The 50,056-nt window shown below is 64.2% G+C and carries 38 protein-coding genes and 1 pseudogene (1 of these 39 only partly in view); 25 read left to right on the top strand and 14 right to left on the bottom strand.

Translation table 11 applies throughout. The annotated features are described in order from the left end of the window. Positions 1-53 precede the first annotated feature (53 nt). Positions 54-266 carry a hypothetical protein gene (locus GGQ98_RS02110; RefSeq protein ID WP_184064350.1) on the bottom strand — a complete coding sequence of 71 codons (213 nt, stop codon included), beginning with the start codon at positions 264-266 and terminating at the stop codon, positions 54-56. A gap of 148 nt (positions 267-414) precedes the next feature. Then, positions 415-1,050, bottom strand: coding sequence for an endonuclease III (nth, locus tag GGQ98_RS02105; protein WP_184064347.1), 636 nt, complete (start codon positions 1,048-1,050; stop codon positions 415-417). A gap of 48 nt (positions 1,051-1,098) precedes the next feature. On the opposite strand from nth, the gene GGQ98_RS02100 reads away from it, so the two are divergent. Further along, the gene (locus GGQ98_RS02100; RefSeq protein WP_184064344.1) at positions 1,099-1,557 is read left to right on the top strand and encodes a DUF2244 domain-containing protein; all 459 of its coding nucleotides are present in this window, start codon (positions 1,099-1,101) and stop codon (positions 1,555-1,557) included. A 239-nt stretch (positions 1,558-1,796) separates the two neighbouring features. Here GGQ98_RS02100 and GGQ98_RS02095 read toward each other — a convergent pair whose 3' ends face one another. Both GGQ98_RS02095 and GGQ98_RS02090 read right to left on the bottom strand, forming a co-directional pair. After that, on the bottom strand, positions 1,797-2,213 hold the full coding sequence (locus GGQ98_RS02095; RefSeq protein ID WP_184064341.1) for a DUF3830 family protein: 417 nt from the start codon (positions 2,211-2,213) through the stop codon (positions 1,797-1,799). Between the two features lie 5 nt (positions 2,214-2,218). Beyond that, positions 2,219-2,581, bottom strand: a complete 363-nt coding sequence (locus GGQ98_RS02090; RefSeq protein WP_184064338.1) for a RidA family protein — start codon at positions 2,579-2,581, stop codon at positions 2,219-2,221. A gap of 156 nt (positions 2,582-2,737) precedes the next feature. Here GGQ98_RS02090 and GGQ98_RS02085 point away from each other — a divergent pair, with 156 nt between their 5' ends. Together GGQ98_RS02085 and GGQ98_RS02080 are read left to right on the top strand one after the other, a co-directional pair. Next, a complete protein-coding gene (locus GGQ98_RS02085; protein ID WP_184064335.1) occupies positions 2,738-6,175 on the top strand; it encodes an indolepyruvate ferredoxin oxidoreductase family protein in 3,438 nt (1,145 codons plus the stop codon). Between the two features lie 109 nt (positions 6,176-6,284). Continuing rightward, complete coding sequence (locus tag GGQ98_RS02080; RefSeq protein WP_184064332.1) at positions 6,285-7,049, top strand: creatininase family protein; 765 nt, start codon at positions 6,285-6,287, stop codon at positions 7,047-7,049. Positions 7,050-7,094: 45 nt separating this feature from the next. Here the strand turns inward: GGQ98_RS02080 and GGQ98_RS02075 are convergent, their stop codons facing one another. Continuing rightward, positions 7,095-7,805: a helix-turn-helix domain-containing protein gene (locus tag GGQ98_RS02075; protein WP_341534106.1), complete on the bottom strand. Its 711-nt coding sequence runs from the start codon at positions 7,803-7,805 to the stop codon at positions 7,095-7,097. A 362-nt stretch (positions 7,806-8,167) separates the two neighbouring features. Here GGQ98_RS02075 and GGQ98_RS02070 point away from each other — a divergent pair, with 362 nt between their 5' ends. The 5 genes from GGQ98_RS02070 to GGQ98_RS02050 all read left to right on the top strand — a co-directional run bounded on the left by GGQ98_RS02070 (position 8,168) and on the right by GGQ98_RS02050 (position 14,738). Continuing rightward, positions 8,168-9,358, top strand: coding sequence for an NAD(P)/FAD-dependent oxidoreductase (locus GGQ98_RS02070; protein WP_184064329.1), 1,191 nt, complete (start codon positions 8,168-8,170; stop codon positions 9,356-9,358). A gap of 26 nt (positions 9,359-9,384) precedes the next feature. Next, entirely contained in the window at positions 9,385-11,595 is a 2,211-nt protein-coding gene (locus GGQ98_RS02065) for a TonB-dependent receptor (protein ID WP_184064327.1), read from the top strand. A gap of 163 nt (positions 11,596-11,758) precedes the next feature. Continuing rightward, positions 11,759-12,517, top strand: coding sequence for an alpha/beta fold hydrolase (locus GGQ98_RS02060; RefSeq protein WP_184064325.1), 759 nt, complete (start codon positions 11,759-11,761; stop codon positions 12,515-12,517). 197 nt (positions 12,518-12,714) lie between these two features. Continuing rightward, positions 12,715-13,377: a helix-turn-helix domain-containing protein gene (locus GGQ98_RS02055; protein ID WP_184064323.1), complete on the top strand. Its 663-nt coding sequence runs from the start codon at positions 12,715-12,717 to the stop codon at positions 13,375-13,377. Positions 13,378-13,505: 128 nt separating this feature from the next. Then, positions 13,506-14,738, top strand: coding sequence for a diaminopropionate ammonia-lyase (locus GGQ98_RS02050; RefSeq protein ID WP_184064321.1), 1,233 nt, complete (start codon positions 13,506-13,508; stop codon positions 14,736-14,738). Between the two features lie 119 nt (positions 14,739-14,857). Here GGQ98_RS02050 and GGQ98_RS18220 read toward each other — a convergent pair. Together GGQ98_RS18220 and GGQ98_RS02035 are read right to left on the bottom strand one after the other, a co-directional pair. Beyond that, positions 14,858-16,009 (bottom strand): annotated as a pseudogene (locus GGQ98_RS18220) (serine hydrolase domain-containing protein). Positions 16,010-16,100: 91 nt separating this feature from the next. Next, positions 16,101-17,270, bottom strand: a complete 1,170-nt coding sequence (locus GGQ98_RS02035) for a dipeptidase (RefSeq protein ID WP_341534107.1) — start codon at positions 17,268-17,270, stop codon at positions 16,101-16,103. A 163-nt stretch (positions 17,271-17,433) separates the two neighbouring features. Here GGQ98_RS02035 and GGQ98_RS02030 point away from each other — a divergent pair, with 163 nt between their 5' ends. The 7 genes from GGQ98_RS02030 to mdoH all read left to right on the top strand — a co-directional run bounded on the left by GGQ98_RS02030 (position 17,434) and on the right by mdoH (position 27,869). Then, positions 17,434-18,258, top strand: a complete 825-nt coding sequence (locus GGQ98_RS02030; protein WP_207791196.1) for a sulfite exporter TauE/SafE family protein — start codon at positions 17,434-17,436, stop codon at positions 18,256-18,258. 178 nt (positions 18,259-18,436) lie between these two features. Beyond that, a complete protein-coding gene (locus GGQ98_RS02025; protein ID WP_184064317.1) occupies positions 18,437-21,262 on the top strand; it encodes a TonB-dependent receptor in 2,826 nt (941 codons plus the stop codon). Continuing rightward, entirely contained in the window at positions 21,262-21,810 is a 549-nt protein-coding gene (locus GGQ98_RS02020) for an inorganic diphosphatase (RefSeq protein ID WP_184064315.1), read from the top strand. Before GGQ98_RS02025 ends, GGQ98_RS02020 begins: the two co-directional genes overlap by 1 nt. 9 nt (positions 21,811-21,819) lie before the next feature. Next, a complete protein-coding gene (locus GGQ98_RS02015) occupies positions 21,820-23,226 on the top strand; it encodes a purple acid phosphatase family protein (protein ID WP_184064313.1) in 1,407 nt (468 codons plus the stop codon). A gap of 2 nt (positions 23,227-23,228) precedes the next feature. Continuing rightward, entirely contained in the window at positions 23,229-24,278 is a 1,050-nt protein-coding gene (locus tag GGQ98_RS02010; RefSeq protein ID WP_184064310.1) for a phytase, read from the top strand. Positions 24,279-24,375: 97 nt separating this feature from the next. Continuing rightward, complete coding sequence (locus GGQ98_RS02005; protein ID WP_243451621.1) at positions 24,376-25,926, top strand: OpgD/OpgG family glucan biosynthesis protein; 1,551 nt, start codon at positions 24,376-24,378, stop codon at positions 25,924-25,926. 86 nt (positions 25,927-26,012) lie between these two features. Next, a complete protein-coding gene (mdoH, locus tag GGQ98_RS02000) occupies positions 26,013-27,869 on the top strand; it encodes a glucans biosynthesis glucosyltransferase MdoH (protein WP_184064304.1) in 1,857 nt (618 codons plus the stop codon). Here the strand turns inward: mdoH and GGQ98_RS01995 are convergent. Then, positions 27,820-28,209, bottom strand: coding sequence for a YbaN family protein (locus GGQ98_RS01995; RefSeq protein WP_207791195.1), 390 nt, complete (start codon positions 28,207-28,209; stop codon positions 27,820-27,822). The two genes, mdoH and GGQ98_RS01995, sit on opposite strands and share 50 nt — an antisense overlap. A gap of 125 nt (positions 28,210-28,334) precedes the next feature. Here GGQ98_RS01995 and GGQ98_RS01990 point away from each other — a divergent pair, with 125 nt between their 5' ends. Further along, a complete protein-coding gene (locus GGQ98_RS01990; protein WP_184064297.1) occupies positions 28,335-28,634 on the top strand; it encodes a metalloregulator ArsR/SmtB family transcription factor in 300 nt (99 codons plus the stop codon). Further along, positions 28,616-29,272: an SdpI family protein gene (locus tag GGQ98_RS01985; RefSeq protein ID WP_184064294.1), complete on the top strand. Its 657-nt coding sequence runs from the start codon at positions 28,616-28,618 to the stop codon at positions 29,270-29,272. The genes GGQ98_RS01990 and GGQ98_RS01985 overlap by 19 nt, the downstream gene beginning before the upstream one ends. 42 nt (positions 29,273-29,314) lie before the next feature. Here the strand turns inward: GGQ98_RS01985 and GGQ98_RS01980 are convergent, their stop codons facing one another. Then, positions 29,315-32,233 (bottom strand): autotransporter domain-containing protein, encoded by a 2,919-nt coding sequence (locus GGQ98_RS01980; protein ID WP_184064291.1) that lies wholly within the window; start codon positions 32,231-32,233, stop codon positions 29,315-29,317. A gap of 316 nt (positions 32,234-32,549) precedes the next feature. Here GGQ98_RS01980 and GGQ98_RS01975 point away from each other — a divergent pair, with 316 nt between their 5' ends. The 3 genes from GGQ98_RS01975 to GGQ98_RS01965 are packed head-to-tail and all read left to right on the top strand — an operon-like array spanning position 32,550 to position 37,886. Continuing rightward, positions 32,550-33,317 carry an ImuA family protein gene (locus GGQ98_RS01975; protein ID WP_184064287.1) on the top strand — a complete coding sequence of 256 codons (768 nt, stop codon included), beginning with the start codon at positions 32,550-32,552 and terminating at the stop codon, positions 33,315-33,317. Beyond that, positions 33,208-34,725 carry a Y-family DNA polymerase gene (locus GGQ98_RS01970; RefSeq protein WP_341534105.1) on the top strand — a complete coding sequence of 506 codons (1,518 nt, stop codon included), beginning with the start codon at positions 33,208-33,210 and terminating at the stop codon, positions 34,723-34,725. The genes GGQ98_RS01975 and GGQ98_RS01970 overlap by 110 nt, the downstream gene beginning before the upstream one ends. After that, positions 34,722-37,886: an error-prone DNA polymerase gene (locus GGQ98_RS01965; protein WP_184064283.1), complete on the top strand. Its 3,165-nt coding sequence runs from the start codon at positions 34,722-34,724 to the stop codon at positions 37,884-37,886. Before GGQ98_RS01970 ends, GGQ98_RS01965 begins: the two co-directional genes overlap by 4 nt. A 4-nt stretch (positions 37,887-37,890) precedes the next feature. On the opposite strand, the gene GGQ98_RS01960 is transcribed toward GGQ98_RS01965, so the two are convergent. The 5 genes from GGQ98_RS01960 to GGQ98_RS01940 all read right to left on the bottom strand — a co-directional run bounded on the left by GGQ98_RS01960 (position 37,891) and on the right by GGQ98_RS01940 (position 43,520). Further along, complete coding sequence (locus GGQ98_RS01960) at positions 37,891-38,676, bottom strand: GNAT family N-acetyltransferase (RefSeq protein ID WP_184064280.1); 786 nt, start codon at positions 38,674-38,676, stop codon at positions 37,891-37,893. Between the two features lie 81 nt (positions 38,677-38,757). Beyond that, positions 38,758-39,924, bottom strand: a complete 1,167-nt coding sequence (locus tag GGQ98_RS01955) for a serine hydrolase domain-containing protein (RefSeq protein ID WP_184064277.1) — start codon at positions 39,922-39,924, stop codon at positions 38,758-38,760. 13 nt (positions 39,925-39,937) lie between these two features. Beyond that, the gene (locus tag GGQ98_RS01950) at positions 39,938-41,317 is read right to left on the bottom strand and encodes an L-serine ammonia-lyase (RefSeq protein WP_279380205.1); all 1,380 of its coding nucleotides are present in this window, start codon (positions 41,315-41,317) and stop codon (positions 39,938-39,940) included. 32 nt (positions 41,318-41,349) lie between these two features. Continuing rightward, a complete protein-coding gene (locus tag GGQ98_RS01945; RefSeq protein ID WP_184064274.1) occupies positions 41,350-42,522 on the bottom strand; it encodes an acyl-CoA dehydrogenase family protein in 1,173 nt (390 codons plus the stop codon). An 80-nt stretch (positions 42,523-42,602) separates the two neighbouring features. Next, complete coding sequence (locus GGQ98_RS01940) at positions 42,603-43,520, bottom strand: EamA family transporter (RefSeq protein ID WP_184064269.1); 918 nt, start codon at positions 43,518-43,520, stop codon at positions 42,603-42,605. A gap of 168 nt (positions 43,521-43,688) precedes the next feature. Between GGQ98_RS01940 and GGQ98_RS01935 the strand changes: the two genes are divergently transcribed. The 5 genes in view from GGQ98_RS01935 to GGQ98_RS01915 are tightly spaced (at most 13 nt apart) and all read left to right on the top strand, a layout consistent with a single transcriptional unit that may run on beyond the window. Further along, the gene (locus tag GGQ98_RS01935; protein WP_184064266.1) at positions 43,689-43,778 is read left to right on the top strand and encodes a potassium-transporting ATPase subunit F; all 90 of its coding nucleotides are present in this window, start codon (positions 43,689-43,691) and stop codon (positions 43,776-43,778) included. A 13-nt stretch (positions 43,779-43,791) separates the two neighbouring features. Continuing rightward, complete coding sequence (gene kdpA, locus GGQ98_RS01930) at positions 43,792-45,471, top strand: potassium-transporting ATPase subunit KdpA (RefSeq protein WP_184064263.1); 1,680 nt, start codon at positions 43,792-43,794, stop codon at positions 45,469-45,471. A gap of 11 nt (positions 45,472-45,482) precedes the next feature. Further along, positions 45,483-47,492 (top strand): potassium-transporting ATPase subunit KdpB, encoded by a 2,010-nt coding sequence (kdpB, locus tag GGQ98_RS01925; RefSeq protein WP_184064260.1) that lies wholly within the window; start codon positions 45,483-45,485, stop codon positions 47,490-47,492. Between the two features lie 11 nt (positions 47,493-47,503). After that, on the top strand, positions 47,504-48,091 hold the full coding sequence (gene kdpC / locus GGQ98_RS01920; RefSeq protein WP_184064257.1) for a potassium-transporting ATPase subunit KdpC: 588 nt from the start codon (positions 47,504-47,506) through the stop codon (positions 48,089-48,091). Next, positions 48,088-50,056 carry the 5' portion of a sensor histidine kinase gene (locus GGQ98_RS01915; RefSeq protein ID WP_184064254.1) on the top strand. It continues 695 nt past the right edge of the window, so 1,969 of the gene's 2,664 nt are visible here — the first part of the coding sequence; it begins with the start codon at positions 48,088-48,090; its stop codon lies off the right edge, out of view. Before kdpC ends, GGQ98_RS01915 begins: the two co-directional genes overlap by 4 nt.

Raw genomic sequence — 50,056 nt, 5'->3', positions numbered from 1 at the left:
TCGCCACGGCGCAACTCGCCCTTGCCATCTCCGCCTGCCGCCTCCGCCCAGGATCACGCCATCACGCAGCGGCCCGGTGAATAAGAGGGGCTAGTGTTCCGGATCGCCGCGAGACCGACGCAGCGCTCTCCGACCGCCGCTTGCGGCGCGGGCGGTGTCTCCGGTTCCGGCGCGGCCTGGGGCGGCGCGCAGGCCGCGACCGCAAGCGTGGCCATCGCCGCGGCGAGCGCGGTCTTCAGCGGTGTGTGGACGTGGAACGCGATCATCGGGATGTCTCCGCGAAGGGTGACGTGCCGGACCGCCTCCCATAAGGCGGGTTCGCGATCCGGCGGTACGCAAACGCTACAATGTCACAATACGGCCAGTACATAACGTCTCCATCTGAACGCGAAGTGAATCGGGCCCGCGCCGGGCTCATGCCGTCGTCTTGGCGTTGTATCCGCATTCATTGACCACGGGGCAGTGCCAGCATTCGGGTTTCCGGGCCTTGCAGGTGTGGCGTCCCAGCAGGATCAGCCAGTGGTGCGCGTGGCGGCGATAGGGTTTGGGGATCGCCTTCTCCAGCTTCAGCTCGACGGCGAGCGGCGTCTTACCCGGCGCGAGGCCGGTTCGGTTGGAGACGCGGAACACATGCGTATCGACCGCGAAGGTTTCCTCCCCGAACGCGACGTTGAGCACGACGTTCGCGGTCTTGCGGCCGACGCCCGGCAGCGCTTCCAGGCTTGCGCGGTCGCGGGGCACTTCGCCGCCGTGCCGTTCGAGCAGCAGCGCAGACAGCGCGATCACGTTCGCCGCCTTGGCATTGAACAGCCCGATCGTCCTGATGTGCTGCTTCAGCCCGGCTTCACCGAGCGCGAGCATCGCGGCGGGGTCGCGCACGTTTTGAAACAGCGCCTTCGTCGCCTTGTTGACGCCCGCGTCGGTGGCCTGCGCGGAAAGCACGACGGCAACGAGCAGCGTATAGTCGTTCACATAATCGAGTTCGGTTTCGGGGGCGGGGTTCGCTTCGACGAGATGGTCGAAAAATCGCGTGATCGTCTGCGGCTTCATGTCTCACGGCCTACCGCAGCTGCCCGCGCATTGGTAGAGTGGAGCGCTGTGACGACGCTCGATCTGAAACTCATGCCTCCGCCTCCGCTCGGCGCGCGTCCGGCGCTGTGGATCGTGGGTGGCACGGCGTTTGTCATGCTTCTCGTCTCGGCGCGTTTCGTCGCGCTCGGCGCGTGGCCGATCCTGCCGTTCGTGGTGGTTGATCTGGCGCTGCTCGTGTGGGCGTTCCGCGCGGCGGCGCGCGCGTCCCGCGCTTACGAGCGCCTGCAGCTCGATGCGTCGGGGCTTCACTACAGCCGTGTCGCGGCGGACGGCAGCGCGCGCGCGTTCCGGCTGGAGCCCATGTTCACCAGCGTCGAGCTGGAAACGCTGAGCCCACCGGAAAACCGGCTCTGGCTCGGTGAACGCGGCCGCAGGCTGCTTGTCGGCCGCTGCCTCAGCCCGCGCGAGCGGCAGGAGGTGTATGCCGTGCTGAAACGCGTGCTTCCGGCGCGCGGCTACAGATAGTCTCGGCTCAGGACTTATAAAATTGCCTTGCGGTGGGATTGATCAGTTGATGCTCCATCACCAGAGGCACAGGGTCGAGACCATGTTCGGAAAACACAAAGACTGGCGGCGAAATGATCCGACGATCATCAACCTGCTACATTCCGTGCGGCAATGGAAAATACGGCTCCATCCGGCTCACCAAGACAATCGAACCCCAACGGTTCACAATCAATCCGGCCCATCAAATGCCGGGACACTTAAGCGATACGCTCCATCCGCACGTCTTGCGCGCCTTCCCACAGCGTTCGCTTGCCGAGCGCTCGAAGCTGGTTGTTGCCCTCGGTTATCGTCATGAAGTGATTGCCTGCCAGCTGGCCCAGCGCGCTGGCAAACTGCACGCCGCCGTAGGCGAGCAGGATCTCGGCTTCGCTAAACCCTCCGGGATAGAAGATCATCTGTCCCGGTGCGGGATAGCTGGTGGCATTCTCGAATCCGAAAGGCATTGTCACTTCGCCGAGCGGCACCCAACACGCTTCTCCGCTCCAGCGCACATGGATGAATTTCGTATCATAAGGGAGGAGCGTCTCGAAATAGCGGCAGGTTTTGGGCGCCAACTCATGCTCAAGACGGCCGACGAGACGAACGTCGTTTATGGTGATGAGAATGTCCGTCATATCGGTCAGGATCCTGTGCGCGGGGTTATGGAACGCGAGGCAATCGCTTCGATTTCGACCAATGCGGCGGGAACGACGAGTTCGCTTACTACGGTCGAGCGAGCAGGCTTGTGCGAACCGAAGCATGCTGCATAGGCTGCATCAAAGGCGACGAAATCCGACGAGTTCTTGAGCCATACCGTGGTCTTGAGGATGTCGTTGAGCGACAGATCGGCGGCCCGGAGGACTTCGGCGAGGTTGGCGATGACCTGCCGGGTCTGTCCGTCGATATCGGCGCTCGAAATTTCCCGATTCGCATCGAAAGGGAGCTGCCCCGAGAGGAAAATGAGCGAGTCTCTCTCAACAATCGGGGCCAGGTGTGGCGTCATGTCGGTTCCTCATGCGCGGTGGGTTGAAAATCTGCACCCGCGTTATGCCGGAATCTATGGATTTGCAAATATTTTTCCATAATAGTGCAATTCTCCGATATAGAGAATATGGTTCGCGTTCGCGATCCGATTGTCCGCACGAAGCAGGAACGAATGATGACGGCAGATGCAGCTGTAAGTCTCGACGACAAATATGAGATCGGGCCCGGTCATGCCCTCGTCGCAGGGCGTCAGGCGCTGGTACGGCTGCCCATCGTTCAGCGGGCCCTGGACAAGCGAAGCGGACACAGCACGGCCGGCTATATCAGCGGGTACAGAGGGTCGCCGCTGGGCGGGTATGACGCGGAGCTGTGGAAAGCCGCCAAAGTGCTTGGCGAGAGTGACGTGGTCTTTCACCCCGGCCTGAATGAAGACCTAGCGCTCACGGCCGTCGCGGGAACCCAGCAGATCGATTTTGTTCCCGGCGGCACTGTCGATGGCGTGTTCGCGATCTGGTACGGCAAGGGGCCGGGAGTGGACAGGTCGGGCGACGCGATCAAGCATGCGAATCTGGCCGGCACGTCTCCGCTGGGCGGGGTCGTTCTGGTTTTCGGCGACGACCACGCTGGAAAGTCCTCCACGACCGCCCATCAGAGCGATCTCACGCTTGCCAGCTGGGGCGTGCCCATCCTCTATCCGTCGTCCGTTTCGGAGGTGCTTCCACTGGGGCTCGCCGCGATCGCCATGTCCCGTTTCTCGGGCGCGCTCGTGGGCCTCAAGATCGTGAACGAGACCGCAGAGTCGACGGGGGTGCTGGATCTTTCATTGCCGCAGGAATTTGTGCGTCCGGATATCGCGATGCCCGAGGGCGGCGTTCATATCCGCCCCGAGTTTCTGGCCATGCAGCGCCAGGAGGCGCGGCTGCTGGAATACAAACTTCCCCGCGCACAAGCCTTTGCGCGCGCCAATCACCTGGACCGGATCAGTTTCGGTGCAGAACGGCCGAGGTTCCTCATCGCGACTGCGGGAAAGGCCTATACGGATGTCCTTGACGCGCTTACCTCGCTGGGACTGGACGACAGGACGTGCCGCGACGCCGGAATCGGCGTTTACAAGATTGCGCTGATCTATCCGCTTGAACCAGACGCGCTCACTGCCGCCGCGATTGCCGCCACCGAGATAGTGTTCGTGGAAGAGAAGCAGGCGCATGGTGAAAATCAGGCGAAGCAAATCTTCTTCAATCGCGCGGAGAGGCCGGGAATCTGCGGCAAAACCACACCCGATGGCCAGCCTCTGCTGCCGTCCCACCTGCCGCTGGACAAACGGATAGTCGCTAAGGCGATCGCGTCCCGGATCAACGCCGTTCTTCCCGAAATCGCGTCCGCCCTTGGCATCGATGAAAAAGTCGAAGCGTCGGGCGGCAATCCGGTTGCGCCCCCGATGGTGCGCAGGCCCGAATTCTGTGCCGGCTGCCCGCACAATTCATCGACCAGGGTTCCGGCGGGATCGATCGGCGCGACCGGCATCGGTTGCCATGGCATGGCGGTGTTCCACCCGGACCGCAACCTGCTGCCGATGGGGCAGATGGGAGCGGAAGGGGCGAACTGGATCGGGCTTTCGCAGTTCACCACGACGCCCCACATATTCCAGAACTTGGGGGATGGAACCTATAGTCATTCCGGTTCGCTCGCTGTTCGCGCCGCCGTGCAGGCGGGCGTGAACATCACGTTCAAGATACTGTTCAACGATGCCGTAGCCATGACCGGCGGACAGCCCGTGGAAGGCCAGCTTCTGGTCGCCGATATCGTTCGCCAGGTGGCGGCCGAGGGCGTGAAGCGCATCGTCGTGCTTTCGGAAGATCCCGGTCGCTTTTCGCAAGAGCCGCTCCCTTCGGGCACCGATTTACGCCATCGCGACGAATTGGATGTTACCCAGCGCGGGCTGCGCGAGGAACCGGGTGTTTCGGTTCTGATCTTCGATCAGGTGTGCGCAGCCGAAAAGCGCAGGCGGCGCAAAACGGGCAATTTTCCCGATCCCGATCGGCGCGTCTTCATCAATGCGCTCGTGTGCGAAGGATGCGGCGACTGCTCGGTTCAGTCCAACTGCATGGCGATCGAACCGCTCAAGACGGATTTGGGACTGAAGCGCCGTATCGACCAATCGGCATGCAATAAGGATTTCTCCTGCAAGAAGGGCTTTTGCCCATCGTTCGTCACGATCGACGGCGGCAGGCTGCATGGCTCGCCCAAAGCGGCGGACGGGCAGGGCGACACTCTGCCCGAGCCTCAGGTTCCGGAGATCGAAGGCACGTTCGACGTGATGATTGCAGGCATAGGCGGAACGGGCGTCATCACCGTCGGCGCAATCCTCGGCATGGCGGCGCGCATCGAGGGGCTCGGCGTCAATCTCTTCGATATGACCGGCCTGAGCCAGAAAGGCGGCGCGGTATTCAGCCATGTCCGTTTCAGTTCTGACCGGGACGCCGTACTGGCGGCCAGGATCGGACCATCGCAATCGCGCGTTGTCATCGCATGCGATATGGTGGCTGCAACTCAGCCCGAGTGTATCGAGACGATCTCGAGCGATACCTTGGTCGTCGCCAACGGCAATGTGACGGCGACAGCGGCCTTCCAATCGAATCCCGACGTTCTGCCATCGCGCGACGGATTGGCGGAAAACCTCGCCCGCGCTGCGGGTCGCGCGCCGCATGTCTTTCCCGCGACGAAGATGTCCGAGCGCCTTTTCGGCGATTCCATCGCCGCCAACATGATGCTGCTGGGTTATGCGTGGCAGCTGGGTGGTATACCGCTCTCTCGTGCGGCTATCGAAAAGGCGATTGAACTGAACGGCAAATCCGTAGCCGCAAACTTGCGCGCTTTCGAGGCCGGCAGATCGGCCGTCTCCACGGAGCATGCCGATCCGGACGAGCCGTTCGATATCGAAGCGTTCGTTGCGGCGCGCGCCAAGGATCTTTCGCTTTACTGGAACGGCCGCTATGCGCGCCGCTATATCGACATCGTCGAAGCGGCCCGTCGGTCGGCAAGCCCTTACGCGGATGGCGATGCCCTCATTTGGGCCGTGGCCCGCGGCGCCTACAAGCTGATGGCCTATAAGGACGAGTATGAGGTGGGGCGTCTCTATACCGATGGCCGGTTCCATCGCTCGCTCGCGCGCGAATTCGTAAGTGTCCGGTCGGTCAAGGTGCACCTGTCGCCGCCGCTGCTTGCCAGGCGCGATCCCAACACCGGCCGTCCCCGGAAGTTCGCATTTGGCAGCTGGATTTTTCCGCTCTTCAAGTTGCTCGCTTCGCTTCGATGGCTTCGCGAAACGCCGCTGGATGTGTTTGGATGGACTTCCGATCGCCGGATAGAGCGCGCGCTTCGCGATGCCTATCTTTCGACCATGACGCGCCGGCTCGGCACGCTCTCGGCTGCCGATTTTCAGGCTGTCGTGGTCATCGCCGGCGCCCCGCTGGAGGTGCGCGGGTTCGGTCCGGTGAAGGAGGGGAGCGCGCAGGCCCTTCTCGATCGACTGACCGATACGAAGGGAGGAACGGACCGGCACCGCGCGGTTCCGGGCGCACCGCCGCTGGACGTCGAACAGGCATCGGCATGACGCACGCGGACCTCTCATCGACCCCGCCCACCGATGTCGTCTTCGGTCATCCCCGGGGATTTGTCGTGCAGCGCGGCGGCGGCGCTCGCATACTTCCGGAGGCCATTTCATGATACTGCACTTGTCGACCTGGACGGAGATCGAGGCTCATCTCGCACGGTCGCGGGTGATTGTCATCCCGATCGGTTCGAACGAGCAACATGGACCCACCGGCCTGTTGGGCACCGACTGGCTCTGCGCGGAGATCATCGCGCACCGGGCTGAGGTCGGAAGCATCGATATGCTTGTCGGCCCCACCTTCAATGTCGGCATGGCGCAACATCATCTGGGTTTCCCCGGAACCATCTCCCTGCGCCCGTCGACCATGATACTCGCGCTTCGGGACTGGATATCTTCGCTCGCCGCGCATGGCTTCGAAACAATCTATTTCCTCAATGGCCATGGGGGTAATATCCCGACTATCGAGGCCGCCTTTTCGGAAGTTTTTGCGGAGGCGAGCTTCCGAGGATGCCGATCCGGTCTCGACCTGATCTTGCGAAACTGGTGGCAACTGGCCGGTGTGGACGCGCTGGCCCGGCAGCAATTCCCCGTCGGGCACGGGAGCCATGCCGATCCGTCGGAAATTTCGATCACGCAGGCAGCCTATCCGCAGTCGATCAAGTCCGCCCCCTGCCATCCCCCGATCGCGCCAAGTGGCGCGGTGCGGGACGCGGTCGATTTCAGAGACATTCACCCAGACGGTCGGATGGGGTCGGACCCGTTGCAGGCCAGCCCCGATTTCGGGGAACGCCTGATTGGCGTGGCTGCCCAGGCTCTATCGAACGAAATAGCCGCCTTGAATGCGGCGCAAGCGCGGCCGGGGGCGAACAGCTAGCGACGAAGTCTCGGGGGCACTTCGGCGCAGCGCAGTGTCTTCAGCTTATGATACGCGTTTTGTCCGGCTGCGGGTTGTTGCTCGGCTGCGGGTTGCGGGGGCGCGGGGCTTTTTCTTTTCGCTGTCGATCCCGACATTCGCCAAGCCGTCGATGCTGTCCACCCCTTCGATCAGCTTTGATTCCTCGCCTGAACAGATGCACAGGACCTTACAGGGTATTTCGCCCACCGAAATATACGCGTGTCCCATCCTGCTGTCGAAATAGATGGCGTCGCCGGCCTCCAGCCTCACGGGCGCATATAATTCGGTATGCAGTTCGAGCGCGCCTTCCAACACGTAACAAAATTCCTCGCCGTGGTGACGGATCATGTCTCCAAAATCTTCAATCGAGGTTGCGAAGCCTTGGCCGAGGATCGGGACGAAGCGCTTGTTGAGCAAATCTGTCGCAAGAAACCGGTTTAAGTAGGAGTGGGTTGCGATCGTCCGACCTTCACCTTTGCGAACGATGCTGCGGCGGCCTCCGGCTCGGGATTGCGGCAGCTGCGTATCGCTGCGTGCGAAGAAAATGCCGATATCGACGTCAAGCGTCGTGCTGATGCGCGCGAGTTTGTCGTAACTCAGCGACACTTGGCCTTTTTCAATCTTGGACAGTGTGGAGATCGGAAAGCCGGTTCGTTTTGACACGTCAGCCAGCGTCCACGCTTTGTCGGTTCTCAGTTGCTTCAGAATCGCTCCCGGATTGGCTTCTTCGCTCACAAACTCCACCTCACAAGAATTGCCGATTTTCGCCCTGTAATCGCTAAATTTCCGGAAATTGGCAAATATTTCTCGCTTTACCGTCGCCCGCCCGCCTCAACGCCGTCTCCTCAAATCTCAAAGACGTACATTTTTCTTCATCGGCGAGAAATTTATCGACAGAGGATAAAAATATATCTACACGAGAATGAATCGACGAATGGTGCAGGCTGGGTCGGCAGGCGAGCCCCGTCTTTCGCACAGGCGGTTTCTCGTCGGCAATATTCAGTGCTGTACGGCTAGACATTTCTGAAAATGTTCAAATCGTAACCAACAAGAGATCGATAATTAAAGTACCAAAATAACAATAATAAGAGATATTCATGGGCGACAAAGAATTCGATGTTCTGGTTATTGGTGGGGGTATCGCCGGGATCGGCGTCGCAGCGCATCTTGCTCAAAGCTGCAGGGTGGCTGTTCTCGAAATGGAGGAGCAGCCGGGATATCATTCGACAGGACGATCCGCGGCGCTGTTCGTCAAAGGCTTTGGCAGTCCGGTCATTCGTGCGCTGACGCTTGCAAGCAAACCGTTCTTCTTTTCGCCCGACCCGCAATTCTGTGACGGACCGCTCGTCAGCAAACGGGATGTAATGATCGTGGGGCGCGCCGAAAAGCGCCAGGCATTCGAGCAATATACGGCCGACGAGATTCCTCACGGCAACCTCGTGCCTATCGATGCGAATGCCGCGATGAGCCTGTGTCCGGTGCTACGCGCAGAAGGCCTGATCGGCGCTCTCCTGGATGGAGGCGCCGCCGACATCGACGTTCATGCGTTGCAGCAGGGCTTTATAAAGCAGCTTAGAAGCCGCGGCGGCGAACTCTTTCTGAAGGCCAAAGTCGAAGCCATGGCATTTTTGCATGCCGCAGCGCTTTGGGACGTCAGAACCGGCCAAGGCGTCTTCCGCGCGCCGATCATCGTGAACGCGGCGGGCGCCTGGGCAGACGAGATTGCTCTCCGAGCCGGCGTCCGGCCGATTGGAATTGAACCGCGCCGCCGGACGGCGGCGCTCGTGGACATTCCTGACGGCTTGGTTTCCAAGGATTGGCCGATGGTAGTCGATGCCGACGAGCAGTTTTATATGAAGCCCGATGCGGGCCTGCTTCTGATTTCGCCCGCGAATGAAACGCCCTCCGAGCCGGAAGACGCTCAGGCGGACGAACTCGAAGTCGCAATGGCCGCTGAACGCCTGGAGCAGATCACGAGCATTGAGGTCCGGCGGATCAGGAGCAAGTGGGCCGGCCTCAGATCCTTCGTCGGGGATCGGTCTCCGGTGGTGGGATACGATCCGCAGGCGTCCGGCTTTTTCTGGCTGGCCGCCTTGGGCGGATACGGCATTCAGACGGCGCCTGCACTGACCGAACTTGCGGCTCGGCTCGTGCTGAAAATGCCCGTTCAACAAGCGCTGGAGGCAATAGGCATCCGAGAATCGGATATCTCGCCGTCGCGCCTTTCGCAGACGGCAGATCAATTGGCTGAAGACCAAAAAACGCAGGGTGAGATTACGAACCGGTGAAACTCATTGACAAAAGGGGACTATAGATGACTTTTTCACGAGAATTTCGTTCTTCGCGACTGGCGACCACGTCTATCGCTTTAGCCATGCTCATTCCCGTCGCTGCACAGGCCGAGACCGGGGCGGCCGATTCCGAGACTGACGAGATTATCGTCACCGCGCAGAAGAGAGACGAGCGGATCCTCGACGTGCCCGCAGGTATCAGTGTAATTTCTGCGGAGCGCCTGCGGGATCTTCACGCTACGCAGCTTGCCGACGTGAGTTCCTATATCCCTGCGTTTCAGGTGGACTCGGGCGGATCGCCGGGTCAGACCACGATCAGCATTCGCGGGATTGCGCCGATCGGACGGGCCAGTACCGTTGCAACCTACATCGATGACGCGCCGGTTGGCAGCAGCACGACGTATAATGGCGGCAACTCGTTTCAGCTCGATCTTCTGCCGTATGACGTTAAGCAATATGAGATTCTGCGCGGTCCGCAGGGCACCTTTTACGGCGCCAGCTCCATGGGCGGGCTCTTGAAATATTCGCTTGTATCTCCATCGCTTGACGAATTTTCGGTGCGGGCCGGCGGCAATCTCACCGCCGTCGAGAGCGGAGGGAAATTAGGAGGTGGCGTACGCGCGAGCGTTAGCGGCCCGCTTGTCGAGGGCAGGCTCGGCTTTGTCGCCAGCTATGCTCTGGAAAACACGCCGGGCTTCATAGACAATGCGGCGACCGGAGAGCGGAACCAGAACGGCGTCGAGCAGCAAAGCGCTCGCCTCGGTCTTTATTTCGAGCCCATGGAGTCCTTGACGATCAAGGTTGATGGCCTGTGGCAACGCATGAAAACGCGCGGCAATTCGAGCGTCCCGCTCAGCGACGGCAGTTTGCAGCCGCTTTTGGGAGACCTCGAGGATAACAACCTGGTCGATCAGCCGTTCCTGAAAACGATCAAAATCGTGTCGGGAGCGATCGAATATGAGGGCGCGCAGGTGACAATCACGTCCGCGACCAGCTATGCCGATACCGACGTCAGTCAGACGCAGGATGCCTCGTACACCTACGGCGTCGCATTTCCGTTCCTGGGTTTGCCGGCGGCCGGCAAATCGATCTATTCGTACGAACTGGGCCTGAAGAAATTCACCCAGGAAATCCGGGCCCAATCCAATGGATCCGGCCCGTTCGAGTGGACGGTCGGGGGATTCTACACGTTCGAGGATTCGACCAATTTCCAGTCGCCGAGCGCGCTTACGATGGACGGCGTGTCGATCCCGGGAGTCGACCCCATCTTCGAGGCGCAATTGCCGTCAACCTACAAGGAATATGCTGCGTTCGGCAACCTGAACTACGCTGTTTCCGACCGTTTCGAAGTGTTCGGTGGGCTCCGATACGCGCAGAACAAGCAGGTGTTCGGCCAGTTTGCGACGGGCATCATCCTGCCGGCTCCTATCGCCCTGCCCGATCAGAAATCGAAGGAAAATGTGACGACCTACAGCGCCGGCATGCGTTTCAAGCCGAGCGAAAATATCATGATCTACACCCGCGTAGCGACCGGCTACCGGCCGGGCGGGCCGAACCTCGCAATCCCGGGCGTTTCGCCGACCTTCAAGTCGGACAGCCTCACCAACTATGAATTCGGCGTAAAGGCCAACACGGCGGACAACATCTTCGCCATCGAAGCCGCCGCCTTCCGGATCGACTGGAAAGACATTCAGCTGCTGACCAGCCAGGGCGGCGGTTTCAACTACGTCGTGAACGGCAGCGAAGCGCGGAGTGAAGGCATCGAGGCGAATGTGACGTTACGCCCTGCCGGGGGCCTCTCCATCAATGGTACTTTGGCCTATATCGATTCCGTGTTGACGGCTGACGCGCTGCCTGCGGGCGGGATCGAGGGAGATCGCCTCCCGAACGTGCCCAAGCTGAGCGGTTCGATTGCGGCCTCGTACACGCAAGGCTTGACGGATTCCTGGAGCGGCACCTTCGGCTTTGGCCTTCGGATGGTGGACGATCGGCTGTCGAATTTGGAGAGTGCGCCGGCTGCCAGACGCCTGCCCGGCTATGCTGCCCTTGATCTGAATGCGAGCGTGACCGACGGGCGGTTTACCTTCCGGCTATTTGCCAAGAACGTGACCGACAAACGCGCCTATTCCTCATATGCTATCCTCAACAATCAGGCGACCGGCGCCGTGACGCAAGTCAACGCCGCCATTATCCAGCCGCGTACCATCGGCGCTGCACTCGACGTTCAATTCTAGCCGGAGCGGGCGGGGCGAATGTCCCGCCCTTGTTCGGCAATACCGGAGTATCATCACAATGCGTTTCAAGCATATTTCGATCTTGCTATTGTCCTCGGTTCTGGCCTCCGCAGCTTGCGCGCCCGTTGCCGCGCCCGTTTCGACGGCGCCGGGGAGCGTCGCGATGACCGCCGCGACACATATCGTGGAACGCGATGGCAGGAAAATCGCGTTCCACGTCATACCCGGCGTGCTGCCGGCCATTGTTCTCGACGCGGGTGGCGGGAACGACTCGAGCTACTGGTCGACCTTCGCGCCTGAACTTGCAAAACGGACGGGAGCCCGGATCATTACCTATGATCGGGCAGGGTTCGGCGGGAGCGACGAAGCCCCCGGTCCATGGAGCCTCACCTCGGCGATCGACGATCTGGAGGCAGGGCTGCGCGCTCTCGGTGCGACGCGCGGCACTTTGCTCGTTTCGCATTCGCTGGCAGGCGAGATCGCGACCGGGATCACCACGCGGCATCCAAACTGGTTCGCCGGCGGTGTCATGGTCGATGCAAACGTCCCGGAATTCTATACGGATGAAATGATCGCGCGTCAGACCAAGGTCTATGCTCCGCTGATTGAAAAGCTGCGCCAGGCGCCGCCTACGCCTGCCACTCGTCAGCTTTTGGCGCTGTCGGAATCGTTCGAGCCCGTTTCGCGCGCCTTTCACAAGATGGAATGGCCGAAGACTGTCCCTGTGGTCGTCATCGTTGCGGAGACTCCCCCTCAGCCGGATCCTGCCGACGCCCAGGCCTGGCGAGATGCGCAATCGCTCTTCGCGAGCAAGGCTGCGAACCGCACCCTGGTCACGGCGGCAAAGAGTTCACATAATGTTGCGCATGACAGGCCCGATCTCGTCTTCGATGCGATAGCCTCGATCAGGCTACAGCAATAGAGATACGGCTCCCGTCACATGTCCTGTGCCGGGAGCCTGTCTCATTCTGAAGGCGCAATCCTTCGGGCATGGCCATATCCGGCGGCTTTCTTCGATCGAGCGAAATCGCCCTGTCGCAGAACGCATATGACACTTCATCCCTCGCGAAATGCGGAACCGCGCTATACAGCGGCCCGAGCAGTGAGGATGATATCGACATGGCCGAAACAGGCAAAGGATCAAAAGGCATCAGGGCGAGCAGGGGAGTGGCTCTGGGAGAGCGTCTCACGCAGTTGCGACGCGAGAATAAATGGACTCTGGGCGATGTGGCGGCGCGAACCGGCGTTGGAGTATCGACCCTGTCGAAGATTGAAAACAACCAGGGCGACGTAACATTCGAGACCTTGATGAAACTTTGTGACGGGTTGGACCTGTCCTTGCGCCACCTTACGAAAGGCGAACCGGAAACCTTTCGCAGTGGTGCCCGGACGATCACGAAACGTGATGATGCTCTCATAATCGACACGGCACCTTATCATTTCGAAGTGATGTCGACCGAGCTAAGCCGGAAGGGAATGATCCCGACAGTCGTCACGGTAAAGGCACGTAGCATTGATGATTTTGCCGAAATGAACCGACATCCCGGGGAAGAGTTCATCTATGTCGTTCGGGGCACGCTGAAGCTTTACACGGAATTTTACCAACCGGCGATCCTGGAAGCAGGCGACAGCGCGCACTACGACAGCAGTATGCAGCATGCTTTCGTCAGTGTCGGCCCGGAAGATGCGGTCGTCCTTTCGGTAAGCCACGACAGCAGCGAAAGCCTGTCGGGACCGGTAGGCCATCTCGCCAATTTATTGGACGACGCCGCAGTGCAGTAACCGACGCATGAGGGCGCGCGTCGTAGCCAGGACGGAAAAATTCGCGATCGCGAAATATTTTCTCTTTCGTAAAAAATACGAAAAGCGTATCACGACTGCGCCACTCGTCGTTCTGCAGGGGAAATAGCATGACATCGTCCGCCACCGCCGGCCCGTCCGCGAAAATCGCGACGATTCTCCATTATCACAATACGGCAGCGAATTCGGGGGCGCCGTATGACGAGGAGCTCCAGGCGTTGCTCAACAGTCAGGGCGTGGAGGATGCGAAATCGGTGCTTCGGCAGTTGCCGTGGTACGCGCCGACGCCGCTTCGCGAACTCGATGGACTTTCGGACGCCATCGGTATCGGGCGCATTTTCCTGAAGGACGAGAGTTCGCGGTTCGGACTGAAGGCGCTCAAAGGCGTAGGCGGCGCATATGCGATTTACCGGCTGCTGGCCAAACGACTGCAGGAGGTCGCCGACAAGGACTTCAGCATAAGCGATATTCTTGGTGGAGATTACGCGAGCACGATTGAAACCGTTACGGTCGCATGCGCCACGACCGGCAATCATGGCCGATCCGTTGCATTCGCCGCCAAGTCATTCGGATGCAAATGCAATATCTACGTCCCGCGTCAGACCAGCGCGGGCCGAGTGGCGGCGCTGCAGGAACTCGGCGCAAATGTTGTGCGGATCGAAGGCAATTATGATCTGGCGGTCAAGGCCGTAGAGGCCGACGCCAAGGCAAACGGCTGGTACATCATCTCGGATACCTCCTATGAAGGTCACGAGGACACCCCTCGCGATGTCATGCATGGATACCAGGTTATCGCTGACGAGATTGTGGCCCAGCTTCCGGAAAATATCATTCCGACACACGTATTCGTGCAGGCCGGCGTCGGCGGAATCGCAGCAGCGATGTGCTCGCACTTCTGGCAGACATGGGCCGTTCGCCGCCCCCGGTTCATTGTCGTCGAATCCAAGGAGGCTCACTGCCTTTATCTCAGCGTCGAGAGCGGCGAGGTCGTGATCGTCGAGGGGGCGCACAGCACGCAAATGTACGGACTGGCTGCGGGCAAGCCTTCACTGAACGCACTCAAGATTCTGAGAAAGGGCGTCGACGATTTTCTGGCAATCGACGATGTGGAATCTTTCAAGGCCATGCGGCGCCTGGCTGATCCGGTCGGGGCCGATCCCGCCATCGTGATCGGAGAGGCGGGTGGTGCCGGAGTGGGCGCGCTGCTCACGATCATGGAGGCTTCCGATCCGGGCCTTCGAGACGCCTTGGGTTTGAACGATCAGAGCATCGTGCTTTTGTTCGGGACCGAGGGCGACACGGATTCCGAAAGCTATGCGCGTATTATTCATGCAGCGGATTGAGAAGGGCCGCGCAGTCCTCGCGCCATAGAGACGCGACAGCGCGGTTGCGTGTCGGGAACTGACGGACTTCCGACATGGAATCCCGATTGGATTTCGGGGCGCTTGGAAGAGATTGTTTTTTAAACGCCCGGCTCAATGGCCAGAATCGCCCGCTGGATCTCTGCAAACGGCATCTGTCGGTCGGGATCGATGTTAAACATCATCGCGATCGACAGACGGCGTGCGGGGAAGGTCACGAGATAGGCGGTATAGCCCGGAATAGAGCCGGCGTGTCCGACCGCCATCAGTCCGTCGAAGGTTCCGATCTCCAGCCCGAAGCCATAAGCCGCCGTGCCTTGCGCTATGGGCGCGTCGTCGCGGATCGCGGGGCGTCCGTCGTTCAACGTGCCCGTCGCCAGCATTTGACGGAAACTTGCAGGCTTGAGGATTTGCCCTCCAAAGAGCGCCTGATGCCATTGTACAAGATCTGCAGACGTCGACCGCAGGACGCCCGCGCCTCCCGCGTTATCCATCGACACATAGTCCGCCTTCCGGAACCGGCCGGCCAGCGCATCGATCAATGCATAGCCATCCGCGCGATGCGGCACCACGTCGATCGATCGATCGGCGGCTGTCTGCTTCAGGCGGGCCTGATCGATGAGTTCGTCAAAGGCCCGGGAGAGCGGCTGGCCTCCCACCCGCTCGATGATTGCGCCCAGCAGGAAATAGTTGGAGTTGGAATATTAGAAGCGCTCGTTGGGCTTGAAATTCAAAAGCGGCTTCTGCGCCAGGATATGATCAAGCATTTGCTGCGTTGTGCGGTCGATTTTTTGTTGCTGCGCGAATTCGCTGCCGGAATAATTGCGCAAGCCCGAGGTTTGGTGAAGAAGCATCCTTATACTGATCGGGCCGGCCGCGACCATTTCCGGAATATATTTCGAGGCCGGTTCATCAAGGCCGAGGTGACCTTTTTCGACCAGTTTCATTATTGCAACAGCTGTAAACTGCTTCGTTATCGACCCGGCCCGGAACACGGTATCCGTGGTCACGGGTGTGGATGTTTCAATGTTGGCGATCCCATAACCGGCCGAGAACACCAGTCTTTCGTCACGCGCGGCGGCTACCGAAAGGCCCATTCCGCGACCGCTGCCGATGAAGGACTTGGCAATGCCGTCAAGCGCGCGGGGCGGCGTAGGAAGCCTGGGCCTCTCACCGCTGAGCACCTCCCCCGCAGCCGCTCTCACGGATAAGGACAGGGGCAACGCGGCAGCTAGCAAGTGGCGTCGGTTCATGATCATGTCCTATTTGTGGAGGGGCCGACGGCGGCGAGTCATCAAGGCTGTCCGACGTTAGGGAGAGCAAGCCTTCGCATGTCGAGCAGGGTTATCCGCCCCACACCGTCTGCAGCAGGCGCTGAAAATTCTTTCCCAGAATTTTCCCGATGTCCTCGTTGGAATAGCCGCGACGGACCAGCTCTTCGGTCAGATTGAAGATTTTCAGCGGGTTGTCGAAGCCTTCTACATCGGCTTTTTCCCGGATTGCATAACTTTTATAGTACGCACGCGCTTCCGCCAGTGCGGCAGGCGACATGTCGTCATATCCGTACATGTCGATATCACTGCCGATACCGACATGATCTATTCCGACCAGTCGGACCACATGATCGATATGATCCACGATATTGCCCAATGTCGTGGGTTCCTTTGCGCTGACGAACATCCGCACCCCGGTAACCCCCATGACACCGCCCTTTGCCGCGCAGGCCCGGATGGCTTCGTCCGTCTTGGTTCGCGGATGAGTGTTCAGCGCGCGGCAGTTGCTGTGCGTAATCGCAATCGGTGTTTCCGAGAGAGAGATTGCGTCAAGCGTCGTGCGATCGCCGCAATGCGAGACATCGACGAGCATCCCGACGCGGTTCATTTCAGCGATAATCGTCGCCCCGAAATCGCTGACGCCCCCGTCGACGCGGTCGGTCGCGCCCGATCCGATCAGGTTCTGGCTATTATAGGTAAGTTGGGAAACGCGCTGGCCCAGGCCGTAAAACCGCTTCACGTCCTCAAGCCGGGAAAAATGCTCGGAATTTTGCAGGCCCATAATGAGCGCGATCTTTCCGGCGCGTTTCGCCGCCGGAATATCGGATGCCTTGTCGACGATCGAAAACAGGTCGCTGTGCCTGCCGGCGAAATTCTGTTGCGTGGCAAGGTAGTCCGCAACCTTCGCGGTCGCATCTGGCCCACCGATGCCGCTGGCTAGGTGCAGGCAATTGATGCCGCTGGCACGGAAGTCTTCGGCCGCCTCCGGGCTGAGAGGGCGTTCATAAAAGCCGTCGCGCGTATCAAGCTTGAGCGATCCCAGCATGTCGATCACGAGCGAGGATTCCATCAGGTCCATCACGCGTTTCGAATATAATCTCGGCGATTTCGCCGATGCGGCAAAATAGCCTTTATTGATCATGGGAAATGCAGCCATTCCAAGGGCGGCCGCGCCCAATATATGGCGGCGCGACACATTGGTTTTCGAAAAATGCTTATATTTCACAATGGATCCTTCCACGATCAATCGAAATTCCTTTGTGGATCAGCCTGTGCGGCCAGTCAGATCCTTCCGAGACACACTGCTCGCGCCCGATTTCCCCCATATCGCACGCGAGCGACGAAATGGAAATAGATTCTCTAATATAGAGAATAATCGAGAACGGCCCGCGGCGGAAAAGACCATGCCCGCCGCCAAAGGCGCTGGATGGTCGGATAGCTCTCCTCTAAACATTGAACGTCGGGGGGGTGGGGGAGCTTCAATGCTGGATGTGACGACGACCGAAGCAGCGCTGGCCTTGTGCATGTTGATCGGCGCGGCGCTGTATTCGAGTGTCGGGCATGCGGGCGCATCGGCCTACATTGCGCTGATGGCCCTGTTCGGCATTCCGGCGGGGGTCATGCGGCCCACTGCGCTTGTCCTGAACATCATCGTCGCGAGCTTTGCGTCCGTTCGGTACGCGCGCGCCGGCATGTTTCGTTGGCGAACGCTCTGGCCGTTTTTGTTGGGGGCGCTGCCGTTCGCGTTCATCGGCGGCGCGATCAGCCTTCCCGGTGACGTGTATCGGCCGCTTGTCGGCGTCGTGCTGTTCTTCTCGGCGGTTCGCCTGCTTTGGCCGAAGGATCTGAAATCGCTCACTGAAACGAAAGACCCGCCGATTGTGCTCGCCATCCTGTGCGGTGCGGGCATCGGCCTTCTATCCGGTTTGACGGGCACAGGCGGGGGCATCTTCCTTTCGCCGCTGCTGTTGTTTCTTGCCTGGTCGCCGCCGAAGCCCGCTTCTGGCGTCGCGGCGGTTTTCATTCTCTTCAATTCAGCGTCGGGTTTGATGGGCAATCTGACGTCGGTTCAATCGTTGCCGTCGAACTTGCCGCTGTATGCGGCGGCAGTGATGGTGGGCGCGGTCATTGGAACGACGCTCGGTATTCGGCTGTCGTCACCGATGGTGCTCAAGGCGCTCGGCGTCGTTCTCCTCGTTGCCAGCGCGAAGCTGATCGGGGTCTATTGATCGGCACGGGCGGCTGAGCCGGTGCGCGCGCCGGTGCGGCGCAGGCCTCTCGTCTTCGATCTGTAACGTAGCGGGCATTTTTCTGTCACGCGAACGACGCCTGAGTTTCACGAATCGGCCCTAAGCGGACGCCGCAAAGGGGCGGTATCGGGATCGCCCCCTGAAAAGGGTCAATACCATGTCGCACCGTATCCGCGCGCGCCGCGGCCGCATCGTCACCGCGCTTTTTGCTGTCACCGCGCTTTCCACCCCCGCCTTCGCAGGCACGCTCGTCGGCAGCGTCGTCGATGCGAGCGGTGTCCGGGGGCTTCAGGGGGCGGAGGTCGAGATCGTCGAGATCGGCCGCGTCACGTCGGCCGGTACGGACGGCACCTTCCGGTTCGCGGATGTGCCCTCGGGCAGTTACACGCTGCGCACGCTTTATGCCGGTGCCGATGAAAGCCGCACGTCGGTCAGCATCACGGAAGACGGCACCACGCGCGCCGATATCGTGTTGGGCACCGGCGACGACACCATCCTCGTCATCGGCCAGCAGGCGAACCTCGGCAGCTCGATTTCGCGTCAGCGTGCGGCGGACGGCGTTTCGACCGTCCTCACGCGCGACGCTGTCGGCCAGTTCCCCGATCAGAACGTCGCCGAGGCGCTGCGCCGCGCGCCGGGCATCAACGTGCTGAACGATCAGGGAGAGGGCCGCTTCGTATCGGTGCGCGGGCTCAACCCCAATCTCAACTCCACCTCGATCAACGGAAACCGCGTCCTCGCGACGGGCGGCGACGAGCGCTCGGCGGCGCTCGACGTGATTCCCTCGGAACTCGTCGAATCCATCGAGATCAAGAAGACGCTGACGCCCGACATGGACGGCGATACGATCGGCGGGTCGGTCGAGATCAACACAACGAGCGCGTTCGACCGCAAGACGGGCTTCGTCTCGCTGAAGGCGGAAGGCTCCTACAACGAACTGCAGGACACCCTCAGCCCCAAGGTCGGCCTCGATTTTTCCACGCGGCTCGGCGGAAACTTCGGTATTTCGGGCGGCATCAGCTACAACAAGCGCAAGTTCGGCAGCGACAACATCGAGATGGCCGGATGGACCGAAGCCGACAACGGCATCGTCTATGCCGAAGAGCTCGAATATCGCGATTATGATGTGACGCGCGAGCGGATCGGCGGCAGCCTGTCGTTCGATGCGCGGCTGGGCACCACGACCGAGCTTTATCTGCGCGGCGTCTACAGCCGTTTCGACGACGTAGAGCTTCGCCGCCGTTTGATCTTCGGCTTCGATGGCGAGCCGTCATCGGGGACAGATACAAGCGCCACCTTCGATTCGGCCGATGATCGGATCGAGGTTCGCCGAGACCTCAAGGACCGCCAGGAAATCCAGACGATCAAGACGGTGTCGTTCGGCGGCAAAACCGAAACCGGCCCGTGGCGCCTGACATATGACGCGGCATGGTCAGAGGCCCGGCAGTTCGAGGACGGGTCCGTCGATCCGGTTCGTTTCCGTCGCCGCTTCGAGGAGCCGGGTGAACTCGGCGTGACCATCGACACCTCCAATCTTCAGATACCGGCCTACACGATCAACTACGGTGCGGCGGATTTCCTCGATCCGACCGGCTACAATCCCACGCTTCTGGAACGCACGACGGACGAAGACGCACGCGACCGCGAATATTCGCTGCGCGGCGACGTTGCCCGCAGCTTCGCGCTCTCGAACGGCACGTTCGAGGTGCAGACCGGCGTGAAGGCCCGTTTCCGCGACAAGAAGCTCGATTTCACGATCGACCTGTTCGATGATTTCGACGACGGCTTCACGCTGGCGGATGTCCTCGGCAAGCAGACCTACGGCCTTGCCGACATCAGCCCGACGACCGATCTCGCGAAATGGCGCGCGTACTACAACACGAACGGCACCGCAGGCATGGGGCGCAATGCGCTGGAAAGCGACTGGGTCTCCGCCGCCGAGGATTACCGCGCGAAGGAGGACATTCTTGCCGGCTACCTGATGGGCCGGTTCGACAACAGCGTGCTGCGGGTGATCGGCGGTGTGCGCGTCGAGCGGACGAAGAACGAATTCTTCGCCAACCGTCTCGAGGTGAACGAGGACGCTGAAACGCTGACCATCACGCCCATCAATTTCACGCGCCAATACACGGACTGGCTGCCCAGCCTCAACGTCCGCTATGCGCCCACCCGCGACATGGTGCTGCGTGCCGGCGCGTTCCGCAGCGTGGTTCGTCCCAAGCTTGGCGACATCGCGCCGCGCTTTGTTGTCGAGGAAAACGAGGACGGCGATCGCGAGGGCGATTTCGGCAATCCCGACCTGAAGCCCTATCGCGCCTGGAACTTCGATGTGACGGCCGAGTATTATTTCGCCCGCAACGCGGTCGTGCAGGGCGGCGTCTTCTACAAGCGCATCGATGATTTCATCGTCGATGCCGTGTTCGAGGAAGACGACGCGCCCTATAACGGCGTCTACAACGGCATTGCCTTCACCGAGGGCACCATCCCGCTGAACGGTGAGCGCGCCACGGTGAAAGGCTTCGAGTTCGCCTATCAGCAGGCGCTCGATTTCCTGCCCGGCGCGCTCGACGGCCTGCTCGTGAACCTCAATTACACCTACACGGATGCCAAGGGCCGCCTCGCCGACGGGGCCGACCTCGCCGGCCGCAGCATTGCGCTGCCGTCTTCGTCGAAGCACACGCTCAACGCTGTTCTGGGTTATGAAAAGGGTCCGGTCAGCCTGCGTCTTTCGGGTGCCTACCGTTCGGGTTATCTCGATGAAGTCGGCGGCGAAGCGGAAGAGGATCGCCTCGTCAAGAAGCACTTCCAGCTCGATTTCAGCGCGAAGTACCAGTTGCTGAAGAATGTCCAGCTGATCGGCGAAGTCGTGAACATCCTCGACGAACCCTATACCGCGTACAACACGTTCGGCGGCCGGGAGCGCCTCTATCAGTACGAGGAATACGGCATCACCGCGAAGTTCGGCGTCAAGGCGAACTTCTGATGAAACCGGCGTGCTTGCCGGCGCTGCTGCTGATCGCGGCGGCGCCGGCCGGCCCGGCGTCCGGCGGTGGCGTCACGGCCGTTATCGAGATACCGGCGGGAAGCGACATCAAATACGAGCGGGATGCCCAGGGGCGGCTTTTCGTCGATCGATTCCTGGCGTTGCCTGTGCATTATCCGGTGAACTACGGCGTCGTGGACGGGACGCGCGCGGGCGACGGTGACGAGCTTGATGTTCTGGTCCACACGCGCACGCCGGTGATGCCCGGTGCGCGCATCCGGGTGCGTCCGGTCGGGGTGCTGCGCATGACCGACGCGGGACAGGCCGACCACAAGATCGTGGCGGTTCCCGCAGACAGCGTCGATCCCGCCTACGCGCGGGTCGAAACCGTGACCGATCTTCCCGCGGCGGATGTGGCGCGGATCGCGGACTTCTTCCGCCTCTACAAACAGGCGCCGGACGGCGCGTCTCCGGTCGTGCTCTCGGGCTTCGGCGACGCCGATGAGGCCGCCGACATCATCAGGGTAGCGTCAGCGCAGCCGCGATAAGAGGGATTTATGATGAAAACGAGAACGCTTGCCTTCGCCGTGCTGGCCATCACGGCCTCCGCCGCGCCCGGTCTTGCCGCGCAGGTCGAAATCCCGCGCTCGCCGGGCCTGCCTTATGCGGCGAAATCGCTGCCCGACCGCATCGTCCTCACACCGGGCGCGGACCCGTCGCGCGAGATGGCGGTCGCGTTCCGCACCGATACGGCGCAGACCACGGCAGAGGCGGAAATCGCGCCCGCGATCGACGGCCCAAGCCTTGCCGCGCGTGCGGTCCGCGTTGTCGGCGCCGCGTCTCCCATCGAAAACGAAAACGGCAAGGCGCTTTATCATCAGGTCCGCTTCACCGGGCTCGAGCCGGGCCGCGGCTATGTCTACCGCGTGAAGGGCAGTGCGGGCTGGAGCGAGTGGCTGCAGTTCCGCACCGCACATGCGGAGGCGCGGCCGTTCCGCTTCCTCTATTTCGGCGACACGCAGAACAATATCCTCAGCATCGCCTCGCGCGTCATCCGTCAGGCGTTTCATGCGACGGCGGCGCCCGCGCTCGTCGTCCATGCGGGCGATCTCGTGGCGCAGCGCGACGATCTCGCGCACGATGATGAATGGGGCGAGTGGACGCAGGCGGGCGGCTACAATTACAGCATCGTCCCGCAGCTTCCCGCGACGGGGAATCACGAATACGCGGACACGCTCCTGCCCGACGGCTCCGAAGGCCGCGTGCTCGGGCCGCATTGGCCGCGCCAGTTCGCGCTTCCGGCAAACGGCGCCGACGCGGCGAAGGCGACGACGTATTTCGTCGATTATCAGGGCGTGCGCTTCATCATCCTCGATGGCACCGCCGCGCTCGATCTGGGTGCGCTCGAAGGCCAGACGCGCTGGCTCGACAGCACGCTCGCGGCAAGTCCTGCACGCTGGAACGTCGTGCTGTTCCATCAGCCGATCTTCACCTGCGCGCGGCCCAATGACACGGCGGTGCTGAAGGCGGCGTGGAAGCCGGTGTTCGAGGCGCGCAAGGTGGACCTCGTCTTGCAAGGCCACGATCATTGCTACAGCCGCCTGACGGCCGAAGGCGGCAAGACGGCGTCCGCGAAGGCGCGTGCCGACGGCAAGGTGCAGGGCCCCGTCTATCTCGTCTCCGTCACCGGCTCGAAGATGTACGGCCTGAACGACCGCGCGGGCACGCAGCCCGATCGCGTCGCCGAGGATACCGAGCTGTTCCAGGTCGTTGACGTGGCGGAGGACAAGCTCCAGTTCCGCACCTTCACGGCCACGGGTGGCCTTTACGACGGCTTCGACCTCATCCGTCATGCGGACGGCAACCGCCTCGTCGAAATCACCGAAGCCGCCGGCCCCGTGCGTCGCTGCGCGGGACAGGCAGGGCCGGACGGCTTACCCTGCACGGCAGATCCGAAGGATTGATGATGAAAACGCTTCTCACCGCCCTCCCGCTTGTCCTGCTTGCCGCCTGCGCCGCTTCGGAGATCGAACTGCCGCAGGGCACCGCCGCGCGCGGCGATCCGGCGAAGCCCGTGCCTGCGTCGGTGGAAACCGTCGTCACCACCGATCCCGCCGTCGATGCGGACGATCCCGCGCTCTGGGCCGATCCGCGCGACCCCTCGCGCGCCGTGCTCTTCGGCACGGACAAGACCGACGGGCTCTATGTCCACGACATAGGCGGCAAGGTGCGCCAGTTCCTTCCCGACGGCCCCCTCAACAACGTCGATCTGCGCCCAGGCTTCACGGTGGAGGGCAAGGATTATGTCCTCGTCACCGCGACCGAGCGGAAGAATTTCACGGTCGTCGCCTATCTGTTCGATCCCGATACGCTGGAAACGCGCCGATACGGCATCCTGCCGCTCGATATGGGCGAGCCCTACGGCTATTGCATGGGCAAGCTCGGCGGCGATTTCTACCTCATCCCCAACAACAAGGCGGGCGACGTTCGCGTGCTGCGTCTTGCAAACGGCGCGCCGCTCGAAGCGGCGACGCTTGCCTACAGCTTCAAGGTCGGCAGCCAGCCCGAAGGCTGCGTCGTCGATGATGAAACCGGCAGGCTTTATCTGGGCGAGGAAGATGTCGCGATCTGGCGCTTCGATCTCAGGCCCGGCGCGCCCGCCGAGCCCGTCACGGTCGCTGCCGTGGACGGCGAGCGCCTCGCTGCCGATGTCGAGGGCCTGTCGATCCTGCGCGATCGCGGCGCGAAGTATCTGATCGCGTCGAGCCAGGGCGATGCGACCTACCCCGTCTGGCGGATCGAAGGCGACAGCTACGCCTACAAGGGGCGTTTCGCGGTCGAAGGCGGCGCGATCGACAATGTGACCGGCACGGACGGCCTCGACGCATGGAGCGGCCCCATCGGTCCGTTCCCCGAAGGCGCGATCGCGATGCACGACACCGACGACGGCGGCAGCCAGCAGAATTTCAAGATCGTCGACTGGCGCGACGTCCGCCGGGCGCTGTCGCTGCCCTGAACGCAACGATTCACCGCAAGGATGCGCGGCCTCGTCGCGAGGGGCCTTGCATCCATTTCGCTTGCGGTGCGTTCGCGGCAACGCGATGAAAAAACACATGAACAGCAACGGGGCGTTGCATCACTGGTCCCGGCGGGATGCGCTCGCCGGCCTGGCCGCGCTCGGCCTGCTTCCCGCGTTCCCGGCGCTGGCCGCGCCGCGTCTCGGCGCCGCCGAAGCCTTCTCGTGGGCGGGGTTGAAGCAGCGGGCGCTCGCGCTGTCGCAGCGTCCCTTCGTGCCGCTCCGGCGCGTGGAGGCTGCGGCGGCGGTCGATTATGATGCGCTCAACAGCATCCGCTACCGCGATGACGCCGCGCTGTGGCCCGATCGGCCGGGGCAATCGGTGCGCCTGTTCCCGCTCGGCAAATATGCGCGCGAGCCCATCACCATAAACATCGTCGAGCGCGGCCGCGCCCGGCCGCTGCTCTATTCGCCCGATCTCTACGAGATGCCGCAGGACAGTCCGGCGCGCGCGCTCACGGCGGAAAACGGCGGTTTCGCGGGCTTTCGCGTCATGAACCCCGGAGACGTCGGCGATTGGCTGGCGTTTCAGGGCGCGTCCTATTTCCGCACCGCCGGGCCGCTCCATCAATACGGCCTCTCCGCGCGCGGCCTCGCGATCGATACCGGCCTCTCGACGCCCGAGGAGTTTCCCGTGTTCCGCGCCTTCTGGCTGGAACCGGGGGACGACGCCCTCACCGTCTACGCGCTGCTCGATGGTCCGCGCGTCGCTGGCGCCTACCGCTTCGTGAACCGCGTGCGCGATAACGAGATGGTTCAGGAGGTGACGCTGTCCGTCCGCCTGCGCGCCGACGTCGAACGTCTCGGCTTCGCGCCGATGACGAGCATGTACTGGTACGGCGAAACCGAGCCCGGCCCGCGCCGCGACTGGCGGCCCGAAATCCACGATTCCGATGGGCTTCTGATGGCGAACGGCGCGGGCGAGCGGCTCTGGCGTCCGCTCGTCAATCCGCCGCGCACGGCGCTGAACGCCTTTCTCGACGACAATCCGCGCGGCTTCGGCCTGATGCAGCGCGATCGGAATTACGACAATTACGAGGACGACGGCGTTTTCTATCACAAGCGTCCGTCGCTCTGGGCGGAGCCGATCGGCGACTGGGGAGAGGGCACGGTCGATCTGGTCGAAATTCCCACGCAGGGCGAAACGGACGACAACATCGTCGCGTTCTGGCAGCCGAAGGCGCCTGCGCGCGCGGGCAACCGCTACGATCTGTCGTATCGCCTGCGCTGGCTCGGCGGCGAGCCCGATGCCCTGCCGCTCGCGCGCGTCGTCGGCACGTATCGCGGTCTCGGCGGTCGGCCGGGCCACCCCGCGCAGGAGCATGTCGTCAAGCTCGTCGTCGATTTTGAAGGGGAAAGCCTGAAAGGCCGCGCGCGCGAGGATGTCACCGCCGATGTCTCCGTCAGCGGCGAGGTGTTGATGAAAGTCGCCTACCCCGTGGAGGGGCGCCCGAATCGCTGGCGGCTGATGATCGACTTTATTCCTCGGAACGGCGCCGCAACGGACCTTCGCGGGGGGCTCGTCTGCTGCGGTGCACAACTCACCGAAACGTGGCTATATCAATTGCCTGCGATGGGGAACGGATGATCCGGGCGCGCATTTTCTGACCGACCGGACGACGCTGCGGACGAGAGACGGCGACCGGAATTGAAACCAGGGTCGATATTGTATCTATGCGACATGAAGTTCTGCTGTCTCAGGGCGCGCCGGGTGGCTACGATGCGCTGACCTATGAAATCCTGCACCGGCGCATGGATGGGCTCCCGGCGGAATCGCCGCTCGCCATGCCGCTTCAGGATTGGAGCGCCTGTGATCGCACGCCGCTGCGGTCCGAAACCGCGCCGCACGGCATGGCGTTTCGCCGGTTTCTGCTGATCACCGCGACCCTTCTCATTGCGCTCGTGGGCGGCGGCGAAATGGTGCGCGCTGCGGCATCCGGCGGTTTCCTGCTCGGCGAAGTGCTGCTGGTCGCGCTGTTCGTTCCGCTTTTCGCATGGATCGGCTTCGGCTTCGTCACCGCTTTTGCCGGTTTCGTCCGTCTGCTTGCGGGCAGGCGCGATTTCGATCTTGTGGACGAAACCGCGCCGGAGGGCCGCACCGCCGTGCTCGTGCCGGTTTACAACGAGGATGTCGCGGCCGTGTTCGGCCGCATCCGCGCGATGGCGCTTTCGCTTGCCCGCGAAGGCCGCGCGCGCGATTTCGATATCTTCGTGCTCAGCGATTCAAGCCTGGAAAACGGCCGCGCCGAATATGCGGCGTTCCTGTCGCTCCGCCCCACGCTCGCGCCGCGCCTCTACTATCGCCGCCGCGAGAAGAATACGGAGCGCAAGCCCGGCAACATCGCGGACTGGGTCCGCAGGTTCGGCGGCGCTTATGATTACATGCTGGTGCTCGATGCCGACAGCCTGATGGACGGGCGCACGATGGCGCGCATGGCCGCCACCATGGATCGCAGCCCCGGCGTCGGCCTCATCCAGACCGTGCCCGACGTCATCAACGCCCGCACGCTCTTTGCGCGCTGGCAGCAGTTCTCGGGGCGTCTCTACGGCCCCGTGGCGACTGCGGGCATGATCTGGTGGTCGGGCAGCGAGGCGACCTTCTGGGGTCACAATGCGATTCTGCGCACGCGCGCCTTTGCGGAAAGCTGCGGGCTCGCCGCGCTTCCCGGCGCCGCGCCCTTCGGTGGCGCGATCATGAGCCACGATATGGTCGAAGCCGCGCTGCTCCGCCGCCGCGGCTGGGCGGTCCACATGGTCGCCGCGCCCGGCAGCACCGAGGAGTTTCCGCCCAGCTTCGTCGATTTCGCGAAGCGCGATCGCCGCTGGTGCCAGGGCAATCTGCAGCATCTGCGCGTTCTGGGCAGCGCGGGCTTTCACTGGGTGAACCGGCTCCAGCTGCTGATGGGCGGTTCGGCGTATTTCACCTCGCCGCTCTGGCTGCTGCTCATCATCGCGGGTGTGGTTCTGCATGTCACGCAGGGCACGGGCAGCGCTGTCGCGACCGCGCCGTGGCTGCTCGGCTTCACGCTTGCGCTGCTGCTCGGTCCGAAACTTCTGGGCATCGTGTGGACCTTGATCGATCGCCGCCGCCGCGCCGCGCTTGGCGGCGTGCGGGGAATCGCGTCGGGCGTGCTCGTCGATGTGCCGCTCTCCGCGCTCGCGGCGCCGCTGATGATGCTGACGCAGACCTTGAACCTTGCCGATATCCTGATGGGCCGCAGCAGCGGCTGGTCGCCCCAGCGCCGCGAGACGGACGGGATCGCGGCGACCGAAGCCCTGTGCCACTACCGCCTGCACCTCGCGCTCGGCGGCGTCATGCTCGCCGGTGTCGTTGCGGGTGTCGGCGCGTCGCTCTGGCTGCTGCCTGTGGCGGTGGGCCTCGTGCTCAGCCCGTGGATCGAGATGGCGACGGCGCGGCAGTCGGTGCTCGCCGGGGTGTTCGGTGTCGCCGATCGTCCGGCGCAGAGGGCGAAGCGGTCGGCTAGCGTTCCGGTTCCGCTGCCTGCGCGGCCGAAGGCTTTGGCCGCGTAACCACGAAAATCGCCGAGGCGATCAGCCCTGCGGCGGCCAGTCCCCGCCACAGCGGCGCGGGGTTCCCCGTGACATGGAAGATCGCGTATCCTGCCGCCATGCCCGTGCAGGCCGCGATCTTTGCGCGCGTGCTGATCGCGCCTTCCCGCCGCCACGCGACGACAGGCGGGCCGAGTTTCGGGTGGTTCAGGATCCTCGCCTCCAGCCGCTCCGACGACCGCCCGAAGAAATAGGCCGCGATGATGATGAAGATTGTCGTCGGCAGCAGCGGCAGGAACGCCCCGATAATGCCGAGCGCGAGCGAGAGGAAGCCGAGCGCTAGGTAAAGGTGGCGAGTCATGCCCCGGTTATGACCGCGCATGCGGCCTGCGTCGATACGCTATCGCCAATCATTTGCGCCGCCACGCTTGACACGCGCCTCTATTCGCTATTTAGCTATTTAGCGAATAGACAAAGAGAGGGTTTGTGAACGCTGTCTTCGATGCATTGGCGCATCCGATCCGCCGTCAGGTGCTCGAGATGCTGAAGACGGGCGGCAAGTCCGCCGGAGAGCTTGCCGATGCGTTTGCCGTTTCGAAGCCCACGATGTCCGCGCATTTTGCGAAGTTGAAAGCGGCCGGGCTGATCCAGGGGGCAAGCCGCGGCGGCAGCATCATCTACACGCTCAACCTGTCGGTGGTGGAGGAGGTCGTGATGGCCTTCATGGGCCGGCTTGGCGCCGGCGAAGCAGAGAAAGGAGCGGCGGCATGCGCGAACACGCACTGATCGTCTTGTCATGGGTCACGGTGGCGATTCTGGCGGCCATCGCCGCGATCGCGCTCGCCATATTGCCCGAAGGCACGCAGCTTCCGATGCACTGGAACCTGGCCGGAGAGGCGGACCGTCATGGGGACGCCGGCTTCGCGCTGTTCGCGCCCGTCGTGATGTGCGCGGTGCTGTCGCTGGTTCTGTCGGTGCTTCCGCGCATGGAGCCGCTGCAGAACCGGATGGCGGGCAGCGCGGCGCTTTACCGCGCCTGCTGGATCGGGGTTCTGGGGATGATGACCTTTGTCCAGCTCATGGTCGCGTCGCCTGCGTTCGGCTGGAGCATTCCGGTCACGTTTCCGCTCGTCGGCGCGGGCTTGCTGCTCATTTATGTGGGCAATGTGCTGCCGAAATCGCGTCCGAGTTTTTTCGTCGGGATCCGCACGCCGTGGGCGCTGCTCGATACCGACAACTGGATCGCCACGCATCGCCTCGGCGCATGGACGACGATGGCGGCGGGCGCGGCGATCATCTTCGCGGCGCTGATGCCGTTGTCGCCGACGGCGCGCGGCGCCGTGATCGTCGGCGCCATTCTGGTCAGTACGGTGCCGCCGGTGTTCTATTCCTGGCTGCTCTGGCGCCGCCGCACGGGGCGGTGACGAGAACGTGGGAGGCCGGGAAAGCCCGGCCTCCCTTTGTCCTCAGAGCTTGATGGCGACCGTAGCGCGCACGCCGTGGTCCTGGCCGTGGTCGCCCAGGTTGCCGGTGTAGCGCGCGCTGAGCGTCAGGCCCGGCGCCGCGCGCCAGTCGAGGCCGGTTTCCACCTGCACGCTGTCCTTCGAAAGCGGCGTGCCTTCGATGCGGAAGGCGTTGCCGCCCGCGGCGAACTGCAGGTCGGAATTCACGTCGACATCGCCCAGCGCATGTTCCCAGCCGACCTGAACGCGGCCGACGACGGGCGCAAGCGCCCCGCCGATCGTCGCGCGCAGCCCGAGCGAGGACCAGCTGTAGCTGCGGCGCCGACCGTCGCCCTCAAGCGCGGCGGTGCCGCCGGTTTCGGCGAAGTCCTTGTCCTTCAGCCACAGGCCGTTCAATCCGGCGAAGGGCTCTACCGTGCCCTTGCCGAGCGGCACCGTGTAGCCGATCTCGCCGAACGCCTGCACTGCCGATCCGCCGTAGCTTGCCGTAAGTTCCTCGCTGAAGGTGCGGAAATCGACATTGCGCGTCGTGTCGGTGTCGAAATCGGCGTAGCTGCCGCCGACGCGCAGTGTCAGCGCGCCGAAGGCGGCGCTGCCGTAAACGGCGCCGTACAGGCTCTTCATGTCCGCTTTCGATCCGCGTGCATCGAGCTTCACGTCGGTCTCTGCGGTTCCGCCTGCGATGCCGATCTTCACCGTGTCGCCGAGATTGGCTTCGATACCCAGCAGCAGCGAATAGCCGGAGCTGTTCACGTCGGCGGCGTTGCCGTCGCCGTCGCGGTCGATCCAGTTGCCGCCGGCTTCCGACCACAGCACGACGTTGCGGCCCTCGGCGGCTGCCATCGCGCCCTGCGAGCGCGCGAGCAGCGAGCGGCGGAGATGCGCTGCGTCTTCCGATGCGATCGAAAGGCTCGAAGCGTGGATCTCGCCCGAGAAGGCGTCGAGGCCGTAGCCGATCTCGGCGGTCGAAGCGCCCACGAGCGCGTTGAACACGTCGCTTTGGGGGCTGAACGCGCCTTCGATGGCGGTGCCTGTCGCGATCTGGTTCGGCGTGGTGCCTGCGGCGCCGAACGCGATGTCGTTGCGCGTCAGCGTCAGCGTAACGGCATTGGGGCCGTAGCTCAGCGTCGGCGTCAGGAACGCAAGGTTGCTCGTCACCGCCTCGAATGTGCCGGTAACGCCGTCGCCCGCCGTCACGATCTCGTACTGCGTCTGCGGCAGATAGGTGCCGTCTTCGGCGAGCACCGCCACGGTGCCGCCCTCGATCGTCGCCGTGGTGGTGGCCACGATCAGGTCGGTGTTGCCTGCCGCGTCGACTTCCACTTCATAGGTCGATCCGGCTTCGAAGACCACGAAGGTCGCCGAGGTCAGCTCGCCGATCGAATTGCCCGGCGCAGCGGTCGCGCCGGTGCGCACGATCAGCCCGCCGATGGTGCCGTTGCCGCCGATGCTGCCGCCGCTCTGCACGTCGACGTCAGACGCGGCGAGCGAGCCGTTCACCGCAAGGCGACCCGCGCTCACCGTCGTCGTGCCGCTGAAGCTGCTCGTGCCGGTCAGATTCAGCAGGCCCGCCCCGGACTTTTCGAAACTTCCGGTGCCCGAAATGGCGTCCGCGAAGGTGCCGTCGGTCGCCTGGTCGAAGATCAGCGCGGCGTTGTTGGCGATATCGCCCTGAAGGCTCGTCGTGTTGCCGACGAGCGTGCCATCGGTGATCGTGGTGCCGCCCGTATAGGTGTTGGCGCCGGTCAGGATCAGCGTACCCGCGCCGTCCTTGGTGAACGTGCCCGAACCCGAGACGACGCCCGCGAAGGTGTCGTCCGCCGCCTGGTCGAAGATCAGCGCGGCGTTGTTGGCGATATCGCCCTGAAGGCTCGTCGTGTTGCCGACAAGCGTACCTTCGGTGATCGTGGTGCCGCCGGTGTAAGTGTTGGCGCCGGTCAGCACGAGCGTGCCCGCGCCGTCCTTGGTCATCCCGCCCGCGCCGGAGATCACACCCGTGAAGGCGGCGTTGTTGCCGTCCGTATCGATGGTGCCGTCATTCTCGGTGATGTCGAGATCGACACCGAAGCTTCCCGGCGCGTCCACGAGCAGCGTACCGCCGTCGAGCACGGGGTTGACGTCGCCGTTGATCAGCTCGGTCGTCGTGCTGGTGCCGGTGATATTCTGCCCGATCGCGGCGTCGATGTCGGTGCCGAAGATATAGGCGTAATCGAAGGTGATCGTGCCGCCGCTCAGCAGGTCGCCGAGGTCGAAGCCCAGGCCGATGGTGTTGTCGCCGTCGCCGACGTCCGTGCCGCTCAGATACGACGCGGTGTCCGTCGTCCAGCCGGTAACGGCGGAATTGTGCGTGAAGTCGCTGTCGGTGTAGAGGCCGATCACGTATTTGGAAACCAGCGCCTCGGCATAGACGAGGTCGTTGGCGGAAACCGTGTCGGTCCCCCGGAAATTGTTGGTGACGCTCGAATCGCCCGCTGCCGCGACCGCATCGGGATCGAGCTGGCGCGAGAAGGTGATGTCGGTCAGATCGTCGAGCGCGGTGATCGTGGTCTTGATCTTCAGCTGCTGTTCGTCCTCGTCGAAATAATAGTCGTGGGTGATGGTGAACAGGCCGTCTGCCGTGCCTGTCCACACCGCGCGCTGCTCGTACGTCGCGCCGCCGAAGGCGACGCCGCTGTAGTCGGTCAGCGTACCGCCGGTGATGTCGAAGATGCCGGCGTTGTTGTTGACGAACGCGAAGGGCGCCCCGCCGTTGCCCTCGATGACGAAGCCTTCGAAGGGGCTGCCCGGCGTCAGATAATCATAAGCGGGATTAAAGGTTCCCGTGCCCGTGCCGTCATAGAGAATACCGGGGGATGTGTTGCCGGAATAGCCGAGCGTGCCGTTGTCGTTGAGGCCGATCTGGATGTAGTCGCCGGTCAGCACCAGCGACGCGGCGAGAGCGGGGAGGCGGCCAGCAGGGCGATCGCGGCGCCTGAATAAAGCGCGGCTTTGCGGGACAGGGCTGCGGACTTCATCATTTTCATTATTCTCGAATCCTGTTGTCAAAACGAAAGTACGGGTTCGCGCTGGCTACAGGATGATGATTAAAAAGGGATTTACGCTAAGCTGCGCGCGGCTGGCCTGAGTGCGGCTGGCCTGAGTGCGGCTGGCCTGAGCGCGCGTAAGCCCGGCCTTGACCGAGCATGGCCTTGACTCTTTCGCGGGCGCGAAGCGATACTGGAACAAATAGAGAACGAAAATGTCCGATTCGCTGAAATCCCTTGCCGATCTGCGCGGCCTCGTTGCCGAAATGGAAGGCGGCAGGGCGCGCCGCGGCAGGGGTATCGTCACCGGTCATGCCGGTTTCGATGCGGCGGGCGTGGTGCGGGGTCGGCTCCATGAAGTGTTCGGGGATGGCGACAGCGCCGCTGCTCCCGCGTTCGCGGCGCTGTTGGCGCGCGCGGCGGCGGAAGGTGCGCCGGTCGTCTGGCTGCGAACGGATGCGGCGGCGCGCCGGGCGCCGCTTTACGGTCCGGGGCTTGCCGCGATGGGGATCGACCCGGCGACGTGCATCGTCGCGCATGCGTCCGACGAGGCGGCCCTGTTGTCGGCGGCGGTGGATGCGCTGCGCTGCACCGTGCTTGGCGCCGTGATCGCGGAAAGCGTCGGCCGCTCGCGGTTCGGGCTCACCGGCACGCGGCGGCTCACGCTGGCGGCGGAGGCGTCGGGCGTGCCGCTGTTTCTGCTGCGGCTGGATGCGGCGCCCGCACCGAGTGCGGCGGAAACGCGCTGGCGCGTGGCTGCGGCGCTCTCGCAGGCGCTTGCGGCGGATGCGCCGGGTCATCCGGCGTTCGATGTGGAATTGCTGCGCCGCCGCGCCGGACCCTCCGGCCTCGGCTGGCGGGTGGAGTGGGATCGTGACGCAGGCATCTTTCGTGAAGCGGCGCTATCTGGCGCTCTGGTTCCCGTGGCTCCCGGCGGAGCGCCTGGCACGCACGCCGCGCGCCGGGCGCAAGGGGTCGCCTGAACGGCCGCTCGTTCTTGCAGAAGCGGTGAAGGGAGCGCTGCGGCTCGCGGCGGTCGATCGTCATGCCGAAGCGCTCGGTCTCCTGCCCGGCCTGCCGCTCGCCGATGCGCGCGCGCGCGTCACGGGGCTCATCGTCGCGGATCATGATGCGGCGGCAGATCAGCGCCTCCTCGAACGGCTCGCTGATCTCTGCATCCGCTATACGCCGATCGTCGCACCCGAGCCGCCCGATACGCTGATCCTCGATATCGCGGGCGCCGCGCATCTTTTCGGCGGGGAGGGCGGGCTGTCGCGCGATGTCCGCGTCCGGCTCGGGCGGCATGGTTTCACCGTGCGCACGGCGATCGAGGATACGCCCGATGCGGCGTGGGCGCGCGCCCGTTTCGATGCGGCCTGCGTCGCGGCGCTTCCCGTCGCGGCGCTGCGGCTGGGCGGGGAGCGCGAGACGGCGCTGCACCGCGCCGGGCTCTACACCGTCGGCGATATCGCCTCCCGGCCGCTCTCGGGGCTGGCCGCACGTTTCGGCGCGGCGGCCGCGACAGCGGTGCGGCGCATGGTCGGCGATGCGGAAAGTCCTATCGCGCCGCGCCGCGTGCTGCCGCCGGTCGAAGTGGAACGCCGCTTCCCGGAGCCGGTGGCGCGCACCGATTATGTCCTCGGCGTGCTTGCCGATCTGCTCGCCGAGGCGTGCCGGATGCTCGACGCGCGCGGCGAGGGCGGCCGCCGTTTCGAAGCCGAATTCTTCCGCGCCGACGGCAAGGTGCAGGGCGTCTGCGTTGAAACCGGCGCGCCCGTGCGCCATGCCGCGCCTGTCGTTGAACTCTTCACGCACAGTCTCGCCCGCCTCGAAGACCCTCTCGATCCCGGCTTCGGTTTCGATGCCGTGTGCCTCTCCGTGCCGGTCACGCAGCCGCTCGCGCCCGGCCAGCCCGATCTCGATCGCGCCCCGCCGCCCGGTCCCGCGCTCGATGCGCTCATCGATCGTCTCGCCGCCCGGCTCGGTCCCGACCGCCTGCTGCGTTTCCACGCGCGCGAGAGTCACGTGCCCGAGCGCGCCGCCCGGCTTCGTCCCGGAAGCCCCTCCTGTTCATGGCCGGTTCCGCCCCTAAGCGAACCCCCGCTGCGCCCGTTTTCACTCCTCCGTCCGCCGCGTCTGCTTTCGAATGTCGTTGCGGATGTGCCCGATGCGCCGCCCCGCCGCTTTCGTCTGGGTGTCACTTTCCTCACCATCGTGCGCGCCGAAGGGCCGGAGCGCATCGCCGCCGAATGGTGGCGCCGCCCCGGCCTCACGCGCGACTATTACCGCGTCGAGGACGAAACCGGCCGCCGCCTCTGGATCTTCCGCCACGGCCTCTACGGCCACGAGGAGACGAACCCGCGCTGGTATCTGCACGGCCTGTTCGCATGAGCATCGCCTTTGCCGAGATGGTCGCCGCGACCAACTATTCCTTCCTGCGCGGCGCCTCGCACCCCGCCGACATGGTGGCCGCCGCGCTGTCGCTCGGCCATGCGGGCATCGGCATCGCCGATCGCAACAGCGTCGCGGGCGTGGTGCGCGCCTGGGCCGCGCTGAAAGGCGAGACGCGGCCCTTCAAACTGGCGGTCGGCGCCCGACTCGTCTTCGCGGACGGCACGCCCGACATCGTCGCCTACCCCGAAACCCGCTACGGCTGGGGCCGTCTCACGCGCCTGCTGACGCTCGGCAACCGGCGCGCCGCAAAAGGCGATTGCATCCTCACCCTGCGCGATCTCCTCGATCACCGCGAGAATCTGCTGCTGATCGTGATGGCGGAGGGCGCGCACGAACTCGCGCTGCGCCAACTCGCGAAGGCCGCGCCCGGCAACGTCTGGCTCGGCGCCGCGATGCCGCGCGCGGGCAGCGACCGCCGCCGTCTCGCCCGGCTGATGGCGCTCGCGCAGCGCACCGGCGCTCCTCTGCTCGCCACCAACGATGCGCTTTATGCCGATCCCGCGCAGCGCCCGCTCCACGACATCCTCACCTGTATCCGCGAGAAAACCACCATCCACGCCGCAGGCCGCCGCCTTGTCGCCAACGCCGAACGCCACCTGAAGCCGGCGGCCGAAATGGCGCGCCTGTTCCGCGATTGTCCGCAGGCGGTCGCAGAGAGCGTCCGCCTTCTGGACCGCATCGGCTTCTCGCTCGACGAGCTGAAATACGAATACCCGCACGAACCCGTCCCCGAAGGCTGGACACCGCAAGCCTGGCTCGAACATCTGGTGATGACGGCGGCGCACAAGGCGCACCCGAACGGTCTCTCGCCGAAGATGCAGGCGACCCTCGACGAGGAGTTCGGCCTGATCGCAAAGTGCAATTACGCCTATTACTTCCTCACCGTTCACGACATCGTTCGCCACGCCCGCAGCAGGGGCATTCTCTGTCAGGGCCGCGGCTCGGCGGCGAATTCGCTCGTCTGTTATCTGCTCGACATCACGGCGGTCGATCCGGTGAAGGAAAACCTCCTCTTCTCGCGCTTCCTTTCGGAAGAGCGCCGCGAGCCGCCCGACATCGACGTCGATTTCGAGCATGAGCGGCGCGAGGAGGTGATGCAGTACGTCTATGAACGCTACGGCCGAGAGCGCGCCGGCATCGCCGCCACCGTCATCCACTACCGCGCCCGCAGCGCGCTGCGCGAGGTCGGAAAGGCGCTCGGCATCAGCGAGGATGTGACCGCGCGCCTTTCCTCGTCGGTGTGGGGCAGCTACGGCGGCATGGAGGACCGGCGCTACGAAGAGGCCGGGTTCGATGCCGACAACCCGGAGATCGAACGTCTTCGCGATCTCGTCGGCCGGCTCCTAGAATTCCCGCGCCACCTCTCGCAGCACGTCGGCGGCTATGTGCTCACCGAGGGCCGCCTCGACGAGATGGTGCCGATCCACAACGCCGCGATGGCGGATCGCACGTTCATCGAATGGGACAAGGACGATATCGATGCGCTGAACCTGATGAAGGTCGATGTGCTCGCACTCGGCATGCTCACCTGCATCCGCAAGAGCTTCGACCTGATGCGCGCGCAGGGCCTTGGCGATTTCGCACTGAAGACCGTTCCGCAGGACGATCCGGCCACCTACGAGATGCTCTGCAAGGGCGACAGCATCGGCGTGTTCCAGGTGGAAAGCCGCGCGCAGATCAACATGCTGCCCCGCCTCAGGCCGCGCCAATTCTACGATCTCGTCATTCAGGTCGCGATCGTGCGCCCCGGCCCCATCGAAGGCGACATGGTGCATCCCTATCTGCGGCGGCGGAACGGCGAGGAGGCGATAACCCTGCCCTCGCCCGCGCCGCCGCATGATCCCGCTGAACTGAAAGACGTCCTCGAAAAAACCTGCGGCGTGCCGCTGTTTCAGGAACAGGCGATGAAGCTCGCCATCGTCGCGGCCGATTTCACGCCGGACGAGGCGAACGGCCTCCGCCGGGCGATGGCGACATTCCGCAATGTCGGCACGATCCATCATTTCCGCGAAAAGCTGGTCGGCGGCATGACGTCACGCGGCTACACGCAGGATTTCGCGCAGCGCTGCTTCAAACAGATCGAAGGCTTCGGCAGCTACGGCTTTCCCGAAAGCCATGCACAGTCTTTCGCAAAGCTCGTCTACATCTCGTCGTGGATCAAGTGCCACCATCCGGCGGTGTTCGCCTGCGCGCTCCTCAATTCCCAGCCGATGGGGTTCTACGCGCCAGCGCAGCTCGTGCGCGATGCGCGCGAGCACGGCGTCGAGGTGCGCGCTGCGGATATCAATGCAAGCGATTGGGACAGCAGCCTAGAAAGCCGCGCGCTCCGCCTCGGTCTCCGCCAGATCGACGGTTTCCGCGAAGCCTGGGCGACGGCCATCACGTCGGCGCGTGATGAAGGCCCTTTCACTTCGGTGGAAACGCTCTCGCGCCGCGCTGCGCTGCCGCAGCGTGCGCTCAGGCTGCTCGCTGATGCCGATGCGTTCCGCTCGATCGGCATCGATCGCCGCGCCGCGCTCTGGGAGGCGCGGCGGATGCCGCAGGATGAACTCCCGCTGTTCGCCGCCGCCGGCGTGCGCGAACTCGGCGACGAGCCGGATCCCGCGCTCCCCGCGATGCCGCTTTCGGAGCATGTCGCCACCGATTATCAGGTGACGCGCCTTTCGCTGAAGGCGCATCCGATGCAGTTCCTGCGCGATGTGTTCCGCGCCGAGGGCATCCTCACCTGCGCGGAAATCGCGGCGGCGCGAAATGGCGCGCGCGTGCGCACGGCGGGCGTGGTGCTCATCCGCCAGCGCCCCGGCAAGGGCAACGCGATCTTCATCACGCTGGAAGACGAAACCGGCATCACCAATGCCCTGCTCTGGGCGCGCCTGTTCGAAGCCTGCCGCCGCCCGGTGATGTCGGCGCGGCTGATGGAGATAGAAGGCGAAGTTCAGAAAAGCCGCGAGGGCGTCGTCCATCTGATGGCGTCGAAGATCATCGACCGCAGCGACGAACTCGCCCGCCTCTCGCACGCCGCCGCCATGCCGGTGCGCAGCGGCCGGGGTCATCCGCGCAATGCGCGCATCCTGCCCGGCTCACGCGATTTCCACTAAGACCTTACGCCGCCGCGCCGAACCGCTTCGCATAGCGCGCCGCGATTGCGTCCACCGGCATCATCATGAACACGTCGATCGTGTTGAACTGCCGGTCGATGAAGGCGCCGCTGCCCACCATCGCGCCGACGCGCAGATAGCCTTTGATGAGCGGCGGCAGCGTGCGCCATGCCGCTTTGGGGTCGTAGCCGCCGATGGGCAGCCGCGCCATGTCCGTAAAGTGCCGCCCATGCGCGCTCACGCGCCGGTCCTGCGGCGCGAGGTGGTTGTGATGGAGATAGGCGAGCGCGGCGGCGTGCGTGTCGGGGTCGGTGCCGGGAAAGCTCGCGCAGCCGAACATGTGGCCGATGCTCCGCTGTGTCAGATAATCGCCGATACCGCGCCACAGCAGCTGGATCGTCGCCGTGTCGCGATATTCCGGCGCCACGCACGAACGTCCGAGTTCCAGAAGCTCGCCGCCGTGCCGCGCTGCATGCGCCTCGAGCGGGGCGAGGTCGTATTCCGAAGCGCTGTAGAAGCCGCCGTGGCGATGCGCCACGCTCTGCCGAAGCAGCCGGTACGTGCCCACCACGCGTGCGCCGTCGGCGCCGGTTTCCTCCACCAGCAGGTGATCGCAGAACCGGTCGTAGGGATCGACGTCGAGGCCCGCCGCAGCGCCGCCCGGAACCGCGCCCAAATCGCGAAAGAAAACCTGATACCGCAGCGCCTGCGCGGCGCGCACGTCGGCCTCGCTGTCTGCAAGCCGGATGCTGAGGCGTGTGTCGCGGGCCGTGTTTTCAATGAGACGCATGGCTATCCCCCGGATGTGTGACCATGGCGGATTTCGCACGCGCGTGTTTCGACCGCGCGTCGCCCTAGTGACGGAAATGCGTCAGCGAAGGTGGTCGCGGAGGGCCTTGAAAGCGCGCACGTGCAGGGGGTCGCTCGCCATGTTGGAGGGCAGCGGCGTCGACGCGAGCCGGATGATCGCAAGGTCGTTCCCGGGCTCGATGTGCAGCCGCTGGCCGTAAACGCCCATCGCCATCAGCGCGCGCGGCGGCGCGTGGTTCACCCACCAGAAGCCGCGGTAGCTATGGTCGGGGCGCATGTTCGCCGCCCCCGCCGCGAACAGCGCGCGGTCGCCGCCGCCGATCAGCGTCTCCGCAACCGGGCCGCCCGCCATCAGGAATTGCGCCAGCCGTGCAAGGTCGCGCGCGGTGGCGTTGAGGCCGGAGCCCGCGATCTCATGGCCTCCGGTGTCGAGCAGGAAATGCGCCGCGTCGCCGCAGCCCGCCGGTTTCCAAACGCGCTCGGCGACAAGGCCCGCAAGCGTCCGGCCGGTGGCGCGCCGCAGCACCCATGCGGCGGCGTCGGCGATCGGTGTGCGATAGCGGAAAGCAGTGCCCGGCGGCGCATCGCGGCGATCGAGCGCAGCAAGCACGGGCAGCGTTCCGTCCGGCGCCGCCTCCGGCGTCCAATAGCTCGCCGAATAGCGATGCACGTCGGATGCAAGGTCGGCGTAGTCCTCGTTGAAGGCGATGCCGTCGGTCATGTCGATCAGCTGGCGCAGCGTCGTTCCCGCGAAGGCGCTCATGCCGAGTTCCGGCACCGCGTCTTCCGTGGCGAGCGCCTCCGAAACCGTGCCGTCGGCGATAAGGGTTTCCGCGACAACCCCGACGATCGACTTGGTGATCGAGAACAGATGGTGGGGCGTCGCCGCCGTCATGCCGTTGCGATAGGTTTCATAGACCACCGCGCCCCGGTGCAGTACGATCATCGCATCGGTGTAGGTGGAGGCGACATAGGCTTCCCAGTCGATCGTCGCCCCATCCTCGCCTGCGAAGCGCAGCGCCGAAAGGTCTGCGGGGCGCTCGGCAAGCGGCGCTGCTGTCTCCGCGCCCTCAAGCGAAACGGAGGGCACGAGCTGCCGCGTATGCTGGAACGCCCAGCGATTGAACGGCCACGTCCGCCAGTTGGCTCCCGTCACGCGCCGATCCTCGGGCACGTCCGCGCCGCTCCCGAGCCCGGCTTCGCGCCAGTCGATGGGCGGCGGCTGCATCAGGCGCGCCGGATCAGCACTCGACGACGTTGACGGCAAGGCCGCCGAGGCTGGTTTCCTTGTACTGCGATCGCATATCCTCGCCCGTCTGCCGCATCGTCTCGATCACCGCGTCGAGGCTCACCACATGCTGCCCGTCGCCGTGCAGCGCGAGGTACGCGGCGTTGATCGCCTTGATCGCGCCCATCGTGTTGCGCTCGATGCAGGGGATCTGCACGAGGCCCCCGATGGGATCGCAGGTGAGGCCGAGGTTATGCTCCATCCCGATCTCGGCGGCATTCTCGATCTGGTGGTTGTTGCCGCCGAGCGCCGCGACGAGGCCGCCAGCCGCCATCGAGCAGGCGACGCCGACCTCGCCCTGGCAGCCCATTTCGGCGGCGGAGATCGAGGCGCGCTTCTTGTAGAGGATGCCGATTGCCGAAGCCGTCGCCAGCAGCAGCCGGCTTCCCGCAGGCGTCGGCGCGCTCGTGAACACCTCGTAGTATTTCAGCACGGCGGGCAGCACGCCTGCCGCGCCGTTCGTCGGCGCCGTCACCACGCGGCTGCCGGCGGCATTCTCCTCGTTCACCGCAAGCGCCCACAGGCTCACCCATTCGAACACGGTCGAGGGATCGACGCGCGGGCCGCGCGCGGTCAGCGCGCGCTGGATATCGTTGGCGCGCCGCTTCACCTTCAGGCCGCCCGGCAGCACGCCGACAGACTGGCAGCCGCGCTCGATACAGCCGAACATCGCCGCGCGCACGCTGTCGAGGAAACTTTCCGTCTCCTCGCGGCTGCGCCACGCAAGTTCGTTTTCCAGCAGCATGTCGCCGATCGAAAGCCCCGTTTCCTCGCCCAGCCGCAGCAGGTCGGCGCCGGATTCGAACGGATGCGGCAGGCGGATGTTCACGCGCGGCGCGGCCTCGCCCTCGCGCAGGATCGCGCCGCCGCCGATCGAGAAATAGGTCGCCATCCACGCCTCGCCGCCCTCGTAATGCGCTTCGAAGCGCACGGCGTTCGGGTGGCCGGGCAGGAACTCGCCCATGCGGAAACGCAGATGGTCGGCCTCGCAGAACGTCACCTTGCGCCCGCCCGCGAGCGGCAGCCTGTCCTCGCCGCAGATCTGCGCGAGTATCGCCGGTGCAGCGTCCGGGTCGAGGCCTTCCGGCGTGTTCCCGGCAAGGCCGAGGATGATCGCGGTGTCGGTGGCGTGCCCGCGCCCGGTCAGCGCGAGCGAACCGTAAACGTCACAGGCGACCGCGCGCACCTTGCCGCGTTTCACGGCAGCCTCGGCGAAGGCGAGCGCGGCGCGCATCGGGCCCACGGTGTGCGAACTCGAAGGTCCGATGCCGATGGTGAACACCTCGGTCACGCTCATCGGCCGCTCGGCCATCGCCCGGCGCGCCGCGCTCATCGTCGCCGTGCTCGCCACTGCCTGTTCCAGTGTCATGCGCGTGCAAGCGTGTCGCGTTTGATCTTCTTGGCGAGCGACCATTTGTGGACTTCGGTGGGGCCGTCGTAGATGCGGAAAGCGCGGATCTCGCGGAACACCTGCTCGACGATCGTGTCGCCTGAAACGCCCTGCCCGCCCATCACCTGGACGCAGCGGTCGGCGACGCGCATCAGCGCCTCGGAAACCGCGACCTTCGCCATCGAGCTTTCCACCGTGCCGAGCGCGCCGGTGTCGAGCACGTCGGCGCACCAGTCGATCATCAGCTCGGCCTGCTTCAGATCGATCAGGTTCTCGGCAAGCATGAAGCCGACGCCCTCGTGGTCCACGAGCAGCTTGCCGAACGCCTGCCGCTTGCACGCATAGGCAGTCGCGATCTCGTGCGCGCGCGATGCCGCGCCCCACCAGCGCATGCAGTGCGAAAGCCGCGCGGGGGAGAGGCGCACCTGCGCGTATTTGAAGCCCTCACCGCTCGCGCCCAGCATCTGGTCGGCGGGCACGCGCAGATTGTCGATGGCGATGATGGCGTGGCCGCCGGGCATCGAGGAATCGATGGTATCGAGCACGCGCTCGATGCGGATTGCGGGGTCGGGCAGGTCGACCAGGAACATGCACGCGCCCCCGGTTCCATCGGTGGCTTCCGACTTCGCCATCACGATGCCGACCTTCGCGCCGTCCGCGCCGGTGATGAACGCCTTGCGGCCGTTTATCACCCAGTGGTTGCCGTCCTGCCGGCACGTCGTCTGCATCATCGAAGGGTCGGATCCCGCACCGCCTTCGTCCGCCGGTTCGGTCATGAAGAACGCCGATCGCGCCTCGCCCGAAACGAGCGGCGCAAGAAAGCGCGCTTTCTGCTCGGGGCTTCCCACCTTGCCGAGCAGGTACATGTTGCCCTCGTCGGGCGCCATCGTGTTCACCGCGACCGGCCCCAGCGGCGAAAGGCCGGAGGCCTTCAGCACCGTCGCCGTATCCCGCTGATCGAGATGCGATCCGTCCGCGAAGATGTGCGGCGTCATCACGCCTGCCGCGCGCGCCTTCTCCCGAAGCTCATGCACCAGCGCGTCCGATGGCCCGTGCGCGCCGAGCCTGGGGTCGCGCTCATAGGGCACGACAACCTCGCGAACGAAGGCTTCGACCCGGGCGGCAATCGCGGCGGCGGTTTCAGGCATCGGCAAATCCCATTCTCGTTGCTTGTCTTGGGAGCGTGCTAGGCGAATGCGCCGCGCGAGGAAATGCCTGATTGCGCGCCCTAAGCCCGGTAAGACATGCGCCGCGCCGCCAGCGGCCACAGGATGTTGATCGCCAGCCCGCCCATAACGAGCGCTGCCGCCAGCAGCTTCCACCCCGGCAGGCTTTCGTTCAGCAGCATCGCCGACGCCGTCATGCCGAACACCGGAACAAGCAGCGCGCTCGGCGTGATGGTCGCGGCCGGGTGCCGTGCCAGCAGCCAGCCCCACGCGGCATAGCCGAACAGCGTATTGCCCACCGATTGCCACAGCACCGCCGCCCACGCCTCCACGCCCGCATCGCCGAGCGCGGCGCTGATCGCAGCGGGGCCTTCGAAAAGCAGCGATCCGATGAAGAGCGGCGGCAATGCGAACACGCTCGACCAGACGACGAAGCTCAGCATGTCGGTGACGCCGCTTGTGCGCGCGATGTGGTTGCCGATGCCCCAGCTCAGCGCCGCGACGAGAACGAGCGCAAGGCCGAGCGGCGTGGTGCTGCCGTCCGTGTGGGCAAGGATCACCGCAATCCCCGCGCTTGCCAGCAGCAATGCGGCGATCTGGAACAGCCGCAGCCGTTCCCGCCCGAAGTACATGGCAAGGCCGATCGTGAAGAACACCTGCGATTGCACGACCAGCGATGCAAGGCCCGGCGAGATGTCGCTCCGCATCGCGATGTAAAGCAGGCCGAACTGCCCGAACCCGATCAGAACGCCGTACGCCGCAAGGATTTGCCAGCGCACCTGCGGACGGCGGATGAAAAATGCGGCGGGCAGGAACGCGAATGTAAAGCGCAGCGCCGCGAAAAGCAGCGGCGGCAGATCATCCAGCGCCACCCGGATCACGACGAAGTTCGTGCCCCACACGGCAACGACCGCCAGCGCGAGCAGCAGATGCAGCGGCGGCACGCGGCCCTGCGACGACGATAACGAGGATTCGCCCATGCCCCTCTATACGCATCCCGGTCCAGACTGACAGGCCCATGGAATGCACGGCAGACCGGCACAAGGCGCATGGCGTCCTTATGGAATCTTTACGGCCGAGGTCAGCGTTCCCTCGCGCATCCTAATGCATCGATCCCGCATGAGGGCCTCTCATCAGGAGACCCGTTCATGTCGTTCGAACTCTGGCTTGGCGCGCTCGTCGCGCTGTTCATCCTTGGCTACCTGCTTGCCGTGCTTGCGCGGCCCGAGCGTTATTGAGGGGGGTTGAGCAATGACCTTTGCCGGCTGGACGCTGATCTTCGTTTTCATTGCGCTCATCATAGCGCTTGCCAAGCCTTCGGGCGCACTGCTGTTCAGGCTTTACGACAGCCGGCCGCTGCCATTGGAGGCCGGCCTGTTCCGGCTCGCGGGTACTGGTCCCCGTGAGCAGAGCTGGGTGGGCTATGCCGTCGCCGTGCTCGCCTTCAACATCGCGGGCATCGCGCTTCTGTTTGCGATTCTGAAACTGCAGGGTGGCCTCCCGCTCAATCCGCAGGGGTTTGAGGGCGTTGAAAGCTGGCTCGCCTTCAACACGGCGGTCAGCTTCGTCACCAACACCAACTGGCAGAACTACGGCGGCGAAACGACGCTCTCGCACTTCAGCCAGATGGTCGGATTGACCGTCCAGAACTTCCTGTCGGCGGCAACCGGCATTGCGGTCGCTTTCGCTTTCATCCGCGCGTTTGCAAGGTCGAGCGTCGCAACGCTCGGCAATTTCTGGGTCGATATGACACGGGTGACGCTCTACCTGCTGCTGCCCGCCTGTGCGATCCTCACGGTTGTTTATGTCGCGATGGGCGTGCCGCAGACGCTTGCAGCATCGGTGACGGCAACGACGGTCGAAGGCACGCAGCAGGTCATTGCGCTCGGCCCTGTCGCCTCGCAGCTTGCCATCAAGATGCTTGGCACAAACGGTGGCGGCTTCTTCAATGTCAATTCGGCGCACCCGTTCGAAAACCCGACGGCGCTCGCGAACTTCCTCCAGATGCTGTCGATCTTCGTGCTCGGCGCGGGTTTGACGCTGACCTTCGGCAAGGCGGTCGGCAATCTACGCCAGGGCTGGACGATCCTCGCTGCGATGCTCGGACTGTTCCTCATCGGCGTGACTGTCACCTACTGGGCAGAGGCCGCAGGCAACCCCATCCATCAGGCGCTCGGCATTGCGGGCGGCAATATGGAGGGTAAGGAGGTTCGCTTCGGCATTGCCGCGACGGCCTTGTTCGCAGTGGTCACCACAGCGGCCTCATGTGGCGCTGTCATCGGCATGCACGACAGCTTCATGCCGCTCGGCGGCCTCGTCACGATGTTCAACATGCAATTGGGCGAAGTGATCGTCGGCGGTGTCGGCGCTGGGTTCTACGGCATCCTCATTTACGCGATCCTCGCGGTGTTCATTGCCGGGCTGATGGTCGGGCGCACGCCCGAATATATCGGCAAGAAGATCGAGGCGCGCGAGATGAAGCTGGCGGTCATCGCCATCGCCGTCCTGCCGCTGTTCATCCTGGGACTGACGGCGCTTGCCAGCGTGACCGAGGCTGGATTGGCGGGTCCGCTTGCCGGGGGGCCGCACGGGTTCAGCGAAATCCTCTACGCCTATTCGAGCGCAGTCGGGAACAATGGCTCGGCGTTCGGCGGGCTGACGGGCAACACGCCTTTTTATAACATCACGCTTGCCATCGGCATGTTCGTCGGGCGGTTTGGTGTGATCCTGCCTGCGCTGGCGATTGCCGGGGGGCTGGTAGCCAAACGGCGGCAACCCGAAGGTCCGGGATCATTCCCCACCACGGGCGCCCTGTGGGTCGGCCTGCTCGCAGCAATCATCCTGATCGTCGGTGGCCTCACCTTCCTGCCGGCGCTCGCGCTTGGCCCCATCGCTGACCATTTCCAGGTCGCCGCCGGCATGCTTCTTTGAAAGACAGACACATGAGCCCGCAAACATCACTCTTCACCGGCCCCATCGTCCGCGCGGCAGCGCGCGATGCCCTCATCAAGCTCAACCCGTCCACGCTGATCCGCAATCCGGTGATGTTCGTCACGGCCATCGTTGCGGCACTTTCGACCGTGCTGTGGGTACGCGCGATTGCCACCGGCTCGGGCACTGCAGCTTTCGAAGGCCAGATCGTCTTCTGGTTGTGGCTGACCGTGCTGTTCGGCAACTTTGCCGAAGCCGTCGCCGAAGGGCGCGGCAAGGCGCAGGCGGCGAGCCTTCGCGCGACCAAGGCGGATCTGCGCGCCAAGCTTCTCGATGGGCGCGTTGTCGATGCGAGTGCGCTCCAGATCGGCGACGTCGTGCGCGTCGATACCGGCGAAGTCATTCCGGCCGATGGCGAAGTCGTTGCCGGCGTTGCGTTCGTCAACGAAGCGGCGATTACGGGCGAAAGCGCGCCGGTCATCCGCGAAGGCGGCGGCGACCGCTCGGCCGTAACGGCGGGAACGCGCGTGATTGCGGACTGGATCGAAGTGCGCGTGACGGCCGCTGCCGGCCAGGGCTTTCTCGACCGGATGATCGCGCTCGTGGAAGGCGCGAGCCGCCAGAAGACGCCGAATGAAATCGCCCTGACGATCCTGCTCGCCGGGCTGACGCTGATCTTCCTGATCGCGGTCGGCACGCTTCCCGCCTTTGCCGCCTACGCAGGCGGCAGCATCGCGGTGCCGGTCCTCGTCGCGCTGTTCGTCACGCTCATTCCGACAACGATTTCGGGGCTGCTTTCGGCCATCGGCATTGCGGGCATGGATCGGCTGGTCCGTTTCAACGTGCTTGCCAAATCGGGTCGCGCGGTCGAGGCGGCGGGCGATATCGACACGCTGCTGCTCGACAAGACCGGCACGATCACCATCGGCGACCGGCAGGCGGTGGCGTTCATGCCGCTGCCCGGCGTGAGCGAGGGAGAGCTCATCGCCTCGGCCAGACTGGCCAGTCTGGCCGACGAAACGCCTGAAGGCCGTTCGATTGTCGTTCTGGCCGACGAGAAGGCGCCGGGCGGCGAAGGTCTGCCTGCCGCTGCGGAGCCGATTGCCTTCACATCGCAAACGCGGGTCTCTGGCCTGCAAATCGGGGAGCGGTCGCTGGTCAAGGGCGCGGTCGATGCGGTGATGCGCCGCATTCCGAACGCTCGCAATGCCGATGCATTGAAGCAGATCTCCGACGACATCGCCCGCACCGGCGGCACGCCGCTGGCGGTTGCCGATGGCGAACGGCTGCTCGGCGTCATCCATCTGAAGGACATTGTGAAGGCGGGCATCCGCGAGCGGTTCGGCGAACTGCGGCGCATGGGCATCAAGACGGTGATGATCACCGGCGACAATCCGCTCACCGCAGCAAGCATCGCCGCCGAAAGCGGAGTCGATGATTTCCTTGCCGAAGCCACGCCAGAGGACAAGCTTGCCTATATCCGCCGCGAGCAGGAAGGCGGCAAGCTGGTGGCGATGTGCGGCGACGGCACAAACGACGCCCCAGCACTGGCCCAGTCCGACGTCGGCGTCGCGATGAATACGGGCACGCAAGCCGCGCGCGAGGCGGGGAATATGGTCGATCTGGATAGCGATCCGACCAAGCTCATCGAGATCGTCGGCCTCGGCAAGCAGTTGCTGATGACGCGCGGCGCGCTCACCACGTTCTCGATCTCCAACGACGTCGCGAAGTACTTCGCGATCCTGCCGGCGATCTTCGTGGTCCTTTATCCCGGCCTCGGGGCGCTCAACGTCATGGGCCTCGGGAGCCCGGAAAGCGCGATCCTGTCCGCGATCATTTTCAACGCGATCATCATTCCGTTGCTGGTGCCGCTCGCACTCAAGGGTGTGACGTATCGCGCGGCGGATGCGGGCAGTCTGCTCGCCCGCAATCTCGCCATCTACGGTGTCGGCGGCCTTGTTGCGCCGTTCATCGGCATCAAGTTCATCGATATGGCCGTCACCGGCCTCAACCTCGCCTGAGGATTCCCATCATGCTCTCCGAAATCAGGAATGCCATCCGCCCCGCCATCGTTCTGCTGCTGTTGCTCGCAGCGATTCTCGGGCTTGCCTACCCGCTGGCGATGACCGGCATTGCGCAGGTCGCCATGCCGTTTCGAGCCAATGGCAGCATGATCCGCGAAAATGACCGCATCGTGGGCTCCGCGCTTATCGGCCAGAACTTTGCTCAGTCTCGCTATTTCCACCCGCGCCCTTCTGCGGCGGGAGAGAATGGCTATGATGCCGGCGCGTCCGCCGCATCCAACCTTGCACCGGGATCGCAGGCCTTGCGCGACGACATCGATGCATCGATGCGCGCCCAGGGTTTGACCGGGCCGTCCGTCCCGGCTGATCTGGTCACCAGCAGCGCGTCGGGGCTCGACCCCCATATCAGCCCCGAGGCGGCCTTCGCCCAGGCGGCCCGCGTCGCTGCCGCGCGCAACCTCCCCGTAGACCAGGTCCGGCAACGCGTCACCGATGCCACGGAAATGCCGCTGCTTGGTTTCCTCGGCGAGCCCCGGGTCAACGTGCTCCTTATCAATCGACATCTGGACGAAATTCCGGCTAATTCCACGCGATGAATCCCGACCCCGCTCGTCCTTCCCCCGAAGCGCTGCTCAAGGCCGCGAAGCGGGAAGCGCGCGGGCGGCTGAAGATCATCCTCGGGGCCGCTCCGGGCGTCGGCAAGACATTCGAGATGCTGCGCGAAGGCGCCGATTTCCTGCGCCAGGGCAAGGATGTCGTGATCGGCGTCGTCGAAACGCACGGCCGCGCCGATACCGATGCACTGACGACGCCGTTCGAGCAGCTCCCGCGCAAGACGATCGCGCATGGGGCGCATACGCTGACCGAGTTCGATATCGACGCGATGCTCGCGCGGGCCCCGCAGGTCGCGCTGATCGATGAACTGGCGCACACCAATGCGCCGGGAAGCCGCCATCCCAAACGCTGGCAGGATATCGAAGAGCTGCGCGACGCGGGGATCGACGTCCTGACGACGCTCAATATCCAGCATGTCGAAAGTCTCAACGATGTCGTGGCGGGGTTCACCAAGGTTCGCGTTCGCGAAACCGTCCCCGATGCCTTGTTCGAAGACGCCGAGATCGAAGTGGTCGATCTGCCACCCGACGAATTGATCGAGCGGCTGAAAGACGGCAAGGTCTATATTCCCGCCGAAGCATCCCGCGCGCTGAATCACTTCTTTTCCAAGGCCAATCTGTCGGCTTTGCGCGAACTTGCGCTGCGCCGCGCCGCGCAAACCGTTGATCGGCAGATGCTCGATCATGTCCGGCTGGCGGGCGAGCCGGGTAACTGGGCGGCGGGCGAACGCATTGTCGTGGCGGTCGGCGATCAGCCGGGCGGTGAGTTTCTGGTACGCGCGGCCAAGCGACTGGCCGATTCGATGCATGCACCGTGGACCGCACTGACTGTCGAGACTCCGCGTAGCGCGCGCTTGTCCGGAGAGGCGCGCGCGCGGATCGCGTCTGTGTTGAAACTCGCCGCAAGTCTTGGTGCGACGCTGACGACCGTTTCGGCCGCCACGGTGATCCAGGGCCTGCGCGGCTATATTGCAGAGGCGCGGGCGACGGCGGTTGTCACCGGCAAATCGCGGCGAAGCTGGTGGTTCGAATTGCGTCACGGCTCGATTGTCGATCAGCTTGTGCGCGATAACGAGGGCATCGCGGTGCATGTCATGCCGATGCCCGAAGGTCGCGGAGAGGTTGAACAAACGCGTGGCACCGGCCGCGCATTTGGCAAGCGGGGTGTGCTGCTGGGCCTTGCAATGGTCGCTCTGACCACGGCAATCGGGCTGCTGCTTCTGCCGGTGGTCAGCTTGAATGCTGTCGATCTTTTCTACCTGATCCCGGTGATCGCGACCGCAACCATGTTCGGACTGCGTGAATCTTTGATCGTCAGCCTTGCGGCGGCATTGGCCTATAACTTCTTCTTTTTACCGCCGGTGCATACCTTCACCATCGATAATCCCCAGAATGTCGTAACCTTCGTCATCCTCGCCGGTCTCGGCGTCGTGTCCAGCCAACTGGCGGGACGGCTGCGCAGCGAAGCCAATGTCGGTGCCCGGACTGCGACCGAAAATGCGGCGCTCGCGGCGTTCGGTCAGCGGCTGGCCGCGGTGTCGGACGAAGTCGGAACGGCGGCTGTGACCTGCACCGAGATTGCCGGGCTGCTGGACGTGAATGCGGTGCTGCTCGTTCGGAAACAGGGGCGTCCCGTCGTCATCGGCGCACAGCCCGAGTCCGTCGTTCTCGGACCGATCGATCTGACGGCGGCCGACTGGGCATTCGAGCGCAATGAGCCGGCCGGAAGGGACACCGCGACGCTTACGGCAAGCGACTGGCAATTTCACCCGTTGGCGACGTCGCTCGGGGTGCTGGCCGTTCTTGGCATCGCGGCACCCGGCCGGAGCGAGCCTCTGCCCGCCGACAAGCGCATCCTGTTCGCGACGTTGCTGGGGCAGGCTGCGCTGGCACGCGAACGGCTGAAACTGGAGGGTGAAGCGCGGGAAGTCGCGGTGCTCAAGCAGC

The organism is Sphingosinicella soli (assembly GCF_014199685.1).
Taxonomy (GTDB): domain Bacteria; phylum Pseudomonadota; class Alphaproteobacteria; order Sphingomonadales; family Sphingomonadaceae; genus Sphingosinicella; species Sphingosinicella soli.
The sequence above is the reverse complement of the archived record's forward strand: the minus strand, read 5'-3'. Positions and strand labels throughout refer to the sequence as shown.

Coding starts and splice junctions, on each gene's coding strand:
- GGQ98_RS01955 (WP_184064277.1), bottom strand. CDS start 39,924: ATGCAGCCGCCGCCCATCGACTGGCGCGAAGCCGGGCTCGGGAGCGGC.
- GGQ98_RS02080 (WP_184064332.1), top strand. CDS start 6,285: ATGATACTGCACTTGTCGACCTGGACGGAGATCGAGGCTCATCTCGCA.
- GGQ98_RS02010 (WP_184064310.1), top strand. CDS start 23,229: ATGAAAACGCTTCTCACCGCCCTCCCGCTTGTCCTGCTTGCCGCCTGC.
- GGQ98_RS02055 (WP_184064323.1), top strand. CDS start 12,715: ATGGCCGAAACAGGCAAAGGATCAAAAGGCATCAGGGCGAGCAGGGGA.
- GGQ98_RS01975 (WP_184064287.1), top strand. CDS start 32,550: ATGTCCGATTCGCTGAAATCCCTTGCCGATCTGCGCGGCCTCGTTGCC.
- GGQ98_RS02030 (WP_207791196.1), top strand. CDS start 17,434: ATGCCCGCCGCCAAAGGCGCTGGATGGTCGGATAGCTCTCCTCTAAAC.
- kdpC (WP_184064257.1), top strand. CDS start 47,504: ATGCTCTCCGAAATCAGGAATGCCATCCGCCCCGCCATCGTTCTGCTG.
- GGQ98_RS02070 (WP_184064329.1), top strand. CDS start 8,168: ATGGGCGACAAAGAATTCGATGTTCTGGTTATTGGTGGGGGTATCGCC.
- GGQ98_RS01965 (WP_184064283.1), top strand. CDS start 34,722: ATGAGCATCGCCTTTGCCGAGATGGTCGCCGCGACCAACTATTCCTTC.
- kdpB (WP_184064260.1), top strand. CDS start 45,483: ATGAGCCCGCAAACATCACTCTTCACCGGCCCCATCGTCCGCGCGGCA.
- GGQ98_RS02015 (WP_184064313.1), top strand. CDS start 21,820: ATGATGAAAACGAGAACGCTTGCCTTCGCCGTGCTGGCCATCACGGCC.
- GGQ98_RS02060 (WP_184064325.1), top strand. CDS start 11,759: ATGACCGCCGCGACACATATCGTGGAACGCGATGGCAGGAAAATCGCG.
- GGQ98_RS01995 (WP_207791195.1), bottom strand. CDS start 28,209: ATGACTCGCCACCTTTACCTAGCGCTCGGCTTCCTCTCGCTCGCGCTC.
- GGQ98_RS01950 (WP_279380205.1), bottom strand. CDS start 41,317: ATGAGCGCGGCGCGCCGGGCGATGGCCGAGCGGCCGATGAGCGTGACC.
- GGQ98_RS01940 (WP_184064269.1), bottom strand. CDS start 43,520: ATGGGCGAATCCTCGTTATCGTCGTCGCAGGGCCGCGTGCCGCCGCTG.
- GGQ98_RS01960 (WP_184064280.1), bottom strand. CDS start 38,676: ATGCGTCTCATTGAAAACACGGCCCGCGACACACGCCTCAGCATCCGG.
- GGQ98_RS02085 (WP_184064335.1), top strand. CDS start 2,738: ATGACGGCAGATGCAGCTGTAAGTCTCGACGACAAATATGAGATCGGG.
- GGQ98_RS02020 (WP_184064315.1), top strand. CDS start 21,262: ATGAAACCGGCGTGCTTGCCGGCGCTGCTGCTGATCGCGGCGGCGCCG.
- GGQ98_RS01945 (WP_184064274.1), bottom strand. CDS start 42,522: ATGCCTGAAACCGCCGCCGCGATTGCCGCCCGGGTCGAAGCCTTCGTT.
- GGQ98_RS02110 (WP_184064350.1), bottom strand. CDS start 266: ATGATCGCGTTCCACGTCCACACACCGCTGAAGACCGCGCTCGCCGCG.
- GGQ98_RS02005 (WP_243451621.1), top strand. CDS start 24,376: ATGAACAGCAACGGGGCGTTGCATCACTGGTCCCGGCGGGATGCGCTC.
- GGQ98_RS02095 (WP_184064341.1), bottom strand. CDS start 2,213: ATGACGGACATTCTCATCACCATAAACGACGTTCGTCTCGTCGGCCGT.
- GGQ98_RS02090 (WP_184064338.1), bottom strand. CDS start 2,581: ATGACGCCACACCTGGCCCCGATTGTTGAGAGAGACTCGCTCATTTTC.
- GGQ98_RS02025 (WP_184064317.1), top strand. CDS start 18,437: ATGTCGCACCGTATCCGCGCGCGCCGCGGCCGCATCGTCACCGCGCTT.
- mdoH (WP_184064304.1), top strand. CDS start 26,013: ATGCGACATGAAGTTCTGCTGTCTCAGGGCGCGCCGGGTGGCTACGAT.
- GGQ98_RS02065 (WP_184064327.1), top strand. CDS start 9,385: ATGACTTTTTCACGAGAATTTCGTTCTTCGCGACTGGCGACCACGTCT.
- GGQ98_RS02050 (WP_184064321.1), top strand. CDS start 13,506: ATGACATCGTCCGCCACCGCCGGCCCGTCCGCGAAAATCGCGACGATT.
- GGQ98_RS01985 (WP_184064294.1), top strand. CDS start 28,616: ATGCGCGAACACGCACTGATCGTCTTGTCATGGGTCACGGTGGCGATT.
- GGQ98_RS01935 (WP_184064266.1), top strand. CDS start 43,689: ATGTCGTTCGAACTCTGGCTTGGCGCGCTCGTCGCGCTGTTCATCCTT.
- nth (WP_184064347.1), bottom strand. CDS start 1,050: ATGAAGCCGCAGACGATCACGCGATTTTTCGACCATCTCGTCGAAGCG.
- kdpA (WP_184064263.1), top strand. CDS start 43,792: ATGACCTTTGCCGGCTGGACGCTGATCTTCGTTTTCATTGCGCTCATC.